This window comes from Bifidobacterium aerophilum, assembly GCF_010667685.1.
GTDB classification, from domain to species: Bacteria; Actinomycetota; Actinomycetes; order Actinomycetales; family Bifidobacteriaceae; genus Bifidobacterium; species Bifidobacterium aerophilum.
The window spans coordinates 1-45817 of sequence record NZ_WHZW01000024.1; the positions used below are offsets into that span (position 1 = coordinate 1).

The 45817-nt window shown below is 65.0% G+C and carries 38 protein-coding genes and 2 tRNA genes; 36 read left to right on the top strand and 4 right to left on the bottom strand.

The annotated features are described in order from the left end of the window. Window positions 1–168: 168 nt before the first annotated feature. On the top strand, window positions 169–480 hold the full coding sequence (locus tag GFD25_RS10310; RefSeq protein ID WP_163232620.1) for a DUF3039 domain-containing protein: 312 nt from the start codon (window positions 169–171) through the stop codon (window positions 478–480). Between the two features lie 126 nt (window positions 481–606). Here GFD25_RS10310 and GFD25_RS10315 read toward each other — a convergent pair whose 3' ends face one another. Further along, window positions 607–1926: a nicotinate phosphoribosyltransferase gene (locus GFD25_RS10315; RefSeq protein ID WP_163232551.1), complete on the bottom strand. Its 1320-nt coding sequence runs from the start codon at window positions 1924–1926 to the stop codon at window positions 607–609. 128 nt (window positions 1927–2054) lie between these two features. On the opposite strand from GFD25_RS10315, the gene GFD25_RS10320 reads away from it, so the two are divergent. The 4 genes from GFD25_RS10320 to GFD25_RS10335 all read left to right on the top strand — a co-directional run bounded on the left by GFD25_RS10320 (window position 2055) and on the right by GFD25_RS10335 (window position 5839). Beyond that, window positions 2055–2681, top strand: coding sequence for a Pr6Pr family membrane protein (locus GFD25_RS10320; RefSeq protein ID WP_163232553.1), 627 nt, complete (start codon window positions 2055–2057; stop codon window positions 2679–2681). 54 nt (window positions 2682–2735) lie between these two features. After that, window positions 2736–3500 (top strand): ribonuclease PH, encoded by a 765-nt coding sequence (rph, locus tag GFD25_RS10325; RefSeq protein ID WP_163232555.1) that lies wholly within the window; start codon window positions 2736–2738, stop codon window positions 3498–3500. A 15-nt stretch (window positions 3501–3515) separates the two neighbouring features. Next, complete coding sequence (locus GFD25_RS10330; RefSeq protein WP_163232557.1) at window positions 3516–4247, top strand: non-canonical purine NTP pyrophosphatase; 732 nt, start codon at window positions 3516–3518, stop codon at window positions 4245–4247. A gap of 332 nt (window positions 4248–4579) precedes the next feature. Further along, a complete protein-coding gene (locus GFD25_RS10335) occupies window positions 4580–5839 on the top strand; it encodes an aminoacyltransferase (protein ID WP_163232559.1) in 1260 nt (419 codons plus the stop codon). Window positions 5840–5933: 94 nt separating this feature from the next. On the opposite strand, the gene GFD25_RS10340 is transcribed toward GFD25_RS10335, so the two are convergent. The 3 genes from GFD25_RS10340 to GFD25_RS10350 all read right to left on the bottom strand — a co-directional run bounded on the left by GFD25_RS10340 (window position 5934) and on the right by GFD25_RS10350 (window position 7297). Then, entirely contained in the window at window positions 5934–6935 is a 1002-nt protein-coding gene (locus tag GFD25_RS10340; protein ID WP_163232561.1) for an AEC family transporter, read from the bottom strand. An 80-nt stretch (window positions 6936–7015) separates the two neighbouring features. Beyond that, window positions 7016–7096: transfer RNA gene (locus GFD25_RS10345), tRNA-Leu, on the bottom strand. 125 nt (window positions 7097–7221) lie between these two features. Further along, window positions 7222–7297: transfer RNA gene (locus tag GFD25_RS10350), tRNA-Thr, on the bottom strand. Window positions 7298–7700: 403 nt separating this feature from the next. On the opposite strand from GFD25_RS10350, the gene pgi reads away from it, so the two are divergent. From pgi to GFD25_RS10505, 31 genes are all read left to right on the top strand, one after another. Next, window positions 7701–9401 (top strand): glucose-6-phosphate isomerase, encoded by a 1701-nt coding sequence (gene pgi, locus GFD25_RS10355; RefSeq protein WP_163232563.1) that lies wholly within the window; start codon window positions 7701–7703, stop codon window positions 9399–9401. A 130-nt stretch (window positions 9402–9531) separates the two neighbouring features. Further along, a complete protein-coding gene (locus tag GFD25_RS10360) occupies window positions 9532–10743 on the top strand; it encodes a hypothetical protein (protein ID WP_163232565.1) in 1212 nt (403 codons plus the stop codon). Between the two features lie 41 nt (window positions 10744–10784). Next, entirely contained in the window at window positions 10785–11927 is a 1143-nt protein-coding gene (locus GFD25_RS10365; RefSeq protein WP_163232567.1) for a hypothetical protein, read from the top strand. 217 nt (window positions 11928–12144) lie between these two features. Next, window positions 12145–14286, top strand: coding sequence for a S8 family peptidase (locus tag GFD25_RS10370; protein ID WP_163232569.1), 2142 nt, complete (start codon window positions 12145–12147; stop codon window positions 14284–14286). 167 nt (window positions 14287–14453) lie between these two features. Next, window positions 14454–15356: a DUF362 domain-containing protein gene (locus tag GFD25_RS10375; protein WP_204314877.1), complete on the top strand. Its 903-nt coding sequence runs from the start codon at window positions 14454–14456 to the stop codon at window positions 15354–15356. Between the two features lie 36 nt (window positions 15357–15392). Further along, the gene (locus tag GFD25_RS10380; protein WP_163232571.1) at window positions 15393–15995 is read left to right on the top strand and encodes an ECF transporter S component; all 603 of its coding nucleotides are present in this window, start codon (window positions 15393–15395) and stop codon (window positions 15993–15995) included. Further along, window positions 15988–16440 (top strand): DUF1893 domain-containing protein, encoded by a 453-nt coding sequence (locus GFD25_RS10385; RefSeq protein ID WP_163232573.1) that lies wholly within the window; start codon window positions 15988–15990, stop codon window positions 16438–16440. Before GFD25_RS10380 ends, GFD25_RS10385 begins: the two co-directional genes overlap by 8 nt. Before the next feature lie 419 nt (window positions 16441–16859). Further along, window positions 16860–17642, top strand: a complete 783-nt coding sequence (locus tag GFD25_RS10390) for a LytR/AlgR family response regulator transcription factor (protein WP_163232575.1) — start codon at window positions 16860–16862, stop codon at window positions 17640–17642. A gap of 157 nt (window positions 17643–17799) precedes the next feature. Further along, window positions 17800–19347 (top strand): Hsp70 family protein, encoded by a 1548-nt coding sequence (locus GFD25_RS10395; protein WP_163232577.1) that lies wholly within the window; start codon window positions 17800–17802, stop codon window positions 19345–19347. A gap of 14 nt (window positions 19348–19361) precedes the next feature. Continuing rightward, window positions 19362–19931 (top strand): nucleotide exchange factor GrpE, encoded by a 570-nt coding sequence (locus GFD25_RS10400; protein ID WP_163232579.1) that lies wholly within the window; start codon window positions 19362–19364, stop codon window positions 19929–19931. 46 nt (window positions 19932–19977) lie between these two features. Then, a complete protein-coding gene (locus tag GFD25_RS10405; protein ID WP_163232581.1) occupies window positions 19978–21150 on the top strand; it encodes a J domain-containing protein in 1173 nt (390 codons plus the stop codon). 21 nt (window positions 21151–21171) lie between these two features. Next, entirely contained in the window at window positions 21172–23613 is a 2442-nt protein-coding gene (locus GFD25_RS10410) for an FtsK/SpoIIIE domain-containing protein (protein ID WP_163232583.1), read from the top strand. A 22-nt stretch (window positions 23614–23635) separates the two neighbouring features. Beyond that, on the top strand, window positions 23636–23890 hold the full coding sequence (locus GFD25_RS10415; RefSeq protein WP_163232585.1) for a hypothetical protein: 255 nt from the start codon (window positions 23636–23638) through the stop codon (window positions 23888–23890). Window positions 23891–23920: 30 nt separating this feature from the next. Next, window positions 23921–24181 carry a hypothetical protein gene (locus GFD25_RS10420; protein WP_163232587.1) on the top strand — a complete coding sequence of 87 codons (261 nt, stop codon included), beginning with the start codon at window positions 23921–23923 and terminating at the stop codon, window positions 24179–24181. 16 nt (window positions 24182–24197) lie between these two features. After that, a complete protein-coding gene (locus GFD25_RS10425) occupies window positions 24198–24434 on the top strand; it encodes a hypothetical protein (RefSeq protein WP_163232589.1) in 237 nt (78 codons plus the stop codon). A gap of 55 nt (window positions 24435–24489) precedes the next feature. After that, a complete protein-coding gene (locus tag GFD25_RS10430; RefSeq protein ID WP_163232591.1) occupies window positions 24490–24756 on the top strand; it encodes a hypothetical protein in 267 nt (88 codons plus the stop codon). A 29-nt stretch (window positions 24757–24785) separates the two neighbouring features. Continuing rightward, on the top strand, window positions 24786–25064 hold the full coding sequence (locus GFD25_RS10435; RefSeq protein WP_163232593.1) for a hypothetical protein: 279 nt from the start codon (window positions 24786–24788) through the stop codon (window positions 25062–25064). Window positions 25065–25394: 330 nt separating this feature from the next. Then, window positions 25395–25760 carry a 50S ribosomal protein L19 gene (rplS, locus tag GFD25_RS10440; RefSeq protein ID WP_163232595.1) on the top strand — a complete coding sequence of 122 codons (366 nt, stop codon included), beginning with the start codon at window positions 25395–25397 and terminating at the stop codon, window positions 25758–25760. Between the two features lie 117 nt (window positions 25761–25877). Next, window positions 25878–26681: a signal peptidase I gene (gene lepB / locus GFD25_RS10445; protein ID WP_163232597.1), complete on the top strand. Its 804-nt coding sequence runs from the start codon at window positions 25878–25880 to the stop codon at window positions 26679–26681. Continuing rightward, complete coding sequence (locus GFD25_RS10450; RefSeq protein ID WP_163232599.1) at window positions 26681–27388, top strand: ribonuclease HII; 708 nt, start codon at window positions 26681–26683, stop codon at window positions 27386–27388. The genes lepB and GFD25_RS10450 overlap by 1 nt, the downstream gene beginning before the upstream one ends. A gap of 206 nt (window positions 27389–27594) precedes the next feature. Continuing rightward, on the top strand, window positions 27595–28710 hold the full coding sequence (locus GFD25_RS10455; protein ID WP_163232601.1) for a LacI family DNA-binding transcriptional regulator: 1116 nt from the start codon (window positions 27595–27597) through the stop codon (window positions 28708–28710). Window positions 28711–28925: 215 nt separating this feature from the next. Then, entirely contained in the window at window positions 28926–30563 is a 1638-nt protein-coding gene (locus tag GFD25_RS10460; protein WP_163232603.1) for a xylulokinase, read from the top strand. Between the two features lie 44 nt (window positions 30564–30607). After that, a complete protein-coding gene (locus GFD25_RS10465; RefSeq protein WP_033494540.1) occupies window positions 30608–31300 on the top strand; it encodes an L-ribulose-5-phosphate 4-epimerase in 693 nt (230 codons plus the stop codon). Between the two features lie 154 nt (window positions 31301–31454). After that, complete coding sequence (gene araA / locus GFD25_RS10470) at window positions 31455–32972, top strand: L-arabinose isomerase (protein WP_163232605.1); 1518 nt, start codon at window positions 31455–31457, stop codon at window positions 32970–32972. Window positions 32973–33231: 259 nt separating this feature from the next. Further along, complete coding sequence (locus tag GFD25_RS10475; protein ID WP_163232607.1) at window positions 33232–35553, top strand: beta-galactosidase; 2322 nt, start codon at window positions 33232–33234, stop codon at window positions 35551–35553. Window positions 35554–35617: 64 nt separating this feature from the next. After that, complete coding sequence (locus GFD25_RS10480) at window positions 35618–36259, top strand: TetR/AcrR family transcriptional regulator (RefSeq protein ID WP_163232609.1); 642 nt, start codon at window positions 35618–35620, stop codon at window positions 36257–36259. A gap of 137 nt (window positions 36260–36396) precedes the next feature. Continuing rightward, complete coding sequence (locus tag GFD25_RS10485; protein ID WP_163232611.1) at window positions 36397–38751, top strand: glycoside hydrolase family 3 N-terminal domain-containing protein; 2355 nt, start codon at window positions 36397–36399, stop codon at window positions 38749–38751. Between the two features lie 126 nt (window positions 38752–38877). Continuing rightward, window positions 38878–41130, top strand: a complete 2253-nt coding sequence (locus GFD25_RS10490; RefSeq protein ID WP_163232613.1) for an exo-alpha-(1->6)-L-arabinopyranosidase — start codon at window positions 38878–38880, stop codon at window positions 41128–41130. A gap of 212 nt (window positions 41131–41342) precedes the next feature. Further along, window positions 41343–41876 (top strand): MarR family winged helix-turn-helix transcriptional regulator, encoded by a 534-nt coding sequence (locus GFD25_RS10495; RefSeq protein WP_163232615.1) that lies wholly within the window; start codon window positions 41343–41345, stop codon window positions 41874–41876. Then, on the top strand, window positions 41873–43774 hold the full coding sequence (locus tag GFD25_RS10500) for an ABC transporter ATP-binding protein (RefSeq protein WP_163232616.1): 1902 nt from the start codon (window positions 41873–41875) through the stop codon (window positions 43772–43774). Before GFD25_RS10495 ends, GFD25_RS10500 begins: the two co-directional genes overlap by 4 nt. Then, on the top strand, window positions 43771–45789 hold the full coding sequence (locus GFD25_RS10505) for an ABC transporter ATP-binding protein (protein WP_163232618.1): 2019 nt from the start codon (window positions 43771–43773) through the stop codon (window positions 45787–45789). Before GFD25_RS10500 ends, GFD25_RS10505 begins: the two co-directional genes overlap by 4 nt. The last annotated feature ends 28 nt before the right edge of the window (window positions 45790–45817 follow it).

A 45817-nucleotide genomic window follows, 5' to 3' on the forward strand; every position in this document is an offset into this window, starting at 1 on the left:
TAGGTTTAGGCACCACCCATTCTGCCTAGAAGCCTCTAACTATTCCCACCCCTCCATCAGAACAGCAAACACGGTCGTACGGTCGGTCGTTCTGGACGTGCCCGCGATTGTGGACCTATGATTGATAGGGTATTTCGGCAAACGCGAAGGCTGGAGGTTGCGATGACGATGGACGCAATGACGATGACCGATTCGATGCTGGATCTGGCGGACCCGGTGTCGCCGCTGTCCACGCCGGACACCGGGTCCGGCACGGCGGTGCTGGAACGTCCGCAGATCAAGGAACAGCCGCTCAAGGACGACGGCGGCGACGCGGACCGTTACGCGCACTACGTCTCCAAGGAGCGCATCGCCGAGTCGCGCATGACCGGTCGGCCGGTGGTCGCGCTGTGCGGCAAGGTGTGGGTACCCAAGCACGACCCGTCCAAGTATCCGGTCTGCCCCGACTGCAAGCGCATCTACGACGAGATGACGCGTTGAATCTGACCGGCGACGCCATACGCCGACTGGGAAACGCGACAAACGAAAGTGGGGATGAACCTACCATGAAGAGCCCGTATCGGCGGGTTTCAAGGTAGGTTCATCCCCACTTTCCGTTGTTGGGGATCAGAGGACCGTAGTCTCGGTCGGAATCACCGGCTCGCCCTTCATCAATGACTGGGCGGTGATGGGCAGTTCGGCCAACGCCCGTGCGCGGTATTCGTGCGCGGCCATGATCGCGTCATGACCCTGGTAGCGCGAATCGATCTGGCCGTGATCGACGTAGTCGACCAGCAGATCCTTCCAGCCTTCCTTCGGCTCGTAGGCGGCCAGCTCGTCCTCCGAGCCGGAGATCACATGCTCGCAGTCCGCGAGATTGTACTCGTACGAACGGTACGCGAGCTTGCGGCCCGGAATCGACGCCTTGTCCTTCGACTTCTTGGCCACCGGCTGCATCGTGCCATCCGCACTTTCGCGCTCGGTGAGCTTGTACACCATCGCGCACGTCGGCGCGCCGGATCCGGTCACGAGCATCGTGCCGACGCCGTACGAATCGACCGGCGCGGTCTGCAGCGCGGCCAGCGCATACTCGTCCAGGTCGTTCGTGACCGTGATCTTCGTATTCGTCGCGCCCAGCGCGTCCAGCTGGTTGCGCACGCGCTGCGCGAGCGAGGCGAGGTCGCCCGAGTCGATGCGGATGCCGCCCAGTTCCGGCCCGGCCACCTCGACCGCGGTCTTCACGGCCTCCTCGATGTTGTACGTGTCCACCAGCAGCGTCGTGTTCCTGCCGAGCGCCGCGATCTGCGAGGCGAACGCGTCGCGCTCCGAATCGTGCACGAGCGTGAAGCAGTGCGCGGCCGTGCCGATCGCCTTCAATCCGTACATCTGCGCGGCGAGCAGATTCGCCGTGCCCTTGAACCCGCCGATCACCGCGGCGCGTGCGGCGGCCACCGCGGCCCATTCGTTCGTACGGCGCCCGCCCATGTCCATGCACGGGCGGTCCTTCGCGGCCGACACCATGCGCGAGGCCGCCGAGGCGACCGCCGAATCATAGTTCAGGATCGACAACACCAACGTCTCGAGCAGCGTGCACTCGCCGAACGTGCCCTCGACCTGCAGGACCGGCGAGTTCGGGAAGAACATCTCGCCCTCGCGGTAGCCCTTGATCGAACCGGAGAAACGGTAGTTCTCCAGCCACTTGATCGTCTCGGGGCTCACGACCTTGCGGTCGGACAGGAACTTCAGGTCCTCGTCGTCCAGATGGAACCGTTCGAGCGCGTCGAGGATGCGCCCGGTTCCGGCCGTCACGCCATAGCGGCGGCCCTCGGGCAGATGACGCGTGTACACCTCGAACACGCATTTGCGGTTCGCCGTGCCGTCGCGCAACGTCGCGTCAAGCATCGTGTATTCATACATGTCGGTCATCAGGGCCGGTGAGTAGTCCATGGAATCTCCCTTGTTTCGTTTGCGTACCAGCCTACCGCGCCGCGCGTCCGCGGGCCAGTCGCGATACGGGAGGGCGGGAGGCGCGGAAACGCGGCCCGGTGGCACGCCCGACGCGTAGACTGACGCGTATGCGATTCATTGCGGGATTGTGGCGGCTGGCGGTCGCCGGACTGTGCTTCGTGGGGACGTACGAGGCGTGGCAGCGGCCGGAACTGTGGGTGTATTTCACGTTCCAGACCGGATTCGTGCTCGGGTTCACGATGCTGTGGGCCGCGGCGGCGAGCCTGGTCAAGGGCGTGCAGCCACCCGCATGGCTCAAGGGCGTGGTCACGCTGTACGCGCTCATCACCGCGATCGTCGCGTTCCTGCTCATGCCGCCCGACGACCCGAACTACGTGCCGCAGGTGCTCGGCATCATGACCAACACGATGCTGCACCGGATCGCGCCGATCATGGCGGTGATCGACTTCATCCTGTTCGACCCGCACCGCCGGTTCAAGTGGCATTATCCGTTCTCGTGGCTGGTCTACCTGCCGGCCTGGCTCGCGTTCATCGTGATCCGCGCGACGATCTGGCCGCATTCCGGGCCGGCCGCAGGCGGCAACCCGTACCCGTACACGTTCATCGACGCGAACGCGCTCGGATGGATGCGGTTCGGCGTCAACTGCGCGGAACTCGCGGCTGGGTTCTTCGTCCTCGCGCTGATCCTGTTCATCATCGACAGGATCGAACCGGCCAAACCGCTGCTCGGCTGAGCCGTCCGCGATCGGTACGCCGGCCGGTGCCCGGCTGGTGCTAGGTTGGGCGATATGGCTCAGATCAAGGATTTGCTTGGAAACGATACCGTGCTGCGCGGCGACGGACGCGCGGTCGACCAGCTTCGCCCGGTTCGGATCACCCGTCACTTCACCGACGTGCCGGAAGGCTCGGTGCTCATCGAATGCGGCAACACGCGCGTGATGTGCACCGCGACGTTCACGCCCGGCGTGCCGCGCTGGCGCAAGGATTCCGGACTCGGCTGGGTGACGGCAGAATACTCGATGCTGCCGCGCGCGACCGCGGAACGCACCGACCGCGAATCCGTCAAGGGCAAGATCGGCGGCCGCACGCACGAGATCAGCCGACTGATCGGACGCTGCCTGCGCGGCGTGGTCGACATGAAGGCGCTCGGCGAGAACATGGTGCAGATCGACTGCGACGTGCTGCAGGCCGACGGTGGCACGCGCACCGCGTCGATCACCGGCGCGTACGTCGCGCTCGTCGACGCGATGCGCTGGGCGGAGAAGAACAAGCACATCAAATCCGCCGACCGCGTGCTCAAGGACGTGGTGTCGGCCGTGTCGGTCGGCGTCATCGACGGCACGCCGATGCTTGACCTGCCGTATCCGGAGGACAGCCGCGCGATGACCGACATGAACGTCGCGATGACCGGTTCCGGCACGTTCATCGAAATCCAGGGCACCGCCGAACACCGCCCGTTCAACCGCGCCGAGCTCAACACGCTGCTCGACCTGGCGGAAAAGGGCAACCGCGAACTGCAGGCCGCCCAGCAGGCCGCCCTCGCGCAGGACTGATTTTTCGGGAGCATTATGAAACTCATCGTCGCCACGCATAACGAAGGCAAGCTCATCGAAATCCGCCGCATCCTCGAAGCCGGTCTCGGCGAGGACGCGGCCCGCATCGAACTCGTCTCCGCCGGCAGCCTGAACCTGCCCGACCCGGTCGAAACCGGCGTCACGTTCCAGGAGAACGCGCTGCTCAAGGCGCGTGACGTGGCTGAGCGCACCGGCTGCCCGGCCATCGCCGACGACTCGGGACTCATCGTCGACGTGATGGGCAACGCGCCCGGCATCCTGTCCGCCCGTTGGGCCGGCCGCCACGGCGACGACGCGGCGAACAACGCACTGCTGCTCGCCCAGATCGCCGATATTCCGGACGTCAAGCGCACCGCGCGGTTCCGCTGCGCCGCTGCGCTCGTCGTGCCGGATACCTCGGGCCGTGGCGCCGACGACGTTCCGGCCGTCATCGCATCCGATTCGCCGCAGGCCGAGGCCGCGCTCGCCGACCGCTATCCGATCGCCGAAGAGATCGTCGAAACCGGCGACATGCCGGGCCGCATCATCCGCGAGGCGCGCGGTACCAACGGATTCGGCTACGATCCGCTGTTCGAACCGGACGACCAGCCCGAACGGGCCGTGGTCGACGGCGAGGACGGCAGGCTCACCAGCGCCGAACTGACTTCGGCCGAAAAGAACGCGATCTCGCACCGCGGCAAGGCCCTGCGCTCGCTTGTGCCGGCGGTCGAACGGCTGCTGCACTGAGACCTAACCGTCTCCGGCCGATACGGTAGAGGTCCGTCTGTCTTGCGGGGTGGAATGCGGCGGCTGTCGCTGGTCTGCCCCGCTAAGAACGCACTGTGCGGGGCCAATCAGCCGTGTTATACGGGAAATGCCCCGCTAAGGTGTCCTTAACGGGGCGATACGGCGGACACTTCCGCGATCCGCCCCGCCGAGAGGCCCATTTGCGTGGCGAATCGACGACGACGCCATGAATCGGCTCCGCCGGAAGCCGGACGGCGATAAGATCGAACATGCCGATCATCGCGCATGCCATGCGGCCGTTGTACCAAGCGATACCAAGAAAGGATGTGGTCATGCGATCCTTCGCACTCGCCACGCTCACTCCGGACGAATTCGACGCGTTCTCCGCGTCCCATCCGCAAGGCAACTTCCAGCAGACTTCGGCGGCCGGCCGCATGCGTGCCGCGCAGGGCGTGGACGTCGAATACCTGGCCGTGCGTGAGGATGGTCGCGTCGTCGCCGCGGCGTTGTTCGAGACGCGCCACTCGCGCATCTCCACGTTCGCCGTCATCCATGACGGGCCCCTGTGCGACCTGCACGACCGGGAACTGGCCACGTACTTCATCACGCAGCTCAAGGCCCACGCCAAGGCGAAGGGCGCGTCATACCTGGAGCTCACGCCGGAACTGCCGTACCTGCTGCGCGACACGGACGGCGAACCGCTGCCGGACGCGGTGCCGGCCGACGATGCGGTCGAGCTGCTCAAGGAGCTCGGCTTCGCTCACGACGGGTTCACGCGCGAGTACACGCCGGTTCCGCGATGGCGGTATCTCAAGGATCTGACCGGACTGACCGACGAGAAGACGCTGCTCAAGTCGTACGACAAGCGCACGCAGTGGAGCGTCAAGAGGGCCTCGTCGATGGGCGTGCACGTGCGCGAACTGGCCGACGACGAGCTCGGCGTGTTCGCGTCGATCGAACAGCAGACCGCGGAACGACGTAGCTTCGAGTATCGCGGCGAGGAGTATTTCCGCCGGTTCAAGAAGGCGTATGGCAAAGCCGCGCACTTCATGGTCGCGGAGATCCACATCGCCGAATACATCGCCGACATGCAGGGCAAACGCGCGGCGCTGCAGCGCAAGGTGGACGATCTGCAGGCCAAGTACGATGCGCATCCGACCACGAAGACGGAACGTCAGCTGGGGGAGGAGACGCGCAATCTGGCCGCCGCGGACAAGCGTCTCGCCGAGGCCGCCGAATTCGCGAAGGACGGCGACGTGCTGCCTGCGGCCGCTTCGCTGTTCGTGGAGCATCCGCGCGAAACCATCTACCTGTTCTCGGGCAGCGTGGAGCAGTACAAGCCGTTCTACGCGTCCGCGCTCATCCAGCATTACGCCATGCTGCACCTGTGCATCGAGCGCGGCGTGACCCGGTACAACTTCTACGGCATCGACGGCATCTTCGATGACCCGGACGACGAGGGGCGTGGCGTGCTCGAGTTCAAGCAGGGCTTCAACGGGTATGTCGAGGAACTGCTCGGCCGTTTCGAGGCGCCGGTGCGCCCGGTGCGCTACCGGCTAGAACGCCTGGCGCACAAGCTGCTGCGGCGGTAGGGGATTGACGATGCAATGATGATGCGGAAATGGCCGGGATCGGGTTCGATCCCGGCCATTTCCGCATCGGGTCGGATGCCGGCCGGTACGGACGTCACGCCGGCAGCAGGAAGTTCGCGCCGGTCATCAGGCAGATCGCGATGATCGCCGAGGTAGCGAGCGTGAAGCCGGCGAGCTTCGCGTTGCCGAGCACCTTGTCGGTGAACAGCGTCGAGAACACGGCGGTCGGCGCGAGGGTGAGCATCACCGCGGCCTTGCGCACGCCGGCGTCGAACGGCAGCAGGAACCATGCGGCGCAGGCGAACAGCAGTCCCAGCGGCAGTCGCCAGCCGAGCACGCGGGCCACGTCCTTCACGTCCTTGGCCGTGTGCGGCAGATCCATCAGCATGCCCACCATGAACACCGAGCAGAACGAGTTCGCGTCGGCCACCGGCTGCAGCAGCGTCGGCACGACGGCCGGGATCTTCAGATCGAACAGCATGATCACGATCATGAGCATGTAGATGTCGAACGGAATCGACGTGACGAAACCCATGATGATCTTGCGCAGCTTCGCGCGCCGGGCCATGCGCCTCGCGTCGCGGTCGGTCGGGCGCACGTACGGCACGGTCGGCGCGTCGCCCGCATGCTGTTCGGTCAGCGGCTTGTCCATGTCGATGTGCAGCAGCGACGTGGTCATCACGTTCGTGCCGGCCGTCACCATGATCGAATTGCCGACGTCGAACATCGCCGCCGTGATCAGGGCGGACGGTCCCATGAACGCCTGCAGGACGGGGAAGCAGAAGTTGCCCACGTTGAAGCCGGACGCGTTGAGCATGAGGAACGCGCGGTCGGCGACCGGCTTATGACGCGTGGCCAGGTAGACGAGCGGCAGCGGCAGCATCGCGCACAGGAAGCCGAACGCGGAGATCAGCAGCATGCTGATATGGTGCGGATTCGTGGCGAACGAGACGATGACGGAGGCGGGCAGCGTGAAGTTGAACACGACGACCTGCATGACGCGGTAGTCGCGTGACCTGAACAGGCCGGCCCGCTTGACCGCGTACGCGGCGAAGATGATGATCAGGAACGCGATGGGCTTGAGCATGGCGGACATGGCTGCGTGGTTCCTCTCCCGTGTTCGATCTGGCCCGGCCCGATCGTTGGCCGGCGCAAGGCCGCAAGGGAGTCGGGGAGTGCGCGCGATGGGACTCGAACCCACACGTACAAGACACAGGAACCTAAATCCTGCGCGTCTACCAATTCCGCCACGCGCGCGCAAGGTGCCAATCTAGCATGAGCCATGCCTTATAGGCACGATCGTGTCCGTATGTCTTCCGTATGTCCGCGGTCGTATCCGTGACGGCGAAATGAAAAACCCCGAACCACATGGTCCGGGGTGATGGAGCCACTTGACAGAATCGAACTGTCGACCTGCTCATTACGAGTGAGCCGCTCTACCGACTGAGCTAAAGTGGCTTGTTGCTCGGATCGCATACGCTTTCCGTGCACAAGATGAAGACTATAGCGCATGTCGTGGAATTCGCAAAATCCCGTCGTGTCGCGTGTGAGAACGCGGCTTTGCGGGGGTGGATTTGACAAGACGGTCGCGCTCTGCGGGGGAGGCGGCTGCGGCGGTTCGCCAGCGGCCGTCGGGCGACGCGAGGCGAGGATGGGCTGGGCGGGTCCGCAGGTCGGATGAAGCGGGATCCGTCTCCTGTGGCGGCGTGTTCACCGGCCCGTTGCCTGGCCGTTATTTTGTGTGATTATGTCTGCTTTTGTGAGTAGCTTGTTCAGTGAAGTAACCGGCGCGGCCCGTGGTCTCCTCACGGCGGCCTGACGGGCGGCGCCGCTTCGCAAGTGATGATGAAAGGACCAACACATGGCCATCAATCCTCCCATTGACGCCACCCAGACCCCGGCCTGGGCCGCCCTGCAGAAGCACTATGACGAGCTTCAGGCCGAGGGCATCAGCCTCAAGAAGTGGTTCGCCGAGGACTCCACCCGCGTGGATTCCCTGAGCTTCGACGCCGGCGACCTGCACTTCGATCTGTCCAAGAACCTGATCAAGCCGGAAACCCTTAAGCTGTTCGCCGAACTGGCCAAGGAAGTCAAGCTCGACGAGCGCACCAAGGCCATGTACTCCGGCGTGCACATCAACAACACCGAGGACCGCGCCGTCCTGCACACCGCGCTGCGCCGTCCGGTCGAGGACGAGGGCAAGTACATCGTCGACGGCCAGGACACCGTCAAGGACGTGCGTGAGGTGCTCGACCGCATCTACAAGTTCGCCGACGAGGTGCGTTCCGGCAAGTGGACCGGCATCACCGGCCGCAAGATCGAGACCGTCGTCAACATCGGCATCGGCGGTTCCGACCTGGGCCCCGTCATGGTGTACGAGGCGCTCAAGCCGTACGCGGACGCCGGCATCTCCGCCCGCTACATCTCCAACATCGATCCGAACGACCTGGCCGAGAAGACCAAGGGCCTCGACCCGGAGACCACCCTGTTCATCATCGTCTCCAAGACCTTCACCACGCTGGAGACCCTGACCAACGCCCGTGAGGCTCGCACCTGGCTACTTGAGGAGCTCGTCGCCAACGGCGCCATCGCCGAAGGCGACGAGGCCGCCCGCGCCGAAGCCATCAAGAAGCACTTCGTGGCCGTCTCCACCAACCTGGAGAAGGTCGCCGAGTTCGGCATCGACCCGAACAACGCGTTCGGCTTCTGGAACTGGGTCGGCGGCCGCTACTCCGTCGACTCCGCCGTCGGCACCTCGCTCGCCGTCGTCTTCGGCCCGGCCCGCTTCGAGGAGTTCCTGCACGGCTTCCACGAGATCGACGAGTACTTCGCGAACACCCCGTTCGAGAAGAACGTCGTCGTGCTGCTCGGCATGCTGAACGTGTGGTACCGCAACTTCTTCAAGGTCGCCTCCCACGCCGTGCTGCCGTACGACCAGTACCTGCACCGCTTTCCGGCGTACCTGCAGCAGCTGACCATGGAGTCCAACGGCAAGTCCGTGCGTTGGGACGGCACCCCGGTCACCACCGAGACCGGCGAGATCTTCTGGGGCGAGCCGGGCACCAACGGCCAGCACGCCTTCTACCAGCTGATCCACCAGGGCACCCAGCTCATCCCGGCCGACTTCATCGCGTTCGTCAACACCCCGAACCCGACCAAGGACGGCGACCAGGACGTGCACGAGCTGTTCCTCGGCAACTACTTCGCGCAGACCAAGGCGCTCGCGTTCGGCAAGACCGCCGACGAGGTCCGCGCCGAGGGCACCCCGGAGGAGATCGTCCCGGCCCGCGTGTTCACCGGCAACCGCCCGACCACCTCGATCTTCGGCGTCGCGCTGACCCCGTTCGCGGTCGGCGAGCTCATCGCCCTGTACGAGCACATCACCTTCGTCGAGGGCACCGTGTGGGGCCTGGACTCCTACGATCAGTGGGGCGTCGAGCTCGGCAAGCAGCTCGCCAAGCAGATCACCCCGGCGATCTCGCAGGACGACGAGGCCCTGGCCGCGCAGGACGCGTCCACCCAGTCGCTCATCAAGTTCTACCGTGCGAATCGCGAGTTCTGATTTCTGACTCGCTGATGCGGCGCTGAGCCGAGGCTCCTCTCCTTTGCGGAGGGGAGCCTCTTTGCGTATGTATGGGATCTGCTGACGTATGATGTGACTGTTGCGACGCTGGCATGCGAGGGGGAGCGCGATGAAGGACGATCAGATGCCGTGGGACGCCGATGCCGGTGTCGGCCGTGACGGCTCCGGCAGGGGTGATCCCGCCGCCGCCGGCAAGACCGGTCCCGTTGGCCGCCGCAATCCGTACGTCGTCGATGACGATGTCCCGTCAGTGAACGATACCGCGGATGTCGAGGACGATGCCGAGAACGACATCGCGGATGCCGACGACCTGTCCGAGGCGATCGCCGCCGAGACCGTGCGTCGGATGCGCATGCCGCGCTGGCTGGCGCTGCTCATCGCCGTGATCGTGGTCGTCGCCGGCGCGGGCGGATTCATGTTCCACCGCGCCAGACAGGGCGGTTCGGCGGTCAACTGTTCGGCCAGCAGCGATATCGACTACTGCTACGGCGGATTCACGCCGCTCGAACCGTCAGGGGACAAGCTCTCCATGAACGCCGCCTCCGACTACTTCGACACGGCCGTCCGTCCGGTGTATCCGGCCGACGCCGCCCTGCGTACGGCGATACTGTCGGGCGATCTCGACGCCGTCCACAAAGCGGCCGCCACCGCCCGCGACACGACCCTGCGGGCCGCGCGCACATTGGCCGCGCGCACCTGGCCCGACCAGCTCGACAAGCCGATCCGCGGCGCGATCATCGAATACCAGCATCGCGCGTCCATCTACGGCAACGTCATCACGAACACCGATCGGGAAGCCATCGAGGACCTGATCTTCCGCACGCTGTCGGCCACGCGCGCCTCGTCCGACATCCAGCGGCTCGTCCGCACTCGACTCGAACTCGATGCCGTGCCCGAACCGGACGCGCCGCTCGCCGTCACCGCGGTCAAGGACGCCGGCGAATGCCAGCAGCTCGCGCTCATCGGCGACGACGACCGCACCGTGACCCGACGCTGCGTCACGCTCACCGTCGTCAGCCATGTGCCGGCGAACGTGCCGTATCTGGCCATGCGGCTCAACCTGCTCGACGCCGACGGCACGACCGTCGCCACCGACCTGCTCGCCAGCACGCCGGCCGACGTCGACGATCCGAACTACATCCACGACGACGGCACCGTCACGCTCACGGTCGGCATCAATCCGCGGATCGTGCGTTCCGGATACCGTCTCGCCGCATCCGGCTGGTCGGTGCACACCGCCGACGACCTCATCATCAGCGACGATTACACGGCGACGCAAGCGGCCGCGATCACGCCGCTCAACGAGTTCCGCATCGCATGAGACGAAACGCAAGGTCTACGGGCAGGGAAGAGGGAAACGCGATGACAGACGATCCGACACGGCGCGGCGACGGCGATGCGCGGCACGTGGGACACCGGCGCGGAGGCATTCGCAAACGTAACAATGATGCCGTCCCGCACGATGCCGCCGACTCCATCCCGCCCGTCATTCTCGCCGCGATCCCGTCCTGGAAACCGACCGTCTGGACGTTCCTCGTGCCGGCCGTCCTCGTCGTCGTGGCCGCGATCGGCGGATACCTGCTCGGCGGCGTGCAGGCGATCAGCTCCGACATGTGCATGTCCGATGCGCTGTCCCAAGTGAACGGCCGTTCGCCGTCGCCCGTCGACTATCCCACGTACGACGGTCCGGAACTCACGCGGCGGGAAGCCGCGCAATACTACGCCAAGGCGGTCACCGCATCGTGGCAGACCGTCGAGGACGCGCTGCCGACGCTCGCCGGCGACGACCTGAACGCCATCCACGAACAGGCTGGCACGGTCGCCGACGCGCTGCACCGCAGCTACGCGATGCTGCTCGCGCGCACCTGGCCGGACGATGTCACCGACGACCTCGACGACGTCGTCAAACGGTACGGCAACCTCGAACGGTCGGCGCGATACGCGGCCGAATCCATCGTCGCCGCCGACGCGAACGATCTGATGCGTGACCTGATCTCCTTCGGCAATCACGCCGACGCCGAGCTGCGCGACGATCTCGGGTTGCCGGCCGGCACGCCGTTCACGCCGCCGTTCGACATCGTGGCCGTCACCGACCAGGGCGTCTACGATGCCGCCGCCAACGAGGACGACCGGTCGATCAACGACGGCAAGCGCATCGTCGACGTGACCGTGCGCAGCCGCGTGCCAGGCACGCTGAATTCGGTGAACATGTCCGTTTCCATATATTCGGCGATCGGCCGCAACGTCGGCACCGCGGACGGCGGCGTGGACGGCCTCGCGCTCAGGCAAGGCCAGTCGGTCGTCGTGCCGGTGGCGATCGACCCAGATCTGGCGGACGGCGGCGCGACGCTCGCGTTGAAGACGATCTGGACTCATGGCAGCGTCTCGTCGGTCATGATCAGTCTGGACGTGGAGGACGGGGATGCTTCCGGCGGTGACGTTTCCGTTCCGGCTGCCGACTCGCTGAGCCGGCTCGGCGTGTTCGCCGACTTCCGGCTGCGGTGACGGTCGGCGACGGTCGGCGACGTGTGACGACGGTCAGCGAATGCTTGCGCCAATATCGCGCGTAGTTCATACGGTGATGCAAATGTCCGCATATCGGACGGGCAGATAATCGTAACATGGTCTGCGATAGCGTACCGATATGCCTGTAGGACACGGTCTGGGGTGAAAAAGACCGTGCTCCCTGGTGCGCCTCGCACCGGCATGAAGGAGAAGAATCATGCGACATTCGTTTGCATTGCCCAATTCGTTGCCCGGCAAATTCGTAACCGGCTGCGCCGCGGTCGCCATGGCGCTGTCATGCGCCGGCATGGGCGCGTTCGCCACGACCGCACTCGCCGCCGACGAACCGGTGTACTCGCCGGTCGAACCGTCCGATGCGGCCCGCAACTACGCGGTCAACCTGCCCGAAGGATCCACCGAAGCCCAGCTCAAGGCCGCCGTCGCCGAAGCCGAGAAGATGGGCGACGTCGTGGCCCTTGCCCAATACCCGCAGTTCGGCACGTTCTTCGTGCAGGCCAAGTCGAAGAGCTTCGCCAAGGACTATGCCGCCAAGGCCACGGCGGACGGCATCTCGCTCGTTTCGGTCGGTGCGACCCGACAGGCCCGTGTGCCTGATGGGGAGAACGTGGTCGACAAGTACGGCAAGAGCGGGGCGAGCCTGTTCTCGCTGCGTCGCCTGAGCGACGACAGCCAGTTCGCCAAGGAGCAGGCGCTGCAATCCGACCCGGCCACCACGGCGAACGGCGCATGGGGCGTCCTGGCGATCGGCGCGGACAAGGCCGCCGACATCACCGACAAGGACGTGCCGCTGGCCCCGGTGACCGTCGGCGTGATCGATGCCGGCATCGACGCCCGCCACGCCGAATTCCGCAACAGCGACGGCAGCAGCCAGATCGACGCCAGCCGGTCGGTGGGCTGCCAGAACAATGGCATCCCGGACCAAAGCTATGAGGCGTGGCAGCCTACCACCAGCTCGCACGGCACGCACGTCGCCGGCACGATCGCCGCCGCCAGCAACGGCGTCGGCGTGGACGGCGTCGATCCGAAGGTCAAGATCGTCGCGATCAAGGCCGGAAACGACGCGGGATCCCTGTATCCGGAATACGTGGTGTGCGCGTTCGACTGGGCCGCCAACCACGGCATCGACGTGACCAACAACAGCTACTACGTCGATCCTTGGGAATTCTGGGTGCCGTCCGACCCGACGCAGGCCGCCGGCTATGAGGCCGTACGCCGCGCCGTCGCCTACGCGACGTCCAAGGGCGTCGTCTCCGTGGCCGCCGCCGGCAACTCCGACCAGAACCTCGATGATCCGGCCCCCGATTCGGGCAGCCCGAACGACGTGTCCGGCGATCCGGACGGCAAGACCGTCATCAAGGACCGCGACGTGAAGAACGGCGTCGACATCCCCGCGCAACTGCCCGGAGTAGTGAACGTCTCCGCCGTCGGCGAAACCAAGTGGGGCGAGCTCGGCAGCTACTCGCGTGCCTCCTTCTCGAACTACGGCGCCAAGAACATCGACGTGGCCGCGCCCGGCCTGTACATCTATTCGTCCGTCGACCCCGACATCGACGGCGGCTCCTACAGCTACTACAGCGGAACGTCCATGGCCTCCCCGCACGCGGCCGGAGTCGCGGCCCTCATCAAGGGCATCCACCCGGACTACACGCCTGAACAGGTCGTCGCGCTCATGAAGAAGCAGGCCGCGGAACACTACGGCCAGCTGGCCGACCCGTCCGGCGACGCCGGCAAGGAATATCGTGGCGCCGGCCTGGTGAACGCGCTCGCCGCGGTCACCAAGGACCAGCCGCAGCCGACGCTCTCGGAGCCGGAATACTCCACCGACGGCGGCAAGACATGGTCCCCGCTCAAGGACGCCACCGTCAAGGGCAAGGCCACCGTGCGCGTGAGCGCCAGTGGCCCGGTCAGCGCGCTGTCGTTGACCGTCGCCGGCAAGTCCGGCAGCGCGAAGGCCGAAAAGAAGGCGCACGACAATGCGCTGACCGTCTCCGTGGACGTCACGTTCGACAAGGCCGGCAAGCAGAGCGCCGACGTCGCGGCCAATGGCCTCAACGACTACGCCGAGGCCGATGACGACGTGTCCGCGTCCACCGCGTTCGCGTCCGCGGCGGCCGATGCCGGCGGATCCGGGGATCAGGGCGGCGACAAGGGCAATGGCGGCGCGACGGTTCCGGGCTCCAAGCCCGAAGCCAAGCCGGTCGTCAAGACGCAGACGCCCGTCAAGCCGTCCGACGGCAAGATCGGCGACACCGGCGCGGCCGTGGCGGCCGTGGCCGTCGTGGCCGTGGCGCTTGCCGCGATCGCCGGTGCCATCCTCGTGCGTCGCAAGCGCGCGTAGGACGGGCATCGTCCGCCGCGGCGTCCGATGACGCCGTAGGCGTTCGGGAGGGCCATGCCGGCATGCGCGCCGGCATGGCCCTCCCGTCGTTTCCGCGATACCGCGGCGATACCGAGATGAGGGTATCGTGGAGTACGGGAACGTCACTGACCTAGCAAGGAGGCAGCATGGTAACGACCTACAACACCGATTACCCGATGGCGGCCAAGGTGTATTTCACACGTGACATCAGCCCGGCCGGACTGATGCGGGTCTACGAGGCGCTGAACGCCCGCCCGCAGGGCAAGGTCGCGGTCAAGCTCAGCTCCGGCGAAGGCGGCAACAAGCACTACCTGCAGCCGGCGCTCATCGCCGATCTCGTGCACGAGCTCGACGGCACGATCGTCGAATGCAACACCGCGTACCCGGGCACGCGCGACACCAGCGAACACCACTGGCAGACCATCCGCGAGCACGGCTTCACCGACATCGCGCCGTGCGACATCCAGGACGAGGAGGGCGAGATCACGATCCCGGTCGAAGGCGGCAAACGCATCACCGGCGACATCGTCGGCTCGCACTTCCCGAACTACGACTACTACGCCGTGCTGTCGCATTTCAAGGGGCGCGTGATGGGCGGCTTCGGCGGCGCGCTCAAGAACATCTCGATCGGCATGGCCTCGTCGAACGGCAAGCGCCGTCTGCATTCCGGCGGCGACAAGATCCTCGACAACCCGTTCAGCGGCGACCAGGACGCGTTCCTCGAAGCGATGGCCGAAGCGGCGACCGCCGTGTTCAACGCGCTCAAGGGCAACATGCTGTTCATCAACGTGATGAACAACCTGTCGGTCGACTGCGACTGCGACGGCAACCCGCATGCGCCGTGCATGCACGACATCGGCATCTTCTCGTCGCTCGACCCGGTGGCCGTCGACCAGGCGTGCGTCGACCGGATCTACACGTCCGACGAGGACAACTCGGCGATGATCGAACGCATCGAATCGCGCCACGGCATCCACACCATCGAACACGCGGTCGAGATGGGGCTCGGCAGCCGCGAATACCAGCTCGTGGACCTCGACCAGCGCTGAGTCTGACCGTCGTCTCGTAAAAAAGGAGAACGTGCAATGCAACCAACCGAAACCGCTGAAACCGTCAAGAACCGTTCGTTCACGGCCGCGCTGCCGTCGGTGAAATTCCAGACCGCCGCCGCGATCATCGCCGTGGTCGCGGCCGTCGCACTGCCGCAGGTGTTCCACGTCGCCGGTGCTGCGCTCGGCCTCGGCGCTATGGTCGGCCAGACCCTGCTGCCGATGCACCTGCCGGTACTGCTCGTCGGCCTGTTGGCCGGCCCGTTCGCGGGACTGGCGACCGGTGCGTTCGCGCCGATCGTGAGCTTCCTGCTCACCGGCATGCCGATGGCCCCGATGGTGCCGTTCATGGTGATCGAACTCGCCGCATACGGCCTGTTCGCCGGACTTCTGCGCGGCGTGCGCCTGCCGGCCGCCGTGCCGTCGCCGCTCGGCTGGCTCGTCAAGCTGGTCGGCGCGCAGGTCGCGGGACGGATCGCCGACGCGCTCGCGATCGCCGTGGCCGTGTCGCTGCTCGGCAACACGACGATGACCGTCGCGTCCGTGGCCGCCGCGGTCGTTACTGGGCTGCCGGGACTCGCGTTGCAGTGGGTGCTCGTGCCCGTGATCATGACCGCCGTGGATCGCCGCCGTGACTGAGCGTGATCTCGATCTGGCGAAGGCCACGCTGCTGGGCGACGAATCGCTCGGTTGCGCGGCCTGCCGCACCGATGCCGTAAGCGGCCGGACGACGACCCTGACCGGCACCGGCCGAGGCGTGCGTCCGCTATTGCAGTGGCTGGCGGACGGACAACGATTGGACGGATTCGCGGCCGCCGACCGCGTGGTCGGCAAGGGCGCGGCACTGCTGTACGCGCGGCTCGGAGCCTGTGCCGTCTACGCGCAGACCATGAGCGAAGCCGGTCTGGCGGCGTTGCGGTCCAACGGCATCGCCGCCGGCTACGGCACGCTCGTGCCGCGCATCCTCAACCGCGACAAAACCGGCCTGTGCCCGATCGAACGATCCGTCGCGTCGATCGACGATCCGGCCGACGCCGAGCCGGCCATCCGCGCCGCCGTCGCCGAGCTCATGGCCCGCCGGTAGACGATCCCCGTCCTCGCGCGCAAACCAACGCAATATGACCCGTTAGCGTTGGTTTGCGCGGGGACGGGGTATCTTTCCATGCGCAAACCAAGTTCGGAGGCGGTTTTGCGTTGGTTTGCGCGGGGAAACATGGAACGGCCCTGTGCGGCGGATATGACGAATATGGCGCGTGCGGGGGATAGCGAGGATTCCGCCTTCTGCAGGGCGATGCCGTTGGGACGTCAATGGTGATGTTTCCGATGCGGGGATCGGCTGCTATCGGCCCTGCGGCCCAATATGCTCCTGCGTTCGTCCGCGTTATTTATGACATCCGTTTTGGCGGTTATTACATTACGGGGGTCGGTGTCTGGTATCGGAGTGCGGACGATTTTATGATGCATCTCAGAGATGTCTGAACGTTTGCCGAGAGGAGTGAAACGATGGGGAGGGGGTATGTGATTTCGGTCGCCATCGTGGATGACGACAAGGGCGACGCGACCATGCTCGCCGAACGATTGGCTTCGCTCTCGCTCGATATTCCTCCGGACGTGACCGCCGTCCGCGCCCGGTCCCATGCGGCGAACGGCGGGACGGATCCGGTCGACTTCGTGACCTCGGTATTCGGCGACGCGGACTCTTTGGAGGCGGCGTTGTCCGATCACACCTACGACGTCGTGTTCATGGACATTCATCTGGGCGGGGAGCAGGAGACCGGCATCGACGTGGTCTCCCGGCTGTTTCCGCCGGGTTCCGGCACGCAGATCGTCTACGTCACCCGATATCCGCAATACCATACGCAGGTGTATGCCACGGAACACCTGAGCTTCCTGACCAAACCGATCTCCGACGATGACCTGCGCAACGTGCTCGTCCAGGCGGTGAGACATCTCGACAGTCAGCGTAACCGTCCGATTCGCGTGCTGTCCGGCACATCCATGTACGCAATCGAACCGCGTGAGATCCGTTATATCGAAAGCACCCGTCGCGTATTGCACATCCATGCCATCAGCGTGATCAGCACCTACGCGACGCTGAGCCAGTTCTGCCGGCTGTTGCCACGGCAGTTCCTGCAGTGCCATAAAAGCTTCGTCTTCAATATGGATTATTTCAAGGTGTTCACCGGCGACCGAATCATCCTGCTCACCGGCGAGTCGATTCCCGTCAGCCAACGTCGCCGCGCATACACGCGGGACCGCCTGAATGCGTATCTTCGCGGAATCTGACGTTGCGGATCGCCGTTGCCGCCGATCGCCGCGCTCGGATCCGCGGCGGCCTCGTTTTTGACATGGGCGCCATCGTTGGTGACGACGGCCTGTTTCCCTCGAAAATGCGACATTAGCCTTGAAACTGTTCAGCCGGAAGCGGGGCAAGGGGGATGACATGGCGGTAATCGGCATCGATCTGGGTACCACGTATTCCGCCGCGGCCGTGTCCATCGACGGCCACAGCGCACAGGTGCTGCCGAACCAGGAAGGGCAGAACACCACGCCGTCCGTCGTGTTCTTCCCGGACACCGATGGCGCCGAGGAGCCGATGGTCGGCGAGATGGCCAAGAACTCGGCCGCCGGATCGCCCTACAACGTCGTGCAGTTCATCAAACGCCAGATGGGCAACCCCGATTTCGTCTACACCTCGCCGAACGGCACGGATTTCCGGCCCGAGGAGATTTCGGCGCTGATCCTGAAATACATCAAGCAGTACGCCGAGCTCGATCTCGGAGAGCCGGTGACCGACGCCGTCATCACGGTGCCCGCATACTTCGACGACGCCCGGCGCACGGCGACCAAGCAGGCCGGCAAACTCGCCGGATTCAACGTGCTGCAGGTGTTCAACGAGCCGACCGCTGCGGCCATCGCCTACGGCCTGACCTCGCAGAACAACGGTCGCGTGCTTGTCTACGACCTGGGCGGCGGCACGTTCGACATCACGCTGATGGAAATCCGCGACGGTTCGTTCAACGTGATCGCCACCGACGGCGACCCGAACCTCGGCGGCTTCGACTTCGACAATGAGATCAGCAAGCTGATCGTCGCCGACCTGGCCAAGCAAGGCTATACGGTGGACGAGTACGACGATCAGCTGTATGCCGAAATCCGCGAAAAGTCTGAAATCCTCAAGCGCGGTCTGAGCAATGTGGCGCAAAGCACCGCCATCTTCACCATCGACGGCAAAACCTACCGCGTGCGCATCACGCGCGACGAATTCGAAGCGGCCACGGAAACCCTGCTCAAGCGCACCCAGGAGCGGCTTGAGCTGCTGCTTGAAAATCAGCATGTGCAGTGGAGCGGCATCGACTATCTGCTGATGATCGGCGGCTCGACCCGCATGCCGATGGTGCGCAGGATGCTGGAACGGCTTTCCGGCCGTCAGCTCAGGCACGAGATCGACCCGGACACGGCGGTGGCGATCGGCGCGGCCATCTATGCGGCAAGCCTGAGCGCGCCCGGCGGCGGTTCCGCCGCGTCGGACGCCGACGGCGCCACCGCCGGCTCGACCGGTTCGGACATCGTCATTTCCGACGTCACCTCGCAATCGCTGGGCGTGATCGTCGTCGGCCCGAACGACAGGGATGTCAACAGCATCATCATCCGCAACAACACGCCCATCCCGGCCAAGGCCTCGGACGTGTTCTACACGACCGTCGACAACCAGCGAGCGCTCAACGTGCAGGTCACCGAAGGCAACGACGACGATCCGCGATACGTGAAGATACTGGCCAACCAGATACTGCCGGTGCCGCCGCATCCCGCCGGCTCGCCCATCCGCGTCACGTTCGCCTACGACATCGATCAGACCGTGTTCGTCGAGGTCGAGGACCTGACGGAGAACCGTTCGCTCGGCACGTTCGACATCGATCGCACGGCGAACATGTCCAACGCGCAGATGCGGCAGGCGCAGAGCAAGATCGACGGCATGAACGTGGACTGAGGGGAGCGTGACCGATGACAACGTCAATGTCCACGCCGACGACGCAGCCGGCCGGGAACGCCGGCGTGACGACGGACGACGCCGCGCGCATCCTCGCCGGACTCAATCAGCTGACCGATCTGTTCCGTCGCCGTCTGCTCGACGACAAGGCCAAGGCGCAGGCCATCGACGCATTGTCCGCGGCGGCAGACGCCCAGCGACTCGCCCCGCTGTGCCGCGAATTCGCGCTGTTGCTGGACCGGCTTGCGGCATATCGCGGCGACGATGCCGATGCGCGGGATTTCGTCGCTTCGATCGGCGATGAGATCCTGGCGATCCTGGCGCATTACGGATTCGAGCCGATAGCCTCGCCGAAGACGTTCGACCCGACGACGCAGCGCATCGTCGGCGTGAGCGGGAAACCGCCGAAGGATGTGAATGGCGCCGCCGGCGTTCCCGACAACACAGTGGTGGCCGTCCGACGAGCCGGATACCGGCTGGGTGGCACGGTCATCCGGCCGGAAGAAGTGATTGTCTACCGCAGCGCCCGTACTCCTGCGGAAGCTGACGGAAAGAGCGAGGATGCCGCCGGATCCGCATCGTGATGCGGCGGAGTGCTCGATCAATAGACCATAAGAAGAAGGAGCCATCATGGCAGAGAAGGTAAATTATTACGAGCTTCTCGGCGTCGCGCGGGAGGCCGGCGCCGACGAGATCCGTGCCGCCATCAAGAAGCAGCGCACCATCTGGTCGAACCGTGCCTCACGCGGCGGCACGATCGGCGCCGAAGCCCAGAACAAGGTCAAGCTCATCGGCGAAGCCGAGAAGACCCTGCTCGATGCTGCGGCTCGTGCGGCGTATGACCAGAGCCTGAATGACACGCCCGAGAAGACGTGGGTCAAGGAAGGCGAACGCGACTGGCTGCAGGTCGCTCAACAGTACATTCAGGACGGCGACGTCAAGATGGCGGAGGCCGCCATCGAACAGGCCGAACAGCAGCAGGCGGATAACCCCGAGGTGTGGGATGCCGCGATTCTGATCTACGAGAGCCTCGACGAAGGGGCGGATTGGAACCGAGTGGAGCGAGCCGCCACGCAGGCCATCCTGCTTGACCCGGATAATGCCTTCGGCTACGCGGCGCGTGGCGACGTGTACTGGAGCAAAGATGACGATGACAGGGCCAGAACCCAGTACCAGAAGGCATCCGAACTGGGACAGGCCCAAGGCAATCAGGCGATAGTGGATTATGCGCAGGAGACTTTGGTGAAGATGGACCTTCATGACGTCCTGACCAACCAAGGCGTTCAGCTCGAGAACCGTTTCAATGCCGTCATGGGCAATGGATTCATCAGCTACACGAAGGAGACCAAAGAAGAACTCGCCTCGATACGTGAAGGGTGCCAATCGCTGCTTCGTACGGTGGAAAGACTCAATGCGAGGGTGAAGAACCCCAGTTCGGATTTCAAAGAGCTGGTACGCGGCACAAAATCCGATATCGAATCCAATATCAGGAATATCGATGACGCGCTCGGCGGCGAAAAGGAGGCGATGAGGAAGCCGATCATCGTCAATGTCCTTTGCCTGGTCATATTCTTCATCCTGTGCGGCGTCGGCGGCCCGATCGGTGCGGTGCTGGGTACCGCGCTTCTCATCATGGTGATGTCTTGGATCCTGACCGGGGACAAGATTCCGGGCAATCTGAACAATCTGCCGGAAGACAGCTTCGGTCACGCCATTGGCACGGGGCGTACGGCTCTCTGGCTATTCGCCAATATGGCACTCGGCCTGTTGGCCATTTGGATCACCTCCCAAATGGGCAACTGATTCACTGAAGGCTGGCTCATCATGGCGACGCTGAACGTGGCCGAGCGCATCACGCTCGGCCGGGAAGGATTGCCGGTCGACGCGATCGGCCGCGGCAACATCTGGCTTGAAGAGGACTACAGTCCCCGCACCGTGCGCATTGCACAGGAAGTCATGCTCAAATCGTTGCTCGGCACCGATCCCGGCGAGCTGGAACTCGTCGTGTTCGACTACAACCTGCGCGGCGTCGCCGCCCCCTTCGCCGGCCTGCAGAGCGATCATCTGCTGCGCGTGCTCATCACGGAAAAGGAACTGACCGACTACTGCGACAAACTCGAGCAGCACATCCACGGCGTGCACACCGTCATCCAGGGCCGCCAGCACTCGCTGCTCGACTTTCGCGCGGCCACCGGCAAACGGGTGGAAAGCTACATCCTGGTCGTCATCACCGCCGACATGTACATGCTCGACGACCATACCAAGGAACTGCTGTCCATCCTGATGGCCGCCGGTCCGGACGCGGGCGTCACCTTCCTGGTCGTCTCGCCCACCCCGGACGACCCGAGCGTCGTATTCCTGTCGAGCAAATGCCGGGTCATCGCCACGGGCGCCGCGCCGACCCCGAACGTCGCCTCGAACGTCATCATCGACTCCTGCACCGATCTCGCCGAACGATTCGCGAAGTCCACGATGGATCCGGTGCTGTTCGAAGACGTGTGCGATACGTCGCCGCAGGCCATGTGGACGGGCAACAGCACCGACGGCGTGACCTTCGACGTCGGCATGTACGGCCTCGAAACCACACGCGTGACCATCGGCTCCAACCGCGAACAGCTGCATAATGCGCTCATCACCGGCGCCGTCGGCCAGGGCAAGTCGAACCTCATCGCCGTCATCATCCACAGCCTGTGCCAACGGTACTCGCCCCGCGAACTCGAGCTGTACCTCCTTGATTTCAAGGAGGGCGTCACGCTGCGCCAATACGCGAACATCGACCATCAGGACTACCTGCCGCACGTCCGCGCGCTCGGCTTGGAAAGCGACGTCGAGTTCGGCATGGCCGTGCTGCAGCATCTCTACGCCGTGTACCAACGGCGCATGCGCTTGTTCAAACGGCACGGATGCCAGAACATCAAGCAGTACCGCGAAGCCACGGGCGCCGTGGTTCCGCGCATCGTCGTGGTGATCGACGAGTTCCAGATGATGCTCGACGACAAGGCGACGGCGCGCGAGGTCGTGGACATGCTCTCGCGTTCCACCCGACTGTTCCGCGCGGCGGGCATCCACTTCATCCTCGCCTCGCAGACCATCGCCAGCGGCATCGCGCTGAGCAAGGATTCCGACATCTTCGCGCAGACGCCGATCCGCATGGCGCACCGCAATTCCGTCCGCGAATCCGAGGCGACGCTCGGCCTGGGCAACACGGCCGCCGCCGACCTGCACATGGGTCAGGCCATCGTGAACCTCGATTACGGTGCCATCGCCTCGAACCGCAAGGTTTCCGTGGCATGGGCCGACGACAAGGTACTTGCCGGGCTGCGGTGCAATTGGTGGCTGCATGCGCGGAATTTCACGAGGCCGCCGTATGTGTACGACGGTACGAAAACCATTCGTCTGGATGCGGCGGCGGACGATCTGCTCGCTTCGCGCGGCGGGCGTCCGGAACTGTTCGTCGGGGAGCGCATCTCCGTGGGCGGCACCGCGCTGAGACTGGATTTCGGCGAGGACTCCGGCCGCAACCTCGCGGTATTCGGAGCCGGCGAGGAACAATTCGACGATGCTGCGGTCGACGCCGAGGAGGTGACCGGCATCGGGTCGGTCGCGGATGACGCATCGTCCGCGGATACGCAGGACGCACAGGGAGCATCCCGCGTCAACGCCGCGGTCGGTCTGCTGCAGAACGCGGCGATCGCGCTCGCCGTACGCAACACCAAGGGCAATGCGCGGTTCATCATATGCGATCTGACCGAAGCGGACATCGCGCGGCGCAATGACATGAACGGGTTCTACCAGTTCATGGAGTCCATCGGATTCCCCATCGAACGCGTGGAACGTGACGGATTGGGTTCGGTGGTCGATGATCTCGCCGATTCGTTGGGCTCGCGCACGGACGAGGACGATCTGGTCTACCTGATCGGCTTCGGCCTCGACAAGGTGGCCGACATGCCGAACAGTTTCGGCAGACTGATCAAGGACGGGCCGGCAAAAGGCGTGCACGTGCTCGGCTGGTGGCTCAAAACCAGCATGTTCGAGTCCCATGTGGGCTTCGGCAACAACGGATACTTCGACATCAAGATCATGCTGCGGCTGGACGAACGCGACGTACAGCGACAGCTGGGTCCGTTCGTCTCGTGGAAGGCGCGGGACAACCGTGCGTTCGTGGCCGACAGCACGTATCTGTCCGAACCGGTGACGGTCATCCCGTACGCGCCGGCGAATCAGGAAACGCGGCGGCGCATCACCTCGGCATTGTTCGGATACTGAGCCGCAACGGAAAGGAGCACATATGGATGAAGTCGTCCGGCTTATCGATGACTACATATCCCGGCTGGAGGACTACAACAAGGTCTTCGTCAGTCGCCAGACGGATCTGCAGAACGACATCAGAACGTTGACCACGGCGTTCAGCGGCGCGCGAAGCGGCGACGTGCAGGGGTTCATCGACAGCATGGGCACCACGCGCGACCTGTATTCAAAGGCCGGCGAGGTGCTGTACCAAGCCAAGGAACAACTGAAACAGCTACGAGACAATCTGTTGTAAACCATCAATCCCATAACGAAAGGAACCGACATGGGAATACTGCAGGACAAACAGAACATATTGAAGGGCATCGCCAACAAGGCCGTCGAAGGCGCCCGGTACGCGAAGAACATGCATGATGTGCTTGCGCAGCTGGCCTCCGAGGTCAATACCCAGCTGGCAGGCAGCGCCACCGGAGAACGGGCCGCGTTCATCCTGAACGATGCCGCGAGCGAGCTGAATGATGTGGCGTCCGCATTGCGGGAAGCGGAATCGAAGATGGCGACCTACAGCAACCGGCTGGCGTCGTGACGGGAGGTGCGGAATCATGAATGATGTGAAAGCATACATCGCGGACGTGAGAGGTCGCATCGGCCGTCAGTTCTCGTTGATGATGATCAAACGGGACGAAGCCGAGCAGGACATCAAGACGCTCACCGAACAATTCGGCGGCGACAAGGAATTCATCGACCAGCTGTCGCAGGTTCGGGACAAATACCGTCAGGCGATGGACGCGCTGTCCATCGCCGACCAGCGTCTTGGTGTGCTGAGCGACCACCTGTGAACCGTTTCTCGGCCGTATATAGGACGTATCTCACGTACGAACGGAGGACGGTGTCATGAGCCTGATTCAGGACCGTCAGAACATGCTCCGGCGCATGGGCGCCAATGCCGAGTCCGATAGCCAAGTGGCAGGTGCGGTCAAAGGCACGCTCGAACAGTATGCCGGCGACCTGTATCAGTGGTTCGTGGAGGCAAACGTGCCCTCCTTGTCGTCGGCGGTATCCGCATTGGACAACACCGCCGGCGATCTGGGCATGCTGGCCATCGAACTTCGCGACATCGCGAAACAGGCGGAGGCGTACGAGCGTCAGTTGGGCATGTGAATCATGCCATTGCCTGGAAGGGGTTCGCCATGAGCGATGATGATTATGCGCGGTTCATGCTTGAGGAGTTCAAAGGGCTCGCCGCCCGGATCGATGTCATGCGCCACGGCCTCATAGCCGAGGCCAAGGCATTCGGCACCGCCGGGTCTGGGCCATCGGGGCGGATCCATGATGCGGTACAGCGTGCCTCGCGCCGTTGCGACCGCATCATGGATGATCTGTCCGTGTCCGGGGAACTGGTGGCGGCGTGCATCCGCGAATACGAGGATGATGCGGACCGTCGCGCACGTGCGGCGCGCGGACGATGACGCGGACGGCGGCGATGGGGGTCGTCGGTGTCCGCCCGGAACGCGCAACGGTGTGCGCGTTCCGGGCGTCTCTGTCCGCACGTCTCTGTCCGTAAGTCGCCATAGACTTGTGCTTTGCTGTGTCGAGAGGCGGGTCGCCGCATAAGCCGGTCTCTCCACGGGTCCAGCCGGACGGCCGCGCGCCTTGCGCCGAGGCCAGTCTTCCGGCGGATTGGCAGGCGTCCCGAGGGCAAACCCGAGGGAATACGATTCGGCCGCCGCAGCCGTGCGCAATGCGCGGAAGGCAGGCCCTGACTGTGACTGATATGCGGCAGTGACTAAGGAACCATCATGGTTAACGCCATCGAGGCTTTTGACGCCAAGCACCTGAAGCCGGCCGAGGAAATCCCGGCCTTCCGTCCCGGCGACACCGTCGACGTGAACGTGAAGATCAAGGAAGGCAACAACTCCCGTATCCAGACCTTCACCGGCGTGGTCATCGCCCGCCACGGTGCCGGCCTGCGCGAGACCTTCGTCGTGCGCAAGATCAGCTTCGGCACCGGTGTGGAGCGTCGCTTCCCGGTGCACTCCCCGTCCATCGACTCCATCAAGCTGGTTCGTCGTGGTCGTGTGCGTCGCGCCAAGCTGTACTACCTGCGCTCCCTGCGCGGCAAGGCCGCTCGTATCGTCGAGCGCCGCGACAACTCCGCCAAGTGAGTCTGATCGCATAGGACAGCACATGCAGCCCGGTACCGTTCGTCGCGGTACCGGGCTGTTGCGTATGATGGGACGCTGACGACAATCCCGAACGACATTTTCGGCAAGGAGCACGGCATGCAGTCGAACGACCGGCACACGCTGATGGTGGCCGACCATGGCGTGGATCCTTCGCCGCTGCCCGGCGTTGACGAGCAACGTTCGGGCGTCTCCGGAAACGGCGACGGGGCGCGGGGCAAAGACTCTCGTGGCTCGCTGCGGCACGACATCCTCGTGTGGTGCGGCATCCCGATACTTGTCGTGCTGCTGGTCCGCATCCTCCTCATCGGGTGCTATGTGATTCCCTCCGGATCGATGCTCGACACGATCCGCCCGGGCGACAAGATCGCCACCGTCAAGACGATGACGCATCTCGTCCCGCTGCATCGCGGCGACATCATCGTGTTCAAGGATCCCGCCGACTGGCTTCCGGCCGAAGACGGCAACGCGTTCGGCGACGAATATCTCATCAAACGGCTCATCGGCATGCCCGGCGACGTGGTCGCATGCGCGGGAGCAGGCCATCCGGTCACCGTCAACGGCGTCGCGATCGACGAAAGCGCGTACCTGCGCGACGGCGTCGACCCGAGCGCATTCCCGTTCCGCGTCGAGGTCACGGAAGGACACCTGTTCGTCATGGGCGACAACCGCGCCAACTCGGCCGACTCGCGCTACCATCAGGACGACAGCGAACACGGCCTTGTGCCCGTAAGCGACGTCGTCGGCGTGGCCATCGGCCGATACTGGCCGTTCGACCGGGTCGGCGCGATGGCCGACCACCGCGACGTGTTCGCCGACGTGCCCGATGCGTCAACGGACACGGCGGCGGGTGCGTCAATGAACGAGTCAGCGGACATGTCCGATACCGGAAAGGAGCGGTGATGGCGATCAGCGAAGTGCCAACGCTCGAACTGGAGCGCGAACTGGCCGCGCAAGGGGCCGATCTGATCATCGGATTCGACGAGGTCGGCCGCGGCGCGCTCGCCGGTCCGGTCATGGTCGGCGCGGCCGCGATCCGATCGCGCGACCTGCCGACACTGAACGTGCCGGATGGCGTCGCCGATTCCAAAATGCTCACCGAACACCGCCGCGAGGCGATCTTCGAACCGTTGCAGTCCTGGTGCGCCGCATGGGCCATCGGACAGGCCAGCAACCGCGAGATCGACGAGTGGGGCATCGGCTACGCGCTCGGCGTCGCCGCGTTGCGCGCGGTCGACGATCTCGAACAGACGCTCGGCATCACCGGGCAGGAAAGCGCTGGCTCGCCGGTCGCCGTCGCCGGCATCCTCGACGGTCCGTACGACTACATCACCAAGGCTCTCGGCACGTTCGACGCGCCCGCGGTGCCGGTTGCACCCGCGATCGTCACCAAAGTCAAAGGCGACCGCCACTGCGCCACGGTCGCCACGGCCGCGGTGCTCGCCAAAGTCACCAGGGACCGGCTCATGGTCGATCTCGCGCACGGCGATCCGGCATACGCGCCGTATGCATGGGACCACAACAAGGGGTACGGTTCGGCCGCCCACCGCGACGCCATCGCCGAGTACGGGCCGAGCGACCTGCATCGGGTCAGCTGGAAGCTCGCGTGAAGGGCGGGATTCCTCTTCACTCGCTGCGTTCGGCCGGAATGGCAGGTGAAGGCGGTGCGGATGCGATACGTTGTCTCGCACGATGATGCCGAACGGTGAAACTCACTTTCCCGCGCACATAATGTGAGCGTTCTCACCGTGTTGCGCGTACCGACGCGGTATGCTGAAAAACGGTACAGCAGCGTGACATGCGGGAGGTTTGACGTATGGGAAGCAGCCGTAGCGGCAACAAGCGTCCGTCGATGTTCGAAGTGGCGAAGCTGGCGGGCGTCAGCCACCAGACCGTCTCGCGCGTGATCAACGATTCGCCCGACGTCTCCGACGCGACCCGCGCCAAGGTGCAGGCCGCGATCAAGCAGCTCGACTATCATCCCAGCAATTCCGCGCGCGCGCTCGCCTCGCGCAGGTCGCGCACGATCGGCCTGATCGCCGGCGGCATGCGCTTTTTCGGCCCGATCTCGGCGATTTCGTCGATCGAGGGCCTCGCGCGGCAGCATGGCCTGTTCATGTCGGTGATGATGGTGCACGAGGCGTTGTGCACGCAGTCCGAATTCGAGGAGCTGTGCGGCACGTTCAATGAGCAGAACGTGGACGCGTTCATCTTCCTTACCCCCACCGACGTCATGTTCGAGGCGGCATGCCGCACGCAGGTCAACCAGCCGCGCGTGTTCGTCACCTCGACGCACGGCGCGCTCAGCATCAGCGAAGGCCAGCGGCTTATTCGTTCGCGCGACCACGGCAAGGTCTCGATGGTCGGCATCGACCAGTGGGGCGCGATGGAGGAGGTCGTGCGTCTGCTGGGGGAGTACGGGCATCACAGGGCGCTGTATTTCGCGGGTCCCGGCGAGTGGCGCGACGCCGCCACGCGACTGGACGCGTGGGTGAAGCTGTCGCGCGCCAAGTCGATCAGCTCGGTCACCGTGCGTTGCGAGACATGGGATTCGTCCGAGGCGTACAGACGCATGAACCATCTGCTCGAGTCGATCGGGCAGTCGGGCGGCGCGTTGCCGTCCGTCGTGGTGTGCGCGAACGACAGCCAGGCGGTCGGCGTGGCGCGTGCGCTGCACGAGCATGACATCCGCATCCCGCAGGACGTGAGCCTGGTCGGATTCGACGACATGCCCGCGATGGACAACATGTATCCGCCGCTGACGACCGTGCGTCCCGATTTCGAACAGCTCGGATCGGTGGCGATGCGCGAGGCGCTGCATCTGCTGGGGGCGGGCGACGAGGTCGCGTTCGCCTCGTCCGCGCATGGCGTGGGGCTGATCCCGGCGAAGGTGATCAGCCGGTCCTCGCTCGGCCCGGCCGCGCGGCGCTGACGCTCGGGGAGGTGCCGTCCGCGCGCCCGCGTGGCGCGTCGGCGGAAGCCGCATGGGGCGGCGGCCATAATTCGCCCCGATAACCCGTTATCGACACAAGACACGTCGAAGTTGAGCTTTGGCATAACTCACGCTACAATCGTGAACGTTAACAGTGAGCGCTAACAATTCCCCGACGAGGCGGATTCGGCGCTAGGCACAAGGAGATCGAAAGTATGGCAACCAACGACACCGATCAGGTCGCGACCATCGCCGAGAAGATCCGCGCGGGCAAGACCTCGCTCGGCATCGAATTCGGCTCCACCCGCATCAAGGCCGTGCTGATCGACGACACGTACGCCACCATCGCGTCCGGCGACTACAGCTGGGCCAGCCACCTGGAAAACGGCCTGTGGAGCTACTCGCTCGAGGAGATCTGGAAGGGCCTGCAAAGCGCCTACGCCGCCATGGCCAACGACGTGCACACCGCCTACGGCGAACAGCTCACCAAGGTCGGCCACATCGGCTTCTCCGCCATGATGCACGGCTACCTCGCCTTCGACGAGGACGGCGAGCTGCTCGTGCCGTTCCGCACCTGGCAGAACACCAACACGCACGAGGCCCACGAGAAGCTGTCCGAGCTGTTCCAGTACAACATCCCCGAACGCTGGTCCGTCGCGCACCTGTACCAGGCCGTGCTCAACAAGGAAAGCCACGTCTCCAAGGTCGCGTACTTCACCACGCTGGCCGGATACGTGCACTGGAAGCTCACCGGCGAAAAGGTGCTCGGTGTCGGCGACGCCTCCGGCATGTTCCCGATCGACCCGACCACGCACACCTACGAGACCTCCTTCATCGAGAAGTTCGACGCGCTGCCCGAAGTCGCCGCCCAGCCGTGGAAGCTCGAGAACCTGCTGCCGACCCCGCTCGTCGCCGGCACCCCGGCCGGCACGCTCACCGAAGCCGGCGCGCTGCTGCTCGACCCGAGCGGCACCTTGAAGCCCGGCATCACGCTCGCGCCGCCGGAAGGCGACGCCGGCACCGGCATGGTCGCCACCAACTCCGTGCGCGTGCGCACCGGCAACGTCTCCGCCGGCACCTCGATCTTCGCGATGGTCGTGCTCGAACACAAGCTCGAGCGCCTGCACCCGGAAGTCGACCTCGTCACCACGCCGGCCGGCGACCTCGCCGGCATGAGCCATGCCAACAACTTCACCTCCGACCTCAACGCCTGGGTCAACCTGTTCGGCCAGTTCGCCGAAGCGCTCGGCACCCCGGTCGATGCCGGCACGCTGTACGGCACGCTGTTCCGCACCGCGATCTCGGACGACGCCGACCGCGACTGCGGCGGCCTGATCAACTACCCGTTCCGCTCCGGCGAATTCCTCGCCGGCCTCGAAGAGGGACGCCCGCTGTTCGCCCGCAGCCCCGAAGCGCACATGAACCTCGCGAACTTCATGCGCGCCCAGCTGTTCAGCGCGTTCAGCCCGGTCAAGATCGGCATGGACGTGATGACCAAGAACGAACACGTCCAGATCGACTCGCTCGTCGGCCACGGCGGCATCTTCACCACGCCGAAGGTCGCGCAGAAGATCCTCGCCGCCGCATTCAACACGCCGATCAAGGTCATGGCCACCGCCTCGGAGGGCGGTGCATGGGGCATGGCCGTGCTCGCCGACTACCTGTGGCACGCCAACGAGGACCGCACCAACCTCGCCGACTACCTCGACGGCCGCGTGTTCAAGGACGCGTCCTCCGTCACCGAGATCCCCGACGCGCGCGACGTCGTCGGATTCGAGACCTTCTTCGGCCGCTTCTCCAAGGGTCTGCCGATCGAGAAGGCCGCCGTCGCCGCGATCCCTCTGGAAAACTGATCCGTCAACCCACGTCAATCATTCGAACCGAAAGGAACAAACCAATGGCAACTCTCGCCGATTACGGCCCGGAAGTGCGCGCCGAAGTCAAGCAGGTGCGCGAGGTCGTCGCGACCCTGCACGAGCAGCTCATCAAGTGGAATCTCGTCGTGTGGACCGCCGGCAACGTCTCCCAGCGTCTGCACACCGCCGACCTCATGGTCATCAAGCCATCCGGCGTGCGCTACGAGTACCTGACCCCGGGCTCGATGGTCGTGTGCGACCTTGACGGCAACGTCGTCGACGGCACCGAGGCCCCGAGCTCCGACACCGCGTCCCACGCGTACATCTACCGTCACATGCCGAACGTCTACGGCGTCGTGCACACCCACTCCACCTACGCCACCGCCTGGGCGGCCACCGGCCAGAACATCCCGTGCGGCCTGACCATGATGGGCGACGAGTTCGGCGGCCCGGTTCCGGTCGGCCCGTTCCGTCTCATCGGCTCCGAGGCCATCGGCGAAGGCGTCGTCGAAACGCTCAAGAAGTACCCGAAGTCCCCGGCCGTCCTCATGCAGAACCACGGCCCGTTCACCATCGGCAAGGACGCGGAAGCCGCCGTCAAGGCCGCCGCCATGACCGAGGAAGTCGCGCACACCATGTGGGCCGCCAAGCAGCTCGGCGACATCATCGAGATCCCGCAGGCCGACATCGACAAGCTCAACGACCGCTACCAGAACGTCTACGGTCAGCACTGACGTGATGGAGCGCCTCCTGCGTTGCGGGAAGCTCGACGTACCTTCGTACGCCTTCGCTTCCCGCGCCTTGGAGTCGCACGCATCACGTCATCGCTGACTCCGCCAGCACTGAGCAAGTAATTTTTTCCACAAAGAAGTACAAAAGGAGCCTGATATGGCATTCGAAAACCCCTTCGAGGGCAAGGAAATCTGGTTCGGCGTCGGCTCGCAGGACCTCTACGGCGAGGAAGCGCTCCGCCAGGTCGCCATCCACGCCAACGAAATGGTCGACTACCTGAACAAGACCGGCAAGATCCCGGCCAAGATCGTCCTCAAGCCGACCTTGAAGTCCTCCGACGGCGTCAAGCAGTTCATGGTCGAGGCGTCCGCCAACCCGAACGTCATCGGCGTCATCACCTGGTGCCACACCTTCTCCCCGGCCAAGATGTGGATCCGCGGCCTCGAAGTGCTGACCAAGCCGCTGCTGCAGCTGGCCACCCAGCACCACAAGGAGATCCCGTGGGAAACCATCGACATGGACTTCATGAACCTGAACCAGGCCGCCCACGGCGACCGTGAGTTCGGCTACATCGTCTCCCGCCTCGGCATCAAGCGCAAGATCGTCGTCGGCCACTACACCGACCCGGAGGTCGCCGAAAAGGTCGGCACCTGGGCCCGCGCCTGCGCCGGCTGGGACGCCTCCAACAACATGAAGGTCATGCGCTGGGGCGACAACATGCGCAACGTCGCCGTCACCGAAGGCGACAAGACCGAAGCCGAGCGCGTGTTCGGCGCCTCCATCAACACTTGGGCCGTCAACGAGCTCGTCGCCGCGTACGAGGCCGTCAAGGACGATCAGGTCAAGGGCATCATCGAGGACTACAAGGCCAAGTACGACATCGACCCGGCCCTGCTCGACGCCAAGTACGACTCCCTGTTCATCGCCGCCAAGGAAGAGGCCGCGATGGTCAACATGATGCGCGAGAACGGCTGCACCGCCGGCGTCGACAACTTCGAGGACCTCGGCGCCCTGCCGCAGCTGCCGGGCGTCGGCCCGCAGCGCTTCCCGTCCGAGTACGGCTGGGGCTTCTCCGCCGAAGGCGACTGGAAGACCTCCGTGCTCGTGCGCATCGGCGCCGTGATGGGCTACGGCCTCGAAGGCGGCGCCTCCCTCATGGAGGACTACTCCTACAACTTCACCGAAGGCGACGAGCTCGACATGGGCTCCCACATGCTCGAGGTCTCCCCGGCCATCGGCACCATCGCCAAGCCGAAGCTGGAGATCCACCCGCTTGGCATCGGCGGCAAGGCCGACCCGGTGCGCCTGGTCTTCTCCGGCAAGCCGAAGAAGGACGCGGTCGTCGTCTCCATGTCCGACGTGCGCGAGCGCTTCCGCCTGCTCATGGACGTCGTCGACGTCGTCGAGCCGCAGGGCTCCCTCAAGGAGCTGCCGTGCGCCCGCGCCGTCTGGAAGCCGCAGCCGAGCCTCAAGACCGCCGTCCAGTGCTGGATCACCGCCGGCGGTTCGCACCACACCTGCATGACCACTTCCGTCGGCCGTGAGGCGTGGGAGGACTTCGCCCGCATCGCCGGCGTCGAACTCGCCGTCATCGACGAGGACACCAACGCCCGCCAGTTCGAGAAGGAACTGGAGCTGTCCGAGATGTACCACCGTCTCGACAACCGTCATTAATGAGATGGAGCGTCCTCGTCGTTGCTCCTCGGTCGACGTACCTTCGTACGCCTTCCCTCGGTGCGCCTAGAGGCCGCACGCATCTCATTAATGACTCCGTCACTGATGATTCCGTCAATCAGCGCCGGCAAGCCGTCACTGATTCATGAGCGGTGACCGACCGTAGGGCCGTCCGACACGTATCGCGTCGGACGGCCCTGCCGCATATGGTGCGGCCGGCGCGATCAAGCGCATGGCGCAATGTTGCAAAGGAGCAGACATGGGAAAACAGACGGTGGACCGTTTCCTGTTCGGTGCGGCCTATTACGACGAATACATGCCAAGAGGCCTCGATCGGATCGATGCCGACATGGCGATGATGAACCATATCGGCATCAACGTCATCCGCATCGCCGAATCGACGTGGAGCACCTGCGAGCCGCAACCGGGAGTCTTCGACTTCTCCCATATCGACCGTGCGTTAGATAGTGCGCGCCGCCACGGCATCGGCGTCATCGTCGGCACGCCCACCTACGCCGTGCCGACCTGGCTCGTGCGCATGCATCCCGACGTGCTCGCCGTCACGCCGAACGGCCCCGGCAAATACGGCCCGCGGCAGATCATGGACATCGTCAACGGTTCCTACCGGTACTATGCAGAACGCGTCATCCGCAGGCTCATCGCGCACGTCGCCGGCCATCCGGCCGTCATCGGCTATCAGGTCGACAACGAAACCAAGTACTACGACTGCGTCAGCCGGGACATGCAGTCGCTGTTCGTCAAGTACCTGCGCGGCAAGTTCCACGACGATCTCGACGAGCTCAACGCGCGGTTCGGGCTCGACTACTGGTCGAACCGCATCAACGCGTGGGAGGACTTCCCCGACGTCACCAACGCGATCAACCAGTCGCTGCGCGGAGAATTCGACCGCTTCCGTCGCACGCAGGTCGCCGAGTTCCTCGACTGGCAGGCGTCGATCGTGCGCGAATACGCGCGCGACGACCAGTTCGTCACGCAGAACTTCGACTTCGGCTGGAAGGGCGGTTCGTACGGCATCCAGCCGGCCGTCAACCACTTCGAGGCCGCGCGGACGCTCGACATCGCCGGCTGCGACATCTACCATCCCACACAGGACGACCTGACCGGCAAGGAGATCGCATTCGGCGGCGATCTCGCCCGCTCGCTCAAGAACGGCGCGAACTACCTCGTGCTCGAAACCGAGGCGCAGGGCAACCACGGCTGGCTGCCGTTCCCCGGACAGATGCGACTGCAGGCGTATTCGCATCTCGCGTCCGGTGCGGACATGGTCGAATACTGGCATTGGCATTCCATCCACAACTCGTTCGAAACGTATTGGAAGGGCCTGTTGAGCCACGATCTCGAACCGAACCCGACTTACGAGGAGGCGGGCGTGTTCGGGCGCGAGATCGCGCGGCCCGAGATCGGCGGACGTCTGCTGCACCTGCGCAAGCTCAACCGCGTCGCGATCATGGTGTCTAACGAGGCGCTGAGCGCGCTTGAGGGATTCCGCATCGGCAGCGGCACCCGCTGGGGCGGCGGCGCCGACTACAACGACGTGGTGCGCCGCATGTACGACGCGCTGTTCGAGCTCAATGTGGAATGCGATTTCCTGCCGGCCGACGCGCCGGCCGAGCGGCTGGCGGCATATGAGGTGATCGTGACGCCCGTGCTGTACTGCGCGTCCGACGAGACGATCACGCGGCTGCGCGAGTACGTGGCGAACGGCGGTCATTTGCTCTCGACGCTGCGTTCGTTCGTCGCCGACGAGGAGACGACCGTATGGCACGATCGCGCTCCGCACCGGCTGACCGACGTGTTCGGCATGAGCTACAACCAGTTCACGCCGCCGAAGGGACGTGTGCCGGTCGTGTTCGCGGGCGACGGCTCAAGATCCGGCAACGGCGGCGCCGGCGCGTTCGCCGGACTGCCGGACGCGCAGGCGGACACGCTGATCGAACTGCTCAAGCCGAACGGAGACGACGCGTTCTCGACCGGGGATGGTTTCGGCGGCATCGATGGCGGCGATACGGCCGGTTCCTCGGCCACGCAGGTGCTTGCGCGCTACGGCCACTACGCATGGGCCGATTACGCGGCGATCACCCGCCACGCGTTCGGCAAAGGCACCGCCGAATGGATCGGCACCGTGCTCGATCCGGACACGACGCGCGTCGTAATGCACGAGGCATTGGACGCCGCGGGCATAACGACGCTGCCGGTGAAGCGGATTTCCGATGCCGGGGTCGCTGCCGAGGAGACCGTTGCGGGGCGCGCGAACCATGGAACGTGCGAAGCCGGTAATGGAGGGAATTCCGCTCCCGTGCCTCCTTCGGCGGTCGCGGTGCGCCAGGGTGTGAACGCCCGCGGCGAAACGGTGACCTATCTGCTCAACTACTCCGCCGAGCCTGTGGCGTTCGCCAGTCCGGTCTCCGGCGAGGTGCTCGTCGCGCCGAAGGTCATCGCCACCAACGGTCTGGTGGACGAATCCGCCACCGCGGCGCTCGCCCTACGCGAAGGCGATGTGATCTCGCTGGGCGACGCCCTCGTCCTTCCCCGATGGAATCTTGTCGTGGTCGCCGGCTGATCGCGGCGTGGCCCGCGTCGTGCCGGTCGGCCGGTGCGTCTTCCCGGCGCTACACTGGGCAGTTATGGCATCATCAGCACCAGAGCGGCCCAGGCGCGTCCGCAAGGCTCCCGAGGAGCGGCGGCGGGAGATCCTCGACGCGGCCGTAAGCCTGATCTCCGAGCGCGGCTACAACGGCATCTCCATCCAGGACGTCGCCGACGCGGTGGGCGTGACCAAGCAGGGCGTGCTGCGCTACATCGGCAGCAAGGACAACCTGCTGGCGATGGTGTACCGCGACAACTACAACGTGACCGGCAACGTCGACGACTTCATGCGTTCCGGACTGCCGGGATCGGACGCCGACGACCTGCGGTTCCCCGCGTACCTGCGGTTCCTCGTGCGGTTCAACTCCGCCCGGCGCGAGCTGGTGCAGCTGTTCTCGATGCTGCAGGTCGAATCGTTCAACCCGGCGCATCCGCTGCACGACGAGTTTGCGGGCCGCGCCGACGAGATCTGGAACTACTACTCGTCGTTCGACTGGCGCATCCCGCCCGAAATCGGTTCGTGGGACGAGCGCATGCGCCCGGTCGTGCGCCGCGCGATGGAGACGATGGACGGCGTGCAGCTGCGATGGCTGCGCGAGCCCGTGATCGACCTCAACGAGGAGTGGCGTGATCTTGAAGGGCTGCTGTTCCCGTCTCCGACGTGGGACGGGTATCGCTGAGCCGATCGCCGGCTGCCGGCGAGGGGCGTGCATGGCGACGTCCGTGTGTCGTGACTGTCGACGCGATAAACTACCAACTGGTAATTAAATCGTCGTTCGATACCGTCACGATTTCACCGAAGAAAGCGAGCCCCGCCATGAGCGACACCAACGAAAACGCCGCAACTCTGCCGTACCGCGATCCCGGTCTGCCCGACGCCGAGCGCATCGACGACCTCGTGGGCCGCATGACGCTCGAGGAGAAGGTCGGCCAGATGATGCAGCTCGACGCGCGAAGCGCCGATCTCGAGGACCTGATCGTCAACAAGCACGTCGGATCGATCCTGCACACCAGCCCCGCCGACCTGCCGAAGGCGGTCGACCTCGTCAACACGAAGACGCGACTCGGCATCCCGCTGGTCATCGGCGACGACTGCATCCACGGCTACTCGTTCTGGCCGGGCGCGACGATCTTCCCCGAACAGCTCGGCATGGCCGCCAGCTGGGATCCGGACAAGATCGAGGCCGCAGGTCGCGCCACCGCCGAGGAGGTCTCCTGCACCGGCGTGCACTGGACGTTCTCCCCGGTGCTGTGCATCGCGCGCGACACCCGCTGGGGCCGCGTCGGCGAGACGTTCGGCGAGGATCCGACGCTGATCGGCGAACTCGCCTCCGCGATCGTGCGCGGCTACCAGGGCGGCGCCAAGGCCGGCGAACCGCTGCCCAAGGATGCGATCCTCGCCTGCGCCAAGCATTTCGCCGGATACTCCGAAACGCAGGGAGGCCGCGACGCCTCCGAAGCCGACCTGAGCCACCGCAAACTCGAATCCTGGTTCCTGCCGCCGTTCGAACGCGTCGCCAAGGAAGGCTGCGGCACGTTCATGCTCGGCTACGAGTCGATCGAAGGCGTGCCGGTCACGTTCAACAAGTGGCTGCTCACTGACAAGCTGCGCGGGGCATGGAACTACCGCGGCATGCTCATCACCGACTGGGACAACGTCGGCCGTTCCGTCTGGGAGCAGAAGATCAAACCGGACTACGTGCACGCGGCCGCCGACGCGGTCAGGGCCGGCAACGACCTCGTCATGACCACGCCGCAGTTCTACGAGGGCGCGATCGAAGCCGTGCGCACCGGTCTGCTCGACGAATCGCTCATCGACGACGCCGTCTCGCGCATCCTCGCCGTCAAGTTCCGCCTCGGCCTGTTCGAGGATCCGCGTCTGCCCGACGAAGCGCGCATCGCCACCGTGATCGGCTCCGAAAAGCACCGGCAGACGAATCTCGACCTGGCCCGCGAATCCGTCGTGCTGCTGCGCAACGATGGCGCGCTGCCGTTCGCGGCCGGGTCCGCGCACCGCATCGCCGTGATCGGCCCGCTTGCCGACGATGCGCAGAACCAGCTCGGCGACTGGGCCGGCAGCTCCGGCCAGGTCAACTGGATGCCCGACGGCCAGCCGCGCGAGATGATCACCACCGTGCTCGACGGCATCCGCGAACTTGCCGGCGACGACTGCGACGTCGTGTACTCGCGCGGCGCGAACGTCGTCGACCTCGTGCCCGATCCGGCCGGCGAATTCTTCCCGGACGGCCAGCCCCGCCCGAAGGTCGCCGTCAACGCGCCCGTCGACCGCACGCTGATCGACGAGGCCGTGGACAACGCCCGCAAGTCCGACGTGATCGTCGCCGTGATCGGCGACGTCGTCCAGCTCGTCGGCGAAACCTGCTCCACAGCCACGCTCGACCTGCTCGGCGGGCAGAACGCGCTGCTCGACGCGCTCGCCGCCGTCAGCCGCGAAACCGGCAAGCCCATGGTCACCGTGCTCATCAGCTCCAAGCCGCAGATCCTGCCCGCATCCATCGTCGGCGCGAACGACGTGTTCGCCAAACGCTGCAACGACCCATCGGCCGGCGCGGGCTCGATCCTGTGGGCGCCCAGCCCGGGCATGGAAGGCGGTCGGGCCATCGCCGAAATCCTCTTCGGCCAGTTCAACCCGTCCGGCAGGCTGCCGATCACGTTCCCGCGCCACGCCGGCCAGCTGCCGGTCTACTACAACCAGATCCGCGGCCAGCACGGCGACCGCTACGCCGACCTCACGCAGGATCCGGCGTTCGCGTTCGGCGAGGGCGAAGGCTATGCGACGTTCGCATACGGCGAGCCGACGATCACCGGCGGCGCGACGGGCGATGACGGCGCGTTCTCGGTCGGCGACACCGTGCACGCCGAGATCACGCTGACCAACACCGGCGAGAGGGCCGGCACCGAGGTCGTGCAGGCGTACGTGAGCGACGTCGTCACCTCGTACAGCTGGACCGACCGCGAACTCAAGGCGTTCCGTCGCGTGACGCTCGAGCCGGGACAGAGCGCGACCGTCACGTTCGACATCCCCGTCTCCGACTGCACGATCGTCGATCCGGACGCGCGCCGCATCGTCGAACCCGGCGACTTCGAACTGCTCATCGGCCATTCGTCGCGCCGCGACGATCTCAAGACCGTGACGTTCGCGGTCGCGTGAATGCGGCACAATAATCGCTAACCGTCACCTGCCGACATGCGGCCGCGATCGTGGGCCCGACGACGAGCCACGCGATCGCGACCGCATTCCTCGGCCGATCATCGTCACGACGAAACGAGGGCTGACATGAGCGAAAACGAACAATCCCTGCCGTCCGTCACGGACCTCACTGTGGAGGAGAAGGCGTCCCTGACCTCCGGCGGCGACGTCTGGCACCTGCAGGGCATCGAATCCAAGGGCATACCGGGATACATGATCACCGACGGGCCGCACGGCCTGCGCAAGGCGAACTCCGAACCGACCGGCGAGACCGACCTCAACGACTCCGTGCCCGCCACCTGCTTTCCGCCCGCGGCCGGTCTTGCCAGCTCGTGGAACCCGGACCTCGTGCGCGAGGTGGGCGAGGCGATGGGCGAGGAATGCGTGCAGGAGAAGGTCGCGGTGATCCTCGGGCCCGGCGTCAACATCAAGCGCAATCCGCTCGGCGGCCGTTGCTTCGAATACTGGTCCGAGGATCCGTACCTGGCCGGGCATGAGGCCGTCGGCATCGTCGAAGGCGTGCAATCCAAGGGCGTGGGCACCTCGCTCAAGCATTTCGCCGCCAACAACCAGGAAACCGACCGTCTGCGCATCTCCGCGCGCATCTCGCCGCGCGCCCTGCGAGAAATCTACTTGCCGGCGTTCGAATACATCGTCAAGACCGCCCAGCCGTGGACGGTCATGTGCTCGTACAACAGGATCAACGGCGTGCACTCCGCGCAGAACCGCTGGCTGCTCACCGACGTGCTGCGCGACGAATGGGGCTTCGAGGGCATCGTCATGTCCGACTGGGGCGCCGACCATGACCGCGTCGCCTCGCTCAACGCCGGACTCAACCTCGAAATGCCGCCGACCGGGACCGACGACAGGATCGTGGCCGCCGTGAGGGACGGCCGCATCCAGCCGTCGCAGCTGGACGCCATGGCGCAGGGCATGATCGACCTCGCCGACAAGGCCCGCCCCGCGATGAGCCGCGACGGCTACCGCTTCGACGTGGACGCGCACCACGACATCGCCCGCCGCGCGGCCGCCGAATCGATCGTGATGCTCAAGAACGAGGACGCGATCCTGCCGGTCAGCAAGAGCGCGAAGATCGCCGTGATCGGCGAATTCGCGCGCACCCCGCGCTATCAGGGCGGAGGATCCTCGCACATCACGCCCACGAGGATGACCTCGTTCCTCGACGCGGCCGCCGAACGAGGGGCCGACGTCACCTTCGCGCCCGGCTTCACGCTCGATCTGGCACCCGCCGATCCCGCGCTCGAATCGCAGGCCGTGAACGCGGCCAAGGGCGCGGACGTCGTGCTCATGTTCATGGGATTGCCGGAGGCGGCCGAATCCGAGGGCTTCGACCGCACGAACATCGACCTGCCCGTCAAGCAGATCGAACTGCTGAGCCAGGTCGCCGCGGTCAACGCCAACGTGGTCGTCATCCTGTCCAACGGTTCCGTCGTCTCCGTTTCCCCGTGGGCATCGCAGGCCAAGGGCATCCTCGAATCGTGGCTGCTCGGACAGGCCGGCGGCGCGGCGGTGGCCGACATCGTGTTCGGCGACCGGAGTCCGTCGGGCAAGCTGGCGCAGACCATCCCGCTGGACATCGACGACGATCCGACCATGATGAACTGGCCCGGCGAGGAAGGACACGTCGACTACGGCGAAGGCGTGTTCGTCGGCTACCGCTACTACGACATGTTCGGCAAGACGGTCGACTATCCGTTCGGCTACGGACTGAGCTACACGACGTTCGACATCGCGGACGTCACGGCGACGCGTTCCGGGGCGAACGACGTGACGGTGCGCGCGACGGTGACCAATACGGGGGCGGTGTCCGGCGCCGAGATCGTGCAGGTGTACGTCGCGCCCGGCAAGGCCGACGTCGCGCGGCCGCGGCACGAACTCAAGGGATTTGCCAAGGTGTCGCTGGCGCCCGGCGAATCACGGGACGTGGCCGTCGAACTGGATTCGCGCGCGTTCGCGTACTGGTCCGAGAAGTTCGACGACTGGCATGTGGAGGCCGGCGAATACATGATCGAGGTGGGCGTCAGCTCGCGCGACATCGTGGCGACGGTGCCGGTCGCGCTCGACGGCGACGGCAAGGCCATGCCGCTCGACGACTGGTCGACGTTCGGCGAATGGTCGGCCGATCCGGTCGGCGCGAAGGTCGTCGCGGCGCTGGAGGCCGCGGGGGAGCGCGGCGAGATGCCGAAGTTGCCGGGCGACCCCATGATGCGCATATTCCTCATGAGCTCGCCGATCAATTCGATGTCGATGGTGGTCGGCGAAGGCGGCCTGTCGATCACCGAATTCATGCTCAATGAGTACGCGAAGCTGACCAAGTAGATCAGCCGGGTCGTCGTATGACGGGGCCTGCGACGGATCGCCCGTCGCAGGCCCCGCTCGTTGTGGCGATGCGGTCGCGCGGGTGGCGGGGATGCGACACGCGGATTGTTGCATGTGCAACTGTTGTATGTGGGATGTATTAGTCTTCTATGTTGCATATACAACAGTTTCATGTGGGACTGTTGCAGGACCAACATCGTGACGGGAGGCATATGGACCAGCATGTCCTCAGCATCGAAATGCGCATGCTCTCCAAGGCCGTGGACCGGTATCTGGGCGAAAGCATGCCGGAATCGGCGAGGGACGCGACCGGAGGCAACGCCCACATCATCCTGTTCCTCGCCCGCAACCGCGACAAGCCGATCTACCAGCACACCATCGAGCAGAAGTTCTGCATCACCCGTTCCACCGCATCCCGTGTGCTCGCGCTGATGGAGAAAAAAGGGCTGATCGTGCGCGAGCCGGTGCCGCACGACGCGAGGCTCAAACGCATCGTGCTCACCGACAAGGCCGACGGGATCGTCGCCGACCTCAAGGCGAACGGCGAACGGACGGAACGGCTGCTGGTCGCGGGGCTGAGTCCGCTGGAACAGGAGACGCTGCGCCAATGCATCCGACGCATGCGCGCGAACATCAACGAGGCGCAACACGAGTTTGAACAACATGCGGTTCCTTTGGCACATACGGCGCCATCGCCGGACAAGGAACCCGACAACGCCGACAATACGAAGGAGGAGAGCAAATGAGCGATAACGCAGCCGCCACCGAAGCGGCCATCGAACGATCGCGCAAGGCCGTCGAGCCGGACCGGCCGAAGCATATCATCCGCACACTCGCCGGATCGATGCGCGAGTACAGGAAGGAAAGCCTGCTCGCGCCGCTGTTCGTGTTCATCGAAAGCATCCTGGAGATCGTGATCCCCACGGTCATGGCCTCGCTCATCGACCAGGGCATCACGGGCGGCAGCATGCCGGCCATCGTCAAGTTCGGACTGATCCTGCTTGTCTGTTCTCTCGTCTCGCTCGCCTGCGGCTTCCTCGCCGGCAAGTTCGCCGCCATCGCCGCCGCCGGATTCGCCAAGAACCTGCGCCGCGACCAGTTCGAGAAGGTGCAGGGCTTCAGCTTCACCAACATCGACCGGTTCTCCACCGGTTCGATCATCACCCGTCTGACCACCGACGTGACTAACCTGCAGAACGCCTACGGCATGATGATCCGCATGGGTGTGCGCGCCCCGATCATGGTCGTCGTCGCATGGATCTTCTCGTTCCGCATCTCGCCGTCGATCTCGCTCGTGTTCCTCGCCTGCGTGCCGATCCTGGCCATCGGCCTGTGCGGGCTTGCGGTGCTCGTGCACCCGGTGTTCGAGCGCGTGTTCCACACCTACGATGCGCTCAACAACGTCGTCGACGAGAACCTGCAGGGCGTTCGCGTCGTGAAATCGTATAACCGCGAATCTTACGAGATCTCCAAGTTCGACCGCATCTCGCAGCGCATCTTCAAGGACTTCACCAAGGCCGAACGCATCATGAGCTTCAACAGCCCGATCATGATGTTCTGCATCTACGCGTCGATGATCCTCATCTCGTGGATGGGCGCGCAGCAGATCGTCGCCTCCGGCAACAACGCCGCGCTGGGCCTGACCACCGGCGACCTGACCGCATTGGTGACGTACGCGATGCAGATCCTCATGGCCATGATGATGCTGTCGATGATCTTCGTCATGATCATCATCTCCCAGGCCTCCGCCGAACGCATCTGCCAGGTGCTGCAGGAGGAAAGCACCGTCACCGATCCGGAGCGGCCGATCATGGAGGTCCCGGACGGTTCGGTCCGCTTCGACCACGTCACGTTCCGCTACTCCGACAGCTCGGAAAAGCCGGTGCTCGACGACATCGACCTTGACATCCGCTCCGGCATGACCGTCGGCATCGTCGGCGGCACCGGTTCGGCCAAGTCCTCGCTCGTGCAGCTCATCCCGCGTCTGTACGACGTCAGCGCCGGCTCGCTCAAGGTCGGCGGCATCGACGTGCGCGACTACGATCTCGAAGTCCTGCGCGACCAGGTCGCGATGGTCCTGCAGAAGAACGTGCTGTTCTCCGGCACCATCGCCGAGAACCTGCGCTGGGGCAACCCGAACGCCACCGACGAGGAGATCCGCCACGCCTGCCAGCTCGCGCAGGCCGACGGCTTCATCCAGGAATTCCCCGACAAGTACGACACGTACATCGAACAGGGCGGCACCAACGTCTCCGGCGGCCAGCGCCAGCGCCTATGCATCGCGCGTGCGCTGCTCAAGAAGCCGAAGATCCTGATCCTCGACGACTCGACCTCCGCCGTCGACACCAAGACGGACAAGCTGATCCGCGCCGCGTTCCATAACGAGATCCCGGACACGACCAAGATCATCATCGCCCAGCGCGTCGCCTCCGTGCAGGAATCCGACATGATCCTCGTCATGGACAACGGCCGCATCATGGCCCGCGGCACGCACGACGAGCTGCTCGCCACCTGCGACGAATACCGGTCCATCTACGAATCCCAGACCAAGAACACCGCCGAGGGACAGGCCGCGCTCGACGCGGCCGCGGCCAAGGAAGCCGCTGCGGTGCGCGCGAACGAACAGGAAGGAGAAGCGCGATGAGCGACGCGAAGCAGAACTTCAAGGATCGCAAGCCGGGCATGGGCAAGCCGGCGCCCGGCACCACCAAGCGCATCTTCGGCTACATCATGCAATACCGCTGGCGCGTCGTCGCCATCGTGGTCTGCATCCTCGTCGGCGCCGCCGCGCAGGCCGGCTCGGCGCTGTTCCTCCAGTCGCTCATCGACACGTACATCCTGCCGATGGTCGGCGCCGCCGACCCCGACTGGGGGCCGCTGCTGAGGGCCATCACGCTCATGGGATGCCTGTACGTCGCCGGCATCGCAGCGAGCTGGCTGTGGCAGTGGCTCATCGTCACCGTCGAACAGGGCACGCTCAAGAAGATCCGCGACGACATGTTCGCCCACCAGCAGCATCTGCCGATCCGCTACTTCGACACCAACGAGCACGGCGACATCATGAGCCGCTACACCAACGACACCGACACGCTGCGCCAGGCCATCAGCCAGTCGTTCCCGCAGATGTTCGCGTCGATGATCTCCGCGATCGCCGCCATCATCTCCATGCTGTGGCTGTCCATCCCGATCACCGTGTTCGTGCTGCTGTTCACCGTGCTCCTGTTCTTCATCATCCGCAAGGTCGTTTCCCGCGCCGGACGCTACTTCGTCAAGCAGCAGCAGTGGCTCGGCGACGTGAACGCGTTCGTCGAGGAATCCGTCAACGGGCAGAAGGTCATCAAGGTCTTCAACCACGAGGACGCCACGCAGAAGACCTTCGACGAGAAGAATGAGGAGCTGTTCGAGGCGGCCGCCGAGGCGAACACCTGGGGCAACGTCACCATGCCGATCGTCGGCAACATGGGATACATGCTGTACATCCTGCTTGCCATCGTCGGCGGCGCGATGGCGCTCGGCGGGGTCGGCAACGTCGGACTGTCGGGCTTCGGCACGCTGACGCTCGGCACGCTCATCTCCCTGCTCACCCTGTCGCGATCGTTCATCAACCCGCTCGGCCAGGTCTCCATGCAGCTCAACATGGTCATGATGGCGCTCGCCGGCGCCTCCCGCATCTTCGCGCTCATGGACTCGCCCGTGGAGGAGGACGGCGGCACCGTGACGCTCGTCAACGTCGAACTCGGCCCGGACGGACGCACCATGAAGGAGGTCGACCACGAGACCGGCCACTGGGCGTGGAAGCGCGAGGAAGGCGACGACGGCACCCGTTCGCTCAAAGCCGCCGAAAAGCTCAAAGGCTCGGCCCGTGAGGTCGCCGTCAAGGCCAAGGAGCAGGCGATCACCTCGCCGGACGGCCGCTACACGCTGCTGCGCGGCGACGTGCGTTTCACCAACGTGACCTTCGGCTACAACCCCGACAAGCCGGTGCTGCACGACATCACCTGGTTCGCCAAGCCCGGCCAGAAGATCGCGCTCGTCGGCGCCACCGGCGCCGGCAAGACCACGGTGACCAACCTCATCAACCGCTTCTACGACATCCAGGAAGGCCAGATCCTCTACGACGGCATTTCGGTCGCCGGCATCAAAAAGCCCGACCTGCGCCGCTCGCTCGGCATCGTGCTGCAGGACGTGAACCTGTTCACCGGCACCGTGATGGACAACATCCGCTACGGCCGGCTCGACGCCACCGACGAGGAATGCATCCAGGCCGCGAAGCTCGTGAACGCGGACGGCTTCATCCGCATGCTGCCGCAGGGCTACCAGACCGTGCTCGAAGGCGACGGCTCCGGCCTGTCGCAAGGCCAGCGCCAGCTGATCTCTATCGCGCGCGCCGCGGTCGCCGACCCACCGGCGCTGATCCTCGACGAGGCCACCTCGTCGATCGACACCCGCACCGAGGAGGTCGTGCAGGCCGGCATGGACGCGCTTATGAAGGGACGCACCGTGTTCGTCATCGCGCACCGCCTGTCCACCGTGCGCAACTCCGACGTGATCATGGTGCTCGACCACGGCAACATCATCGAACGCGGCTCGCACGACGAGCTCATCGCGCAGCGCGGGGAATACTACCAGCTCTACACGGGCGCCGTGGAGTTCGAGTAGGTCGATGATGCCGCCGTCCCGCCCGCGA

What these genes read in the sequence shown, in the direction of transcription:
- GFD25_RS10475 (WP_163232607.1), top strand. Translation starts at nt 33,232, where the DNA reads ATGGGAAAACAGACGGTGGACCGTTTCCTGTTCGGTGCGGCCTATTAC.
- GFD25_RS10465 (WP_033494540.1), top strand. Translation starts at nt 30,608, where the DNA reads ATGGCAACTCTCGCCGATTACGGCCCGGAAGTGCGCGCCGAAGTCAAG.
- GFD25_RS10495 (WP_163232615.1), top strand. Translation starts at nt 41,343, where the DNA reads ATGGACCAGCATGTCCTCAGCATCGAAATGCGCATGCTCTCCAAGGCC.
- GFD25_RS10490 (WP_163232613.1), top strand. Translation starts at nt 38,878, where the DNA reads ATGAGCGAAAACGAACAATCCCTGCCGTCCGTCACGGACCTCACTGTG.
- GFD25_RS10460 (WP_163232603.1), top strand. Translation starts at nt 28,926, where the DNA reads ATGGCAACCAACGACACCGATCAGGTCGCGACCATCGCCGAGAAGATC.
- GFD25_RS10315 (WP_163232551.1), bottom strand. Translation starts at nt 1,926, where the DNA reads ATGGACTACTCACCGGCCCTGATGACCGACATGTATGAATACACGATG.
- lepB (WP_163232597.1), top strand. Translation starts at nt 25,878, where the DNA reads ATGCAGTCGAACGACCGGCACACGCTGATGGTGGCCGACCATGGCGTG.
- GFD25_RS10370 (WP_163232569.1), top strand. Translation starts at nt 12,145, where the DNA reads ATGCGACATTCGTTTGCATTGCCCAATTCGTTGCCCGGCAAATTCGTA.
- GFD25_RS10485 (WP_163232611.1), top strand. Translation starts at nt 36,397, where the DNA reads ATGAGCGACACCAACGAAAACGCCGCAACTCTGCCGTACCGCGATCCC.
- GFD25_RS10335 (WP_163232559.1), top strand. Translation starts at nt 4,580, where the DNA reads ATGCGATCCTTCGCACTCGCCACGCTCACTCCGGACGAATTCGACGCG.
- GFD25_RS10320 (WP_163232553.1), top strand. Translation starts at nt 2,055, where the DNA reads ATGCGATTCATTGCGGGATTGTGGCGGCTGGCGGTCGCCGGACTGTGC.
- GFD25_RS10340 (WP_163232561.1), bottom strand. Translation starts at nt 6,935, where the DNA reads ATGTCCGCCATGCTCAAGCCCATCGCGTTCCTGATCATCATCTTCGCC.
- rplS (WP_163232595.1), top strand. Translation starts at nt 25,395, where the DNA reads ATGGTTAACGCCATCGAGGCTTTTGACGCCAAGCACCTGAAGCCGGCC.
- araA (WP_163232605.1), top strand. Translation starts at nt 31,455, where the DNA reads ATGGCATTCGAAAACCCCTTCGAGGGCAAGGAAATCTGGTTCGGCGTC.
- GFD25_RS10405 (WP_163232581.1), top strand. Translation starts at nt 19,978, where the DNA reads ATGGCAGAGAAGGTAAATTATTACGAGCTTCTCGGCGTCGCGCGGGAG.
- GFD25_RS10410 (WP_163232583.1), top strand. Translation starts at nt 21,172, where the DNA reads ATGGCGACGCTGAACGTGGCCGAGCGCATCACGCTCGGCCGGGAAGGA.
- GFD25_RS10375 (WP_204314877.1), top strand. Translation starts at nt 14,454, where the DNA reads ATGGTAACGACCTACAACACCGATTACCCGATGGCGGCCAAGGTGTAT.
- GFD25_RS10430 (WP_163232591.1), top strand. Translation starts at nt 24,490, where the DNA reads ATGAGCCTGATTCAGGACCGTCAGAACATGCTCCGGCGCATGGGCGCC.
- GFD25_RS10380 (WP_163232571.1), top strand. Translation starts at nt 15,393, where the DNA reads ATGCAACCAACCGAAACCGCTGAAACCGTCAAGAACCGTTCGTTCACG.
- GFD25_RS10360 (WP_163232565.1), top strand. Translation starts at nt 9,532, where the DNA reads ATGAAGGACGATCAGATGCCGTGGGACGCCGATGCCGGTGTCGGCCGT.
- GFD25_RS10310 (WP_163232620.1), top strand. Translation starts at nt 169, where the DNA reads ATGGACGCAATGACGATGACCGATTCGATGCTGGATCTGGCGGACCCG.
- GFD25_RS10435 (WP_163232593.1), top strand. Translation starts at nt 24,786, where the DNA reads ATGAGCGATGATGATTATGCGCGGTTCATGCTTGAGGAGTTCAAAGGG.
- GFD25_RS10330 (WP_163232557.1), top strand. Translation starts at nt 3,516, where the DNA reads ATGAAACTCATCGTCGCCACGCATAACGAAGGCAAGCTCATCGAAATC.
- GFD25_RS10455 (WP_163232601.1), top strand. Translation starts at nt 27,595, where the DNA reads ATGGGAAGCAGCCGTAGCGGCAACAAGCGTCCGTCGATGTTCGAAGTG.
- GFD25_RS10365 (WP_163232567.1), top strand. Translation starts at nt 10,785, where the DNA reads ATGACAGACGATCCGACACGGCGCGGCGACGGCGATGCGCGGCACGTG.
- GFD25_RS10425 (WP_163232589.1), top strand. Translation starts at nt 24,198, where the DNA reads ATGAATGATGTGAAAGCATACATCGCGGACGTGAGAGGTCGCATCGGC.
- GFD25_RS10415 (WP_163232585.1), top strand. Translation starts at nt 23,636, where the DNA reads ATGGATGAAGTCGTCCGGCTTATCGATGACTACATATCCCGGCTGGAG.
- GFD25_RS10500 (WP_163232616.1), top strand. Translation starts at nt 41,873, where the DNA reads ATGAGCGATAACGCAGCCGCCACCGAAGCGGCCATCGAACGATCGCGC.
- GFD25_RS10420 (WP_163232587.1), top strand. Translation starts at nt 23,921, where the DNA reads ATGGGAATACTGCAGGACAAACAGAACATATTGAAGGGCATCGCCAAC.
- GFD25_RS10395 (WP_163232577.1), top strand. Translation starts at nt 17,800, where the DNA reads ATGGCGGTAATCGGCATCGATCTGGGTACCACGTATTCCGCCGCGGCC.
- pgi (WP_163232563.1), top strand. Translation starts at nt 7,701, where the DNA reads ATGGCCATCAATCCTCCCATTGACGCCACCCAGACCCCGGCCTGGGCC.
- GFD25_RS10505 (WP_163232618.1), top strand. Translation starts at nt 43,771, where the DNA reads ATGAGCGACGCGAAGCAGAACTTCAAGGATCGCAAGCCGGGCATGGGC.
- GFD25_RS10450 (WP_163232599.1), top strand. Translation starts at nt 26,681, where the DNA reads ATGGCGATCAGCGAAGTGCCAACGCTCGAACTGGAGCGCGAACTGGCC.
- GFD25_RS10400 (WP_163232579.1), top strand. Translation starts at nt 19,362, where the DNA reads ATGACAACGTCAATGTCCACGCCGACGACGCAGCCGGCCGGGAACGCC.
- rph (WP_163232555.1), top strand. Translation starts at nt 2,736, where the DNA reads ATGGCTCAGATCAAGGATTTGCTTGGAAACGATACCGTGCTGCGCGGC.
- GFD25_RS10390 (WP_163232575.1), top strand. Translation starts at nt 16,860, where the DNA reads ATGGGGAGGGGGTATGTGATTTCGGTCGCCATCGTGGATGACGACAAG.
- GFD25_RS10480 (WP_163232609.1), top strand. Translation starts at nt 35,618, where the DNA reads ATGGCATCATCAGCACCAGAGCGGCCCAGGCGCGTCCGCAAGGCTCCC.